At 56.8% G+C, this 55,366-nt stretch carries 56 protein-coding genes (2 of these 56 cut by a window edge); 28 read left to right on the top strand and 28 right to left on the bottom strand.

Going from position 1 to position 55,366, the window contains the following annotated elements:
• Nucleotides 1-73 carry the 3' portion of a hypothetical protein gene (locus ACAM27_RS15305; RefSeq protein ID WP_011785676.1) on the top strand. It extends 284 nt beyond the left edge of the window, so the window shows 73 of its 357 coding nt (coding positions 285-357); its start codon lies off the left edge, out of view; the stop codon is at nucleotides 71-73.
• On the opposite strand, the gene ACAM27_RS15300 is transcribed toward ACAM27_RS15305, so the two are convergent.
• Nucleotides 67-969, bottom strand: coding sequence for a LysR family transcriptional regulator (locus ACAM27_RS15300; RefSeq protein ID WP_222448435.1), 903 nt, complete (start codon nucleotides 967-969; stop codon nucleotides 67-69). The two genes, ACAM27_RS15305 and ACAM27_RS15300, sit on opposite strands and share 7 nt — an antisense overlap.
• A gap of 144 nt (nucleotides 970-1,113) precedes the next feature.
• Between ACAM27_RS15300 and ACAM27_RS15295 the strand changes: the two genes are divergently transcribed.
• From ACAM27_RS15295 to ACAM27_RS15275, 5 genes are all read left to right on the top strand, one after another.
• Nucleotides 1,114-2,325: an acyl-CoA dehydrogenase family protein gene (locus ACAM27_RS15295; protein WP_014420798.1), complete on the top strand. Its 1,212-nt coding sequence runs from the start codon at nucleotides 1,114-1,116 to the stop codon at nucleotides 2,323-2,325.
• Nucleotides 2,326-2,716: 391 nt separating this feature from the next.
• Complete coding sequence (locus ACAM27_RS15290) at nucleotides 2,717-3,538, top strand: SDR family oxidoreductase (protein ID WP_369612265.1); 822 nt, start codon at nucleotides 2,717-2,719, stop codon at nucleotides 3,536-3,538.
• Between the two features lie 21 nt (nucleotides 3,539-3,559).
• Entirely contained in the window at nucleotides 3,560-4,624 is a 1,065-nt protein-coding gene (locus ACAM27_RS15285; protein ID WP_369612264.1) for a phosphotransferase family protein, read from the top strand.
• Nucleotides 4,624-5,313 (top strand): histidine phosphatase family protein, encoded by a 690-nt coding sequence (locus ACAM27_RS15280; RefSeq protein WP_014420800.1) that lies wholly within the window; start codon nucleotides 4,624-4,626, stop codon nucleotides 5,311-5,313. The genes ACAM27_RS15285 and ACAM27_RS15280 overlap by 1 nt, the downstream gene beginning before the upstream one ends.
• Before the next feature lie 14 nt (nucleotides 5,314-5,327).
• Nucleotides 5,328-6,098: an SDR family oxidoreductase gene (locus ACAM27_RS15275; RefSeq protein ID WP_014420801.1), complete on the top strand. Its 771-nt coding sequence runs from the start codon at nucleotides 5,328-5,330 to the stop codon at nucleotides 6,096-6,098.
• A gap of 72 nt (nucleotides 6,099-6,170) precedes the next feature.
• Here ACAM27_RS15275 and ACAM27_RS15270 read toward each other — a convergent pair whose 3' ends face one another.
• Nucleotides 6,171-7,037, bottom strand: coding sequence for a DUF6279 family lipoprotein (locus ACAM27_RS15270; RefSeq protein WP_369612263.1), 867 nt, complete (start codon nucleotides 7,035-7,037; stop codon nucleotides 6,171-6,173).
• A gap of 154 nt (nucleotides 7,038-7,191) precedes the next feature.
• On the opposite strand from ACAM27_RS15270, the gene ACAM27_RS15265 reads away from it, so the two are divergent.
• Together ACAM27_RS15265 and ACAM27_RS15260 are read left to right on the top strand one after the other, a co-directional pair.
• Nucleotides 7,192-7,452 (top strand): DUF2798 domain-containing protein, encoded by a 261-nt coding sequence (locus tag ACAM27_RS15265; RefSeq protein WP_369612262.1) that lies wholly within the window; start codon nucleotides 7,192-7,194, stop codon nucleotides 7,450-7,452.
• A gap of 176 nt (nucleotides 7,453-7,628) precedes the next feature.
• Entirely contained in the window at nucleotides 7,629-8,663 is a 1,035-nt protein-coding gene (locus ACAM27_RS15260; protein WP_369612261.1) for a fasciclin domain-containing protein, read from the top strand.
• 74 nt (nucleotides 8,664-8,737) lie between these two features.
• On the opposite strand, the gene dacB is transcribed toward ACAM27_RS15260, so the two are convergent.
• A complete protein-coding gene (dacB, locus tag ACAM27_RS15255) occupies nucleotides 8,738-10,309 on the bottom strand; it encodes a D-alanyl-D-alanine carboxypeptidase/D-alanyl-D-alanine-endopeptidase (protein WP_369612260.1) in 1,572 nt (523 codons plus the stop codon).
• Between the two features lie 249 nt (nucleotides 10,310-10,558).
• On the opposite strand from dacB, the gene ACAM27_RS15250 reads away from it, so the two are divergent.
• A complete protein-coding gene (locus tag ACAM27_RS15250) occupies nucleotides 10,559-11,326 on the top strand; it encodes a glutathione S-transferase N-terminal domain-containing protein (RefSeq protein WP_114433665.1) in 768 nt (255 codons plus the stop codon).
• Nucleotides 11,327-11,412: 86 nt separating this feature from the next.
• Nucleotides 11,413-11,826: a GFA family protein gene (locus ACAM27_RS15245; protein WP_369612259.1), complete on the top strand. Its 414-nt coding sequence runs from the start codon at nucleotides 11,413-11,415 to the stop codon at nucleotides 11,824-11,826.
• 3 nt (nucleotides 11,827-11,829) lie between these two features.
• On the opposite strand, the gene ACAM27_RS15240 is transcribed toward ACAM27_RS15245, so the two are convergent.
• Complete coding sequence (locus ACAM27_RS15240) at nucleotides 11,830-12,957, bottom strand: PQQ-dependent sugar dehydrogenase (protein WP_369612258.1); 1,128 nt, start codon at nucleotides 12,955-12,957, stop codon at nucleotides 11,830-11,832.
• 213 nt (nucleotides 12,958-13,170) lie between these two features.
• Between ACAM27_RS15240 and ACAM27_RS15235 the strand changes: the two genes are divergently transcribed.
• Nucleotides 13,171-15,348, top strand: coding sequence for a TonB-dependent siderophore receptor (locus ACAM27_RS15235; protein ID WP_369612257.1), 2,178 nt, complete (start codon nucleotides 13,171-13,173; stop codon nucleotides 15,346-15,348).
• Nucleotides 15,349-15,526: 178 nt separating this feature from the next.
• On the opposite strand, the gene ACAM27_RS15230 is transcribed toward ACAM27_RS15235, so the two are convergent.
• The 6 genes from ACAM27_RS15230 to ACAM27_RS15205 all read right to left on the bottom strand — a co-directional run bounded on the left by ACAM27_RS15230 (nucleotide 15,527) and on the right by ACAM27_RS15205 (nucleotide 22,390).
• Nucleotides 15,527-16,288, bottom strand: coding sequence for a (2Fe-2S)-binding protein (locus ACAM27_RS15230; protein ID WP_222197959.1), 762 nt, complete (start codon nucleotides 16,286-16,288; stop codon nucleotides 15,527-15,529).
• Complete coding sequence (gene fhuB / locus ACAM27_RS15225) at nucleotides 16,275-18,308, bottom strand: Fe(3+)-hydroxamate ABC transporter permease FhuB (protein ID WP_369612256.1); 2,034 nt, start codon at nucleotides 18,306-18,308, stop codon at nucleotides 16,275-16,277. Before fhuB ends, ACAM27_RS15230 begins: the two co-directional genes overlap by 14 nt.
• Entirely contained in the window at nucleotides 18,295-19,224 is a 930-nt protein-coding gene (locus ACAM27_RS15220; RefSeq protein ID WP_369612255.1) for an ABC transporter substrate-binding protein, read from the bottom strand. The genes fhuB and ACAM27_RS15220 overlap by 14 nt, the downstream gene beginning before the upstream one ends.
• On the bottom strand, nucleotides 19,214-19,987 hold the full coding sequence (locus ACAM27_RS15215) for an ABC transporter ATP-binding protein (protein WP_369612254.1): 774 nt from the start codon (nucleotides 19,985-19,987) through the stop codon (nucleotides 19,214-19,216). The genes ACAM27_RS15220 and ACAM27_RS15215 overlap by 11 nt, the downstream gene beginning before the upstream one ends.
• Nucleotides 19,988-20,070: 83 nt before the next feature.
• Complete coding sequence (locus tag ACAM27_RS15210; RefSeq protein WP_369612253.1) at nucleotides 20,071-21,858, bottom strand: ABC transporter ATP-binding protein; 1,788 nt, start codon at nucleotides 21,856-21,858, stop codon at nucleotides 20,071-20,073.
• Nucleotides 21,859-21,937: 79 nt separating this feature from the next.
• Entirely contained in the window at nucleotides 21,938-22,390 is a 453-nt protein-coding gene (locus ACAM27_RS15205) for a YaiI/YqxD family protein (protein ID WP_011785656.1), read from the bottom strand.
• A gap of 279 nt (nucleotides 22,391-22,669) precedes the next feature.
• On the opposite strand from ACAM27_RS15205, the gene ACAM27_RS15200 reads away from it, so the two are divergent.
• Complete coding sequence (locus ACAM27_RS15200; RefSeq protein ID WP_369612252.1) at nucleotides 22,670-23,236, top strand: histidine phosphatase family protein; 567 nt, start codon at nucleotides 22,670-22,672, stop codon at nucleotides 23,234-23,236.
• Nucleotides 23,237-23,276: 40 nt separating this feature from the next.
• On the top strand, nucleotides 23,277-23,615 hold the full coding sequence (locus tag ACAM27_RS15195; protein WP_011785654.1) for a zinc ribbon domain-containing protein YjdM: 339 nt from the start codon (nucleotides 23,277-23,279) through the stop codon (nucleotides 23,613-23,615).
• A gap of 45 nt (nucleotides 23,616-23,660) precedes the next feature.
• Here ACAM27_RS15195 and ACAM27_RS15190 read toward each other — a convergent pair whose 3' ends face one another.
• The gene (locus tag ACAM27_RS15190; RefSeq protein ID WP_369612251.1) at nucleotides 23,661-24,380 is read right to left on the bottom strand and encodes a tellurite resistance TerB family protein; all 720 of its coding nucleotides are present in this window, start codon (nucleotides 24,378-24,380) and stop codon (nucleotides 23,661-23,663) included.
• Nucleotides 24,381-24,616: 236 nt separating this feature from the next.
• On the opposite strand from ACAM27_RS15190, the gene ACAM27_RS15185 reads away from it, so the two are divergent.
• Both ACAM27_RS15185 and ACAM27_RS15180 read left to right on the top strand, forming a co-directional pair.
• Nucleotides 24,617-26,923, top strand: a complete 2,307-nt coding sequence (locus tag ACAM27_RS15185) for a bifunctional diguanylate cyclase/phosphodiesterase (protein ID WP_222448453.1) — start codon at nucleotides 24,617-24,619, stop codon at nucleotides 26,921-26,923.
• 66 nt (nucleotides 26,924-26,989) lie between these two features.
• A complete protein-coding gene (locus ACAM27_RS15180; RefSeq protein ID WP_141067797.1) occupies nucleotides 26,990-27,493 on the top strand; it encodes a copper chaperone PCu(A)C in 504 nt (167 codons plus the stop codon).
• 32 nt (nucleotides 27,494-27,525) lie between these two features.
• On the opposite strand, the gene ACAM27_RS15175 is transcribed toward ACAM27_RS15180, so the two are convergent.
• Nucleotides 27,526-28,269 carry a class I SAM-dependent methyltransferase gene (locus ACAM27_RS15175; RefSeq protein ID WP_011785650.1) on the bottom strand — a complete coding sequence of 248 codons (744 nt, stop codon included), beginning with the start codon at nucleotides 28,267-28,269 and terminating at the stop codon, nucleotides 27,526-27,528.
• Nucleotides 28,270-28,410: 141 nt separating this feature from the next.
• Nucleotides 28,411-28,689 carry a SelT/SelW/SelH family protein gene (locus ACAM27_RS15170; RefSeq protein WP_014420825.1) on the bottom strand — a complete coding sequence of 93 codons (279 nt, stop codon included), beginning with the start codon at nucleotides 28,687-28,689 and terminating at the stop codon, nucleotides 28,411-28,413.
• An 82-nt stretch (nucleotides 28,690-28,771) separates the two neighbouring features.
• Between ACAM27_RS15170 and ACAM27_RS15165 the strand changes: the two genes are divergently transcribed.
• Entirely contained in the window at nucleotides 28,772-29,665 is an 894-nt protein-coding gene (locus ACAM27_RS15165) for a diacylglycerol kinase family protein (protein ID WP_369612250.1), read from the top strand.
• Here ACAM27_RS15165 and ACAM27_RS15160 read toward each other — a convergent pair.
• Nucleotides 29,662-31,854: an OsmC domain/YcaO domain-containing protein gene (locus ACAM27_RS15160; protein ID WP_369612249.1), complete on the bottom strand. Its 2,193-nt coding sequence runs from the start codon at nucleotides 31,852-31,854 to the stop codon at nucleotides 29,662-29,664. The two genes, ACAM27_RS15165 and ACAM27_RS15160, sit on opposite strands and share 4 nt — an antisense overlap.
• A gap of 24 nt (nucleotides 31,855-31,878) precedes the next feature.
• Here ACAM27_RS15160 and ACAM27_RS15155 point away from each other — a divergent pair, with 24 nt between their 5' ends.
• Nucleotides 31,879-32,112 carry a hypothetical protein gene (locus ACAM27_RS15155; protein WP_121208470.1) on the top strand — a complete coding sequence of 78 codons (234 nt, stop codon included), beginning with the start codon at nucleotides 31,879-31,881 and terminating at the stop codon, nucleotides 32,110-32,112.
• A gap of 3 nt (nucleotides 32,113-32,115) precedes the next feature.
• On the opposite strand, the gene ACAM27_RS15150 is transcribed toward ACAM27_RS15155, so the two are convergent.
• Complete coding sequence (locus tag ACAM27_RS15150) at nucleotides 32,116-32,949, bottom strand: zinc-dependent peptidase (protein WP_369612248.1); 834 nt, start codon at nucleotides 32,947-32,949, stop codon at nucleotides 32,116-32,118.
• A 42-nt stretch (nucleotides 32,950-32,991) separates the two neighbouring features.
• Complete coding sequence (locus ACAM27_RS15145; RefSeq protein WP_369612247.1) at nucleotides 32,992-33,411, bottom strand: universal stress protein; 420 nt, start codon at nucleotides 33,409-33,411, stop codon at nucleotides 32,992-32,994.
• Nucleotides 33,412-33,496: 85 nt separating this feature from the next.
• Here ACAM27_RS15145 and ACAM27_RS15140 point away from each other — a divergent pair, with 85 nt between their 5' ends.
• A complete protein-coding gene (locus ACAM27_RS15140) occupies nucleotides 33,497-33,820 on the top strand; it encodes an antibiotic biosynthesis monooxygenase (protein WP_022992939.1) in 324 nt (107 codons plus the stop codon).
• Here ACAM27_RS15140 and ACAM27_RS15135 read toward each other — a convergent pair whose 3' ends face one another.
• Nucleotides 33,821-34,792: a ribonuclease Z gene (locus tag ACAM27_RS15135; RefSeq protein WP_369612246.1), complete on the bottom strand. Its 972-nt coding sequence runs from the start codon at nucleotides 34,790-34,792 to the stop codon at nucleotides 33,821-33,823. It lies immediately after the preceding gene.
• 71 nt (nucleotides 34,793-34,863) lie between these two features.
• Between ACAM27_RS15135 and ACAM27_RS15130 the strand changes: the two genes are divergently transcribed.
• From ACAM27_RS15130 to ACAM27_RS15120, 3 genes are all read left to right on the top strand, one after another.
• Entirely contained in the window at nucleotides 34,864-35,718 is an 855-nt protein-coding gene (locus ACAM27_RS15130; protein WP_272998966.1) for a crotonase/enoyl-CoA hydratase family protein, read from the top strand.
• Nucleotides 35,719-35,721: 3 nt separating this feature from the next.
• Nucleotides 35,722-36,303 (top strand): CPBP family intramembrane glutamic endopeptidase, encoded by a 582-nt coding sequence (locus tag ACAM27_RS15125; protein ID WP_272998965.1) that lies wholly within the window; start codon nucleotides 35,722-35,724, stop codon nucleotides 36,301-36,303.
• 120 nt (nucleotides 36,304-36,423) lie between these two features.
• Complete coding sequence (locus ACAM27_RS15120) at nucleotides 36,424-36,900, top strand: DUF4442 domain-containing protein (RefSeq protein ID WP_222448460.1); 477 nt, start codon at nucleotides 36,424-36,426, stop codon at nucleotides 36,898-36,900.
• 15 nt (nucleotides 36,901-36,915) lie between these two features.
• Here the strand turns inward: ACAM27_RS15120 and ACAM27_RS15115 are convergent, their stop codons facing one another.
• Entirely contained in the window at nucleotides 36,916-37,965 is a 1,050-nt protein-coding gene (locus ACAM27_RS15115) for an alpha/beta hydrolase (RefSeq protein ID WP_222448461.1), read from the bottom strand.
• Between the two features lie 81 nt (nucleotides 37,966-38,046).
• Here ACAM27_RS15115 and ACAM27_RS15110 point away from each other — a divergent pair, with 81 nt between their 5' ends.
• Nucleotides 38,047-38,271 (top strand): DUF2007 domain-containing protein, encoded by a 225-nt coding sequence (locus ACAM27_RS15110; RefSeq protein WP_011785634.1) that lies wholly within the window; start codon nucleotides 38,047-38,049, stop codon nucleotides 38,269-38,271.
• Between the two features lie 4 nt (nucleotides 38,272-38,275).
• Here ACAM27_RS15110 and thpR read toward each other — a convergent pair whose 3' ends face one another.
• The gene (thpR, locus tag ACAM27_RS15105) at nucleotides 38,276-38,812 is read right to left on the bottom strand and encodes an RNA 2',3'-cyclic phosphodiesterase (protein ID WP_222448462.1); all 537 of its coding nucleotides are present in this window, start codon (nucleotides 38,810-38,812) and stop codon (nucleotides 38,276-38,278) included.
• Nucleotides 38,813-38,886: 74 nt separating this feature from the next.
• On the opposite strand from thpR, the gene ACAM27_RS15100 reads away from it, so the two are divergent.
• Nucleotides 38,887-39,882: a GTP-binding protein gene (locus ACAM27_RS15100; RefSeq protein WP_014420835.1), complete on the top strand. Its 996-nt coding sequence runs from the start codon at nucleotides 38,887-38,889 to the stop codon at nucleotides 39,880-39,882.
• Nucleotides 39,883-39,907: 25 nt separating this feature from the next.
• On the opposite strand, the gene ACAM27_RS15095 is transcribed toward ACAM27_RS15100, so the two are convergent.
• The 3 genes from ACAM27_RS15095 to ACAM27_RS15085 form a co-directional block, all read right to left on the bottom strand.
• The gene (locus ACAM27_RS15095; protein ID WP_011785631.1) at nucleotides 39,908-40,768 is read right to left on the bottom strand and encodes a DUF6160 family protein; all 861 of its coding nucleotides are present in this window, start codon (nucleotides 40,766-40,768) and stop codon (nucleotides 39,908-39,910) included.
• A 96-nt stretch (nucleotides 40,769-40,864) separates the two neighbouring features.
• Nucleotides 40,865-42,688: a choice-of-anchor D domain-containing protein gene (locus ACAM27_RS15090; RefSeq protein WP_222448463.1), complete on the bottom strand. Its 1,824-nt coding sequence runs from the start codon at nucleotides 42,686-42,688 to the stop codon at nucleotides 40,865-40,867.
• 243 nt (nucleotides 42,689-42,931) lie between these two features.
• The gene (locus ACAM27_RS15085; RefSeq protein WP_369612245.1) at nucleotides 42,932-43,954 is read right to left on the bottom strand and encodes an AraC family transcriptional regulator ligand-binding domain-containing protein; all 1,023 of its coding nucleotides are present in this window, start codon (nucleotides 43,952-43,954) and stop codon (nucleotides 42,932-42,934) included.
• 199 nt (nucleotides 43,955-44,153) lie between these two features.
• Here ACAM27_RS15085 and ACAM27_RS15080 point away from each other — a divergent pair, with 199 nt between their 5' ends.
• Complete coding sequence (locus ACAM27_RS15080; protein ID WP_369612244.1) at nucleotides 44,154-44,825, top strand: class I SAM-dependent methyltransferase; 672 nt, start codon at nucleotides 44,154-44,156, stop codon at nucleotides 44,823-44,825.
• 7 nt (nucleotides 44,826-44,832) lie between these two features.
• Here the strand turns inward: ACAM27_RS15080 and ACAM27_RS15075 are convergent, their stop codons facing one another.
• The 6 genes from ACAM27_RS15075 to ACAM27_RS15050 form a co-directional block, all read right to left on the bottom strand.
• On the bottom strand, nucleotides 44,833-45,831 hold the full coding sequence (locus ACAM27_RS15075; RefSeq protein ID WP_369612243.1) for a PA2778 family cysteine peptidase: 999 nt from the start codon (nucleotides 45,829-45,831) through the stop codon (nucleotides 44,833-44,835).
• A 6-nt stretch (nucleotides 45,832-45,837) separates the two neighbouring features.
• Nucleotides 45,838-46,239 (bottom strand): PA2779 family protein, encoded by a 402-nt coding sequence (locus tag ACAM27_RS15070; RefSeq protein WP_222448467.1) that lies wholly within the window; start codon nucleotides 46,237-46,239, stop codon nucleotides 45,838-45,840.
• A 96-nt stretch (nucleotides 46,240-46,335) separates the two neighbouring features.
• A complete protein-coding gene (locus ACAM27_RS15065; protein WP_022992926.1) occupies nucleotides 46,336-47,067 on the bottom strand; it encodes a glutamine amidotransferase in 732 nt (243 codons plus the stop codon).
• A gap of 53 nt (nucleotides 47,068-47,120) precedes the next feature.
• Entirely contained in the window at nucleotides 47,121-47,846 is a 726-nt protein-coding gene (locus ACAM27_RS15060) for a YebC/PmpR family DNA-binding transcriptional regulator (RefSeq protein ID WP_011785624.1), read from the bottom strand.
• 120 nt (nucleotides 47,847-47,966) lie between these two features.
• Nucleotides 47,967-48,767 (bottom strand): MBL fold metallo-hydrolase, encoded by an 801-nt coding sequence (locus ACAM27_RS15055; RefSeq protein ID WP_011785623.1) that lies wholly within the window; start codon nucleotides 48,765-48,767, stop codon nucleotides 47,967-47,969.
• Nucleotides 48,768-48,939: 172 nt separating this feature from the next.
• On the bottom strand, nucleotides 48,940-49,368 hold the full coding sequence (locus tag ACAM27_RS15050) for an SRPBCC family protein (protein ID WP_022992924.1): 429 nt from the start codon (nucleotides 49,366-49,368) through the stop codon (nucleotides 48,940-48,942).
• 198 nt (nucleotides 49,369-49,566) lie between these two features.
• On the opposite strand from ACAM27_RS15050, the gene ACAM27_RS15045 reads away from it, so the two are divergent.
• The 4 genes in view from ACAM27_RS15045 to ACAM27_RS15030 are tightly spaced (each overlapping or abutting the next) and all read left to right on the top strand, a layout consistent with a single transcriptional unit that may run on beyond the window.
• Nucleotides 49,567-51,699, top strand: coding sequence for a type VI secretion system Vgr family protein (locus ACAM27_RS15045; protein ID WP_369612242.1), 2,133 nt, complete (start codon nucleotides 49,567-49,569; stop codon nucleotides 51,697-51,699).
• A complete protein-coding gene (locus tag ACAM27_RS15040; protein WP_369612241.1) occupies nucleotides 51,696-52,322 on the top strand; it encodes a DUF4123 domain-containing protein in 627 nt (208 codons plus the stop codon). Before ACAM27_RS15045 ends, ACAM27_RS15040 begins: the two co-directional genes overlap by 4 nt.
• Entirely contained in the window at nucleotides 52,319-54,976 is a 2,658-nt protein-coding gene (locus ACAM27_RS15035) for a toxin VasX (protein WP_369612240.1), read from the top strand. The genes ACAM27_RS15040 and ACAM27_RS15035 overlap by 4 nt, the downstream gene beginning before the upstream one ends.
• Nucleotides 54,973-55,366 carry the 5' portion of a hypothetical protein gene (locus tag ACAM27_RS15030; protein WP_369612239.1) on the top strand. The gene runs 623 nt beyond the window's last position, so only the first 394 of its 1,017 coding nucleotides appear in the window; the start codon lies at nucleotides 54,973-54,975; its stop codon lies beyond the right edge, outside the window. Before ACAM27_RS15035 ends, ACAM27_RS15030 begins: the two co-directional genes overlap by 4 nt.

Raw genomic sequence — 55,366 nt, 5'->3', positions numbered from 1 at the left:
TATCGTGGCGGTATCTCTGGCGATTACCGCGGCTGGCTTCTTCGGCTTTCTGATGCTGGTCGGAGCCTATTGAGCCTTTTGCAGGTTGCGCAGCAAGTCCCGAAACCACACCAGCGCCGGTTCCTGTTCATAGGCCTTGTGCCAATACAGATGCACATCAATCGACGGCATCTCCACCGGCGGCGCCAGCACTTCGATGTCGGTGTTCTGGGCAATGATCCGGGCGTAGGTTTCCGGCATCGTCAGTAACAGGTCTGAGCTCTCCACCACCCGGCAGGCCGCGTAGTAGTGCTGGCAGCGCAAGCGGATGTTGCGCTGGGCACCGTGGCGGGAAAGTTCAAAATCCTCAATGCCCGGGCCCTCCGCCCGCGACGACACCAGAATGTGCCTGGCCTCCAGATAGCTGGCCATATCCAGTTCCTGCGCGATGACGGGGTGGCCCTTTCGCGCCAGCACCACCAGCCGGTCCTGCCTGAGCAGTTCATGGCTGGTCTGGTTGCTCACCGGCAGTAACACATCAATGGCAAAGTCCAGTTTGCCCGCCGCCAGTTGTGTTTCCATATCACGCCGGGCGACACGCTGACTCTGCACCTCCATGTCCGGATAGGGCGCCAGTTTTGAAATCAGCTGGGGCAAGAAGGTGGATTCCAGAACATCCCGAAGGCCGAGGGCGTAGGTTTTGCGCTGGCTGGCGGGGTCGAAGGCGTGAAACTGATTCACCGCACTCTGGATCTGGTTCAGCCCCGGGCGCATGGATTCCAGAAACCGTCGGGCCAGGGGGGTGGGCACCATCTGGTTACCCTGGCGTGTAAACAGCGGATCATTGAAATGATCCCGAAGCCGAGCCAGGGAATGACTGATGGCAGGCTGAGTCAGATGCAGAGCCTTTGCGGCCCGCGTCAGGCTTCCTTCCCGATAGATAGTGTCGAAAACATGCAGCAGGTTCAGGTCCGGTCTATTCAGCGCCATGATGAGGTTCCGTTTTCTGAATAAGCATGGTTAATGATAAACGATAAGAACAATTCAGTCGCGTAATAATGCGTTGGCTCCTAGACTAATTCCCATCTGATCGACATTGCCCCCGACAGGGCGGCCAGCGCGAGGAGCTGCACCATGGATTTCAATATTTCCGAGAAAGGCCAGGATTACCTGAAGCGCGTGAAACAGTTCATGCGCGACGAGATTTTTCCCATTGAGGAGCAGTATCACAAGGAGCTTGCTTCTCAGGAAAACCGCTGGGTGGTGCTGCCGATCATCAAAGAACTGAAAGAAAAAGCCAAGGCCCAGGGCCTGTGGAACATGTTCTTTCCTGACGACAAGTACGGCTGTGGCCTGCTCAACTCCGACTACGCCCTGATTGCTGAAGAAACCGGTCGCAGCTTCATCGCCCCGGAAATCTTCAACTGCAACGCGCCGGATACCGGCAACATGGAAGTACTGATCCACTACGGCTCCGAAGAACAGAAAGCCGAATGGCTGCCGAAACTGCTGAGCGGCGAAATCCGCTCCGCCTTCTGCATGACCGAACCGGCCGTTGCCTCTTCCGATGCCACCAACATGGAAGCCACCGCCACCGTAGAAGGTGACGAAGTGGTGCTCAACGGCCGCAAATGGTGGAGCACCGGCATTGGCCACCCAGACTGCAAAGTGGGCATCTTCATGGGTGTAACCGACCCGGATGCCCAAAAGCACCGCCGACACTCCATGGTGCTGGTGCCGCTGGATGCCCCGGGCATCACCATCGAGCGCATGCTGCCGGTCTTTGGCGCCTACGACGAGCCCTACGGCCACGGCCAGGTGTTGTTCGACAACGTACGTTTGCCCAAAAGCGCCATCATCGCCGGCCCGGGCCGCGGCTTCGAAATCGCTCAGGGCCGTTTGGGGCCAGGCCGCGTGCACCACTGCATGCGTGCCATCGGGGCTGCCGAGCGCGCTCTTGAGATCATGATCAAGCGCGCCATGACCCGCGAAGCTTTCGGTCGGCCAATCGCCAAGCTGGGCGGCAATCCGGACATCATCGCCAACGCCCGTATGAACATCGAACAGGCGAGGTTGCTGACCCTGAAATGTGCCTGGGCCCTGGATACCAAGGGCATTATGGGCGCGTTGCAGGAAGTGTCCATGATCAAGGCGGTGGTGCCGAAGATGCTTCAGCAGATAGTGGATGACGCGATTCAGATTCACGGCGGGGCCGGTGTCAGCGACGATGATTTCCCGCTGACGGCATTGTTCGGTTACGCTCGGGTTCTGCGGTTGGCCGACGGTCCCGACGAAGTGCATCGGGCCATGGTGGCTCGCCTGGAGCTTCGGAAGTATAAGTCCTGATTTTGGGCTTGGGTGCTTTGGCTCTTCTGGCCTCTTGGCTCGGAGTGGGTGGCCGTTGGGGTGGGGCTTCTGAAAAGCGCTCCTTCGGCACATCCATGTGGCGCTTGTGTTCCGCCATCCATGGCTCCACAAATTTTCAGAAGCGCCACCCCAACGGCCCCCTCTTCAATATTGGTGATAGGCTGCGAATAACAGAATCTGGAACAGCTTACTGAAGGGTATGGGAGTTGGCACCAGAAGGTACTTTCCAAAAATGTCGGAGGCCATGGATGGCCGGAGAGAAGCGCACATGGATGTGCTCGTAGCGGTTTTTGGAAAGTACCTTCTGGTGCCAACTCTTGCGCCCAATCACAAGAACAGGAACTCCAAAACATAACGGAGAGAAACAACGATGACACAACGGGTATTTATAACCGGCGGGGCCAGTGGCCTGGGCCGGGCGATTGCATTGCGGTATGCCAAAGAAGGGGCCAAAGTCTGCATCGGTGACATTAACCCGGAGCAGGGCGTCGCCGTTGAGGCGGAACTGAACCAGGCCGGCGGCGAAGGTTATTTCGTGGAATGCGATGTACGCCGCCTGAGCGACTTCGAGAAAGTCCGTGATGACCTGGTCCAGAAATGGGGGGGAGTGGACGTAGTCGTGAACAACGCCGGCGTTGCCTCCGCAGGTTCCATTGAAGACACCACCATCGGTGACTGGGAGTGGATTCTCGACATCAACGTACTTGGCGTCGTGCGTGGCTGCAAAGCCTTTACCCCGCTGTTCAAGGAACAAGGCTCCGGCGCGTTTGTGAATGTGGCTTCCATGGCCGGGCTTATGCTGGCGCCATTGATGGACAGCTACAATGTTTCCAAAGCCGGGGTGATAGCCCTGTCGGAAACCCTCAGCCAGGAACTGCGTGATTCCGGCATTCACGTCAGCTGCGTGTGCCCGGCGTTCTTCCAGACCAACCTCGCCAGCACCATGCGCTCGGATATTCCCGGTATTCAACAGAACGTCAACAAGCTGATGAAGCGCTCCAACATCACCGCCGAAGACGTGGCCGAGGATATCTTCCGCAGTGTGAAAGACAAAGACTTCTGGGTACTGCCCCACGCCAAAGAGCGCCGCATGTGGATGCTCAAGCGCCACGCACCCTGGGCGTTTGACTGGCTGATGCACCAGGAAACCAAGCGCTGGATGAGCAAGATGGGTAGCAAGGCGAACGCCTGAACACATCACAGGAGAGATTGAATGACACAGATCGACCAGGCCGTAGACATCCGTGAAGGCGAAGAGCTGGATATCAGCGCCGTCGACCAGTTCATGAAGCAGGCCATTCCGGGCTTGGAAGGCCAGCCGAGCATCAAGCAGTACCCCGGTGGTGCGTCTAACCTGACCTATCAGGTGGATTATGGCGACCAGTCCTACGTGCTGCGCCGGCCGCCGTTCGGCAAGATCGCCAAGTCCGCCCACGACATGCTGCGGGAAGCGCGGGTGATGGAGGCATTGAAGCCAGCCTATCCCTATGTGCCCAACATTGTTGCGATTTGCGACGATCACAGCGTACTGGGTTGCGACTTCTACGTGATGGAGAGGCTCAAGGGCATCATTCTGCGCCAGGACTTCCCCAGGGATTTCGAGCTGAGCGCCGAAGACACTCGCAAACTGTGCCTGAACGTGATCGACAAGCTGGTGGATCTGCATACGGTGGACGCCAAGGCCGCAGGCCTGGACAAGCTGGGCAAGGGCGCGGGTTACGTGCAGCGGCAGATTGGCGGCTGGAGCGACCGCTTCCGCAAGGCCCGTACCGATGATGTCGGTGACTTCGAAGACGTCATGGCCTGGCTGAACGATAAGATGCCGGATGACATCGCTCAGGTGGTTATTCACAACGACTACCGTTTCGACAATGTGGTGCTGAACCCGGACAACCCGTTTGAAGTGATTGGCGTGCTGGATTGGGAAATGGCCACTATTGGTGATCCGCTGATGGACCTGGGCAACAGTCTGGCCTATTGGATCGAAGCCGACGATGAAGGCCCGTTCCAGATGCTGCGGCGCCAGCCCACGCACCGGCCGGGCATGCTGACTCGTAAAGAAGTGGTGGACTACTACATGAAGAAATCCGGCTTCCGGGCGGAAAAGTTCGACTTTTATGAAATTTACGGGCTGTTCCGCCTGGCGGTGATCATCCAGCAAATCTACTACCGCTTTTATCACGGCCAGACCAAAGACAAACGCTTCGCCGCCTTTGGCCACGCCGCCAACTATCTGGAGAAACGGTGCCAGCGCCTGATTAGCGAGAGCACCCTGTAATGGCCACGATTTATCTGGTGCGCCACGGTCAGGCCAGTTTCGGCAAGGAAAACTACGACCAGCTCTCGCCGCGAGGCTGGGAGCAGGGCAGGATTCTGGGCCGCTGGCTGGCGGGCAAGGTGGAGCCGGGTGCTGTTTTTGGCGGTAACCTGCAGCGCCATCGGGAAACTGTGGAGGCGATCACTACCGGTTACGGTGTCAGCCTGCCGGATATGCAGGTGCTGGAAGGCCTGAACGAGTTTGATCATCTGGAAGTGGTGGAGCGCCTGCGCCCGGAATGGGCGGATAAACAGGTAATGGCGCGAGACCTCGCCAGCTTTCCCAAACCTGCAAGAGCCTTCCAGCAGGCTTTCGAGAAGGCGGTGACCCGCTGGGTGAGTGGCGAGTTCGACCAGGAATACAGCGAAACCTGGAACGGATTCCGGCAGCGGGTTGGCCATGCACTGGATCAGCTGATTGAACTGGCCGATGGTGCCGATGTGATTGTGTCCACCTCTGGCGGCCCCATTGCGGTCATTGCCCAGCGCCTGCTTGAACTGTCAGACCGCAAGGCGCTGGAGATGAACAATGTGATTGCCAACACCAGCGTGTCCCGCATTCTGTATTCCGGCCCCCGGCGCAGCCTGGCCGTATTCAACAACTATAGCCACCTGGAAGCGGAAGACCCCGCCCTGGTGACATTCCGATAAGCTGAGGGAATTCCATGAGCAACAAAAACCTGTTCGACCTGACTGGCAAAGTCGCCCTGGTAACCGGCGCCAGCCGCGGTATCGGCGAGAGTATCGCCCGTACGCTGGCTCATTACGGTGCTCACGTGATTGTCAGTAGCCGCAAGATTGACGGTTGTGAGGCCGTGGCCAGTAGCATCCGTGAAGACGGCGGCAGCGCCGAAGCCTTCGCCTGCCACATTGGCGAGATGGACCAGATTGAAGCGGTGTGGGAGCACATCGCCAAAGCGCACGGCAAACTGGATATCCTGGTGAACAACGCAGCCGCCAACCCATACTTCGGTCCGGTGGAAGACACCGACCTGGGTGCTTTCCACAAAACCGTAGATGTGAACATCCGTGGTTACTTCTTCATGTGCGCCCGTGGCGCTCAGCTGATGAAAAAGAACGGTGGTGGTTCCATTGTGAACGTGGCCTCGGTTAACGGCGTAAATCCCGGCCACTTCCAGGGCATCTATTCGGTGACCAAGGCAGCAGTGATTTCCATGACCAAATCTTTCGCCATGGAGCTGGGCCAGCAGAATGTGCGGGTAAATGCCTTGTTGCCGGGCCTGACCGATACCAAATTTGCCAGCGCCCTGACCACCAATGAGGCCATCAAGAAGCAGGCCATGGCCCACATCCCGATGAAGCGTGTGGCGGATCCCGATGAAATGGCGGGTACTGTGCTGTACCTGGTGTCTGACGCTTCCAGCTATACCACAGGAGCCTGCATTAATGCGGATGGTGGTTACCTGACGGTCTGACACAGATCGAGACGCAAAAAGGGCCGGATGATACGGAGTCATCGGGCCCTTTTTTGGTATCGCGATCCGTGTTTAGCTGCAGGTCAGCGCTGCAAAATCTCCTTTCAGCTCACTGGCCCTGGCCAGCAGCTGATCTTGATGCCGGCTATCTCCAGCCTGCAGAAGATCGTGCATCAAGCCGGCCATCGCCACCCGGCTTTCGGCCAGCATGGCCTGGTATTCCGCTCCTCTGGCGCGCTCTGAGTGAACCAGCAACTCGTTCACCTGTTCAGCAAAGCCGGACTGGCGTCGTCTCTCCAGCGTGTCGAGCAATGCCAATTGCCAGTTTCTCCGCCCTGTTAACCAGATTTCCGTTTGCCGGCCACGGTTCGCTGACCAGTTTTCGACGATGGCCCGCTGTTGCTGATTCAGGTCGCCAAGCCATCGTTCAATACGCTCAATAGTCCGTTCAGAGCGCGCCTGTGACGTTTGAGCGGGTGTTCCCTCCAGCATTTCCTGCTCCAGCTCCTGCTGCTTCTCCGCCATGTTGTCGGCTAGTTGCGCTACCTGCTCATCCGATAGAGAAGACAGCAGATTAACGGCTACCGGAGTGGCCCGTTCCAACAAATCGGGCACGAAGTCCATGAGTTGTTCCTGATGGGACAGCACCGTTGCTTCGTTGGGCGGCCCTTCCTCCAGATCTGATTTGAGGACTGCCAGCCATTGCTGGTAGCGGGGCAACTCGGCCGAGCAATGCCATTGTCTGAGCGCTTCCAGATCCTGATTCAGTTGCGCTTCCTGCTCACTGGTCAGGCTAATGTAATCCTCTACCCACCAGACAACGCCCCAGTCGGCGTAGCGGTAGGCCAGGCGCGTCTGACTGCAGCCCGCCAAAAACGTCAGTAACATCAGCCCGACGATCCAGCGGGCGCGGCGTGTTCCGGGCGTTGGGGCATCCATTACCTGTGCTCCTTGGTAAAAAGCCGTATGGAAAAATGTTGCATGCTCACTAAGATGTTGCGATCCAGCATCGGTGGCAGTGTCTTCTCTCCTACGCTGCGGTCGCCTGATTGGATTCGGCAGTGTTCCATACGTTAAAACCGGGAAGGAAAACATGTCCAGTTACAAGCAAACGCGTGTGCGCCAGTTTGTTTTTGCCTTTTACATGTCCGGCATCATGTCGCTTTTGATGTCCGGGATTATCACCCTGATCAATACCGGCCTGACCGAGGGGTATTTCCATCGCTGGGGCGCAGCTTTTGCTGTTGCCTGGGCGGTGGCTTTCCCTTTGGTCAGCTTTATCGCGCCAATGGCGGGCAAAATGGCGGACTGGACCATGGCCCGGTTGTTTTCCAAAGAACGTCGGCCGGATTGATGAAATCACCGTACCGATGTTATTCACCTCACAATTGTTCGCTTAAATGTAAAAATCTGTAAATCCGTTTCTCTCGCCTCACCGTAATTTGCTTTCGACACTGTTCAGGGACTGAATCAGTGCAGGTTCGAACCACTTTAACCTGGTAATCAACCCCTCCAGACGAGGCACGAAAAATGAAAGCAAAATACGCTTTACCGATGGTTTTAGCGGGCAGTGTCATGCTATCCGGTTGCTGGCTTGATGACGATGATAACGACGATAACGGCACTACGGATGCTGCAACGCAAAGCATTCTGGAAATCGCGGTTGAAAATGAAAACACGACGATTCTTGAAGCCGCAGTTCTTGAAGCCGATCCATCTATTGCGCAACTGCTCGATGGAGATGACCAGTTAACCGTGTTCGCACCGACAGACGCCGCCTTTGAAGCCCTGTTGGAAGACCTGGGACTCACGGCGGAACAGTTGTTAGCCAACACAGAGTTATTAAATACGGTTCTTACCTACCATGTTCTCGCAACGTCCGTGGGTGAAGTGAAGGCTGCCGCTGCGATCAGCGTCGCGCAAAGCCCGGTCCCACAAAACCTCGTTCCAACCGTGAATGGTGAAAACGTCGCGCTGTCCATTTCACAGGAAAACGGAGAAGACGTGCTGTACGTCAACACGTCTCGAGTGACGGGGCCAGATGTAGACGCCACCAATGGTGTTATTCACATTATCGACAAAGTGCTGCTTCCGCCTCCGAGCGATCTCAGTGATACCGGCTCAACGATTGCAGAAATCGTAACCGCGCTGGCAGGGGCTGAGAATGCGGAGTTTACAACGCTACTTGCGGCACTCCAGACCCCTGGTGCGGCAGCGTTGCTCACTGCAGCTGCGGACGTTGATGCAACCTTGACGGTGTTCGCGCCAACAGATGCCGCTTTTGAGGCGCTACTGACGGATCTCGGTATTACAGCCGGCGACTTGCTCAATGATCCGAATCTGCCAGCCATTCTGAGCCAGCATATTCTCGGAACTACGGTCGGCTCTCTAACGGCATACGCCTCTAACGGCGGAACTGTAACAACATTGGCCAGCAACAACTTGAACGTTGATATACAGGACAACGCTCTGGTTATCGAGGGCAGTACCGTCGTCGAAGCTGATGTTGAGGCGTCTAACGGCGTGATTCATGTGATCGACGAGGTAATTTTTACAGTCGACTGACAGACGAAACACGCTTTCTGTGAACAAAGTATGAGTGCCAGGCCGGCTGCTGCAGCCGGTCTTTCTATATTGACTTACTGAATCGAAGACGCAGGATTTTCGTCGGCAGACTGGGATAAGGTCATGCCCACGGGAGGCCGGAAATGCAGAGAGTAGAGTACCCGATCCAGAACCGCCTGGCCGTTCCAGGCAGGGTCGTTGTTCACCATGCCGACAATGGCCCAGGTGGTGTTGTTATCGTCCCGGGTGAACCCGGCGATTGAACGAACATTCTCCAGATAACCGGTCTTGATTCGGCCTTCGCCATCCATACCAGTGTTGCGAAGGCGGCGGGCCATGGTTCCGTCCATGGCGATGATGGGCATGGAGGCCATCAGGTCAGAAGCGTAGGGGCTGTCCCAGGCCTGTTGCAGTATCTGGGCGCCTTGCCGGGCCGTGATGCGACCATGGCGGGTGAGCCCGGCACCATTGTCAATCACCATGCCAGCAGTGTTGATGCCCATATTCTCCAGCCATTCGTACACTGTGCGGATGCCGGCTACCCGGTCGTCTTTGTCATCTTCCTTGCGGAACTCGGCGCCAATGGTCAGCAGCATCTGGCGGGCCATGACGTTGCTGCTCCATTTGTTGATGTCTCGCACCATGGAAACCAGATCTGGTGAGGTGGTGCGCATGACCAGCCGTGCATCTTCCGGTGTGCCCTCAAAACGGTCGCCACCACTGACAATAATGCCCATGTCCGACAGCACAGAACGAATCACGGAAGCAGAGTACCGTTCGTGCGGTAGCAGAGACAGATAGGTGGTGCTGCGGCAGCCTTGTGGTAACTGTCCGGTTACCCGAACCGTTACCTGATGGTTTTCATGAAATACCGGCTCCCAGTCAAAGCGGCTACGAGCAGGGCAGGGACCTTCCGGTAATGCGGTTACCCGGTTATCAATGGAGACTTCGCCCAGATCCGGGGTTGTCCAGGCCTGTGTTCCACGCTCATCGGCGCGTACCTGGAAATGCAGCAGATTCAGGTTGGTCAGATAGCCGGAGGGTTCCACCAGAAAGGGCGCGTGGGGGTTGTCGCCGTTATCCTCGAACGTCGGGAAGCCGCCGTCGACGCGGAAATAGCTGCCATCCAGTACCAGGTCGCCTTCAATGCGGTTAATGCCCATGCTCTTGAGTTCACGCAGGGTGCTCCAGAGCCGTTCCAGAGTCAGTTTGGGATCGCCGCCGAAGCGCACGTAGAGGTTTCCTTCAAGGCTGTCGCCCACCATCATGCCGTCTGTAAGGAAATCGGTCTTCCAGTGGTGGGTAGGGCCCAGGAGTTCCAGGGCAGCATAGGTGGTTACCAGCTTCATGATGGAGCCCGGGCTCATCAGTGTGTCAGCGTTTACATACTGCTCAATGCCGGGGCCGTTAAGGGGAATAACGGCAACACTCAGGGCTTCATCGCTGTTCAGGGATTTGCTGGCATAACTTCGGATCTGGCTGGCCCAGTGACGGGAGCTGGCAAAGGCCTCTTCCGCAGAGGTCTGTTCTTGAGCGAAAGCCAGGCCGAGCGGGGCGCTGGCCAACGCGATGGCCAGCGCCACTGCTCCTGACGCAAATCTGCCTGTGGCAAGGCCTTTGCCCGCCTGCAACCCCTGAGTATTCATGACCGGAACCCGTTGTTGTGTTCTCTCTGTACAATAGCCCATTCCGGGCGTATGTACTATGCAGAAAAGCTATACATGACGTTAAAAATTGGCAGTAGAGTCTTTGTTTATATTGAGTTTTTGTGACATCGAGTAAGTGGCCTGAAGAATCAGTGAGTTAGTTTGACGTCGGCACAGTGGCCTGCGGGCCAATGGGCACAGATTCTCCTGTGGGACAATGCAGAAAATGACGAAAACAAGGGAACTATCATGTTAAAAACTCTGAGACATCAGGTGAATGTGCTGGAATCGGTGGCCACTTCCTCTTTTGCAGCCTGGCGCGGGTGCCTGGTTATCAAGGCCGTTCCGCAACCTGAGAAACCGCTGGTTCTCTATGACATTGAAGCCTGTCCATACTGCCGACGTGTTCGTGAGGTGCTGACGGCATTACATCTGGACGTAGAGATTCGACCCTGCCCGAAGGGTGGTCGGGTATTTCGCCCGGAAGCCGAGGCCTTGGGGGGAAAGCAGCAGTTTCCCCTGCTGCATGACCAGAACACCGGCGAAGTGTTGTATGAATCCGAGGCGATTATCGAGTATCTGTTCCGTCAGTATGCGCATCGTTCCGTGCCGCGCTACTACCAGGGCCGTCCCTGGCAACCGGCACTCGGCGCTGCAGGCTCCGGGGCCAGTGAACTTCGCGGGATGCGGGCGCGGCCAGCCCAGCGCCCTGAGCAGGGGCTTCATTTGTGGAGTTTCGAAGGCAGCCCGTTTTCGCGCCTGATTCGGGAACGACTCTGCGAAAACGAGATTCCGTACACCTTGCATAATCTGGGCAAGGAACACTGGACCGAAGTCGGACCTGCCCGGCAGCGCATCAAACCCGGTCCGTATCGGCCCATTCCTGGCGGCAAACGGGACGCGTTTTTCCAGCAACATGGCCGGGTGCAGGTGCCCTACCTGGAAGATCCCAATAGCGGGGAGGGGTTGTTTGAATCGGCGCGCATTCTTGCTTATCTGGAAAAAAACTACGGGTAACGAGTTTGCGGAACCAGGGCTGCTAATCCGGCTGCCAGCCGGTATCATCTGCGCGAACAGTGAGTCTTCGCGGAGTCAGGAGTGTTATGTATACCGGCCAGTGCCTTTGTGGCGATATCCAGTTTGAATACGATGGCCCAATAGGGCCCGTGGCGCTGTGCCACTGCAGCCAGTGCCGCCGCAATCATGGCAGTGCCTTTTCAGCCAGTGCGCCGGTTCAGGCTGTCCGGTTCCGGTTTACGGCCGGTGAGGACCGGATCACCGAATTTGAATCTCGGCCCGGCAAATACCGGGCCTTCTGTAGCCGTTGTGGAAGCCCTCTTTACGGCCGGGTCGACGCTATTCCTGGCATCCTCAGGCTGCGAATTGGCGTGATCAATGAGCCGCTGGGAAAAAAGGCGGCCCAGCACGTTTATGTGGGGTCGAAATCTGACTGGTTCGAGATCACCGACAACCTGCCGCAGTTCGAGAAAACCGAAAGAACCAACGACCCGCACTGAGCCTCAATCCGCCGGCACCATCCGGTATACCTTGCCGTTATCGGAGTCGGTCAGCAGCCAGAGTGCACCGTCTGGCCCCATACGCACGTCGCGGATACGTTCACCCAGTTCGGTGAGCAGATCTTCCTCCTCGATGACTTTTTCTCCGTCCAGGGACAAGCGCACCAGTTTCTGAAGCTTCAGGGCGCCGACAAAAAGATCGCCCTGCCACTGCGGGAAAAGATCTCCGGTGTAGAACGCCATGCCAGAGGGCGCAATGGATGGGTCCCAGTAATGCAGTGGTTCTGTGATGCCTTCCATCGTGGTACGACTGGAAATCGGCAGGCCTGAGTAGTCAATGCCGTAGGTGACCTTGGGCCAGCCATAGTTATTACCCGCGCGAAGGATGTTGACCTCATCGCCACCCCGGGGGCCATGTTCATGGCTCCAGATCTCACCGGTTTGTGGGTGCCGGGTCATACCCTGAATGTTGCGGTTGCCATAGGTGAAGAAAGACGCTTTGAAGCCGCTTCGATCGGCAAAGGGGTTGTCCTCTGCCGGCTCACCGCTGATGGTGATTCTGTGAACGCCACCGGCATCGTCTGCGGTATCCTGGGCACGATCCATTTCACCCCGGTCACCGACTGAGATGTATAAATTGCCGTCGCGATCAAACTGCATCCGGCCTGCGAAGTGCCGGCTGGTGTTTGAGCGGGGAAGAGCCTCGAAGATCACCTCGACATCTTGCAAAGAGTTGTCAGCCAGAGTTGCCCGGGCAACCCGGGTGGTCATGCCCTCGCGATTACGATGGGCGTAGCTAAGGAACAACAGCCGGTTAGTCTCGAAATCCGGATGCAGCAGCACATCCAGCAGACCACCCTGGCCCGAAACGACTAGCTCCGGCAGGCCTTTGACTGGTTCACTGCGAAGTTGCCCATTTTCCAGAATTCGCACACGGCCCTCCCTTTCAGTAATCAGTGCAGACCCGTCGGGCAGAAAAGCGATGGCCCAGGGGTGTTCCAGCCCCGCGGCTACGGTTTCCAGATGAAAGTCTGCCTTTTCGGATTGAAAGGTCTGGTTTGCCTGTGTGGCCAGGGCTGCCGAGACCAGTAAGCTGGCCAGGCTCCACTTCCAGAATTTGCGCTTGAACATATCCGTCTCCGCCTCTCTGCTGTTTTTAGAGATCTTCAGCACCTGCAATAACCATAGCAGGTCGTGGTATTGCGGCCGATGCGAGCCTCTGGAGATATAGAGTTTCGTGATAATCCCAGATCATTTGCATTTGGTGTTTCAAATCTAAACCATTCGCATTAACATAGTGGGGTTTAAAAATGACATGGTCTTAATCAACCAAGGAGCCGTTAGATGTCTCTGAATCCGGAGCCCCGATTTAGAAGAAAAACCCTGATCACTGCCATGATGTGTGCGACTCTGCCAGGACTGGCAGCAGCGCAGGGCAGCGAACCGAAGGCATTGGAAGCCCTGGATGTTACCGCAAGCCGTGGCCAGGTGGCCTCGGAAACGACGGAGAGTTACATCAGCGGAGTCAGCACAACCTCCATGAAGATGGAGCTGTCACACCGGGAGGTCCCCCAGGCCGTCACGGTCATTACCCGCGAACAGATGGACGATTTCGCCCAGAACGACATTAACGATGTTCTGGAAGGCACCACCGGTGTCACCGTAGAGTCGGTGGAAACAGACCGCACGTATTACACCTCACGTGGTTTCGATATCAACAACTTCCAGTACGACGGTGTTGGCATGCCGGCGGTATATGACAACGTTCAGGGTGAGCTGGACACCGCTTTCTTTGATCGCGTGGAGGTGGTTCGGGGCGCCAACGGTTTGATGACCGGTTCCGGCAGCCCGGCCGCCACAGTCAACTTTATCCGCAAGCGCCCAACCGCTGACACCAATGCCTCGGTTGCGGTGACTGGTGGTTCCTGGGACAAAAAACGGATTGTCGGTGATGTTTCCGGTGCCGTGTCTGAATCCGGTGCGGTGCGCGGCCGGGTGGTCGCCGGTTATGAGGACAAAGGCTCCTACCTGGACCGGTATAACAACGAAAAGCAGATGTTCTACGGGGTGCTGGAAGCAGACCTGACCGATACCACGTTGCTAACTCTTGGCCACGCCGTTCAGACGTCTGATACAGACAGTCCGTTGTGGGGTGCGCTGCCTTTGTTCTACTCCGATGGCTCAACGACGGATTTTGCGCGTTCAACCAGCACGGCTTCCGACTGGTCCTACTGGGACAACACCCAGCACAACAGCTTTGTTGAATTGCGTCAGGAGCTTGCTGGTGGCTGGAGAGCCACGGGCACGGTGTTCCGGCTGGAGAATGAAAGTGAGTCCGAACTCTTTTATCAGTATGGTACTCCGGATCGCCAAACGGGTGAGGGACTTAAAGCCTATCCCAGTCAGTACGACCTGGATGTAGAGCAGTGGGTCGTGGATGCATACGCTACCGGCCCGTTCCAACTGGCTGATCGAACCCATGAGCTGGTTTTGGGGGCATCCTGGTCTCGCTCAGAGACGGTGGACGAGTCTCGCTATGGACGCGGCATCGGGAATCCCTTGCCACCGCTCAATGAGTGGGATGGGAACTACCCCAAGCCTGCTTTTGATAATGGCGTCGGCGGCTCTGACTGGACCGACCGCGAAACGTCCACCTATGCTGCCGCTCGTTGGTCGCTGACCGATCAACTCACCGCCATTACAGGGCTCCGTCTGACCTGGCTGGATAACAAGGGCAAAAGCTACGGAGCGACCAAGGAAAGCAGCTACGATGCCGTGAAAACACCCTATGCAGGTCTGATCTACGACATCAATGACGATCATTCGGTCTACGCCAGCTATACCGAGATTTTCACTCCCCAGACTGAGGTGGACATCAATCGCGATCGACTGGATCCGATTGACGGGGTCAACTACGAGCTGGGCCTGAAAAGTGAGTTTCAGAACGACCGTGTGAATACCACTATTGCTTTGTTCCAGACTGAGCAGAAGAACGTAGCCGAGGCAGAAGGAGTGTTCGCCGGAACCAATGATTCTTACTACACCGCTGTGGATGGGTTGACCAGTCAAGGTGTGGAGGCCGAAATAGTGGGTGATCTCACCGACCGAATCCAGCTCTTCGCCGGTTATACCTATGTGGATATTGAGGACAAGGATGGTAAAGGGGCCAAGTCCTTCGTGCCAGAGCATCTAGCCCAGTTGCGCGCTACCTGGAAGGTGCCTGGGGTCGAAGGTTTCAAGCTTGGTGGCAAGGTACGCTGGCAGTCTGAGATTACCCAGGAACAGGGTGTTGCTACCACCGGCCCGAATGCCGGTGTGACCATCGTCACGGAGCAGGACAGCTATGCGGTGCTGGATCTGATGGCAAGCTATGATTTCGCCCGACACTGGAATGCAACCCTGAACGTAAACAACGTGACCGACGAGAAGTACATCGAAAGCCTGAAGAAATTTGGTGCCTCGGCCCAGGGTTTCTACGGTGAGCCGGCCAATGCCAGCCTGACCGTTTCCTGGGTGTATTAATCACAGAGTGGGGCAGTCGGCGCTGCGCTGGCTGCCCCGGTTTTTGTTGATCAAGCCTCAAGGAGAGTGAGCATGAATCCGGAACAGGAAATACTCGATGGATTGAAGCTGGCGGCAGGTTCAGGTGCCGTCATAGGATTGATTGCGTTGGGAGTGATACTGGTCTCGATGGTCGGAGCTAGCTGATCCGCTCTTTCCGATAGATTCCACATGTCCCGCAATAGCCGCCTCCGGGCAATAAATATTTGAGGCAGCACCCTTTGCGCTGAGGGATGGCGCACCACTGTTGGCTGAATTCCGCCGGAATCCAGTCAATGTATCGGTTGGCCTCGCATTTGAACTGCGCCAGCCAGCTATCGGCCTGTTTACACAACGCTGCCGGATTAACCCGGTTCCACACCACCGAATAGGGCGCACCCAACGCCAGCCCGACGCTGCTCCAATAGGCCCCCGGACTAACCCCGAAATGCTGCCGGAACACGCCGTACCAGTCTTGCATCTGTTCACTGAGAATTCTTATGAACTTTTCAGGCTCCAGGACCTCCTGTTCACTGGCCGCATATTGCCAGCGCGACGGGTCCGCTGGTGTTGATGTTGTCGGGCACAGGAAAACCCGCCGGGGATCGAGTGCAGCACTGCTGCCATCCCTGAACAGCCGGATCACCAATGGTCCGATAATCTGAAGTGCCAGGCTCTGGTGCAGGACAGAAAGCCGCGCCTTGCGGAGTCGCGGATGATCGGCATCCTGATAGTCCTTGAGAACCTGTTGTTGCAGAAGGTCTGGATTTGCCAGTAGCTGGGCCAGGGAGAACAACGCGGGTTGTTCGCGGTTGGCGGGTGTCAGTGCGCTGTCCATCAGAGTGGTAGCGTCAAGGCCGTGGCGGGCCAACAGATTGTGGTAATCCGTCAGCCATTGCGTTGCTGCCTCAGCCGCGACCATGACGGCTTAGCCCCCACAAGAAGTACAAGCCGCCGACCAGGGCGGCCAGCAGCCCCGAGGGTAGCTGATTGGGATACACCAGAACCCGGGCCAGGTAGTCGGCCAGTGAAAGCAGTAGCCCTCCGGCCAGGGCTGCGACCAGCATTTGCCGGCCCACGGTCTGCTGTCCCAGTACCCGGGCCAGGTGCGGGGCGATCAACCCGACGAAGCTTAATGGCCCGATCACTACAGTCGACGCCGCGGTCAGCACGGCAGCCAGCACCAGTAGAAGAAGTCGCGCCCGTGGCACCCGCAGTCCCAGGGCAGAGGCGGATGTTTCGCCCAGGGGCAGTAGTGTGAGCGGTCGCAGGGCAAGCAAGAGCAAGGTCGAAAGGCCTACCACCAGTGCCAGTAAACCGATGGCTTCGGATTCCGAGATCAGCCAGGTGGAGCCGTACATCCAGTTCAGCAGGCGTGCTGCAACGGTGCCGCCAGAGGCCATCACCAGTCTCAGGCCGGCATCCATGAAAACGTACAGTGCCAGGCCGCCAAGCAACAGCTGGTTGCCCGCAAACTGGTGCTTGCGGGCCAGCAACAGTAAAAGGCCCAGAGCGCCGGCGGCACCCGCCGTGGCCGCCGCCAGTTGGCCAAGCCGGCCAATCTCAAGCCCTGTCAGGACCATAACCACCATCACCAACGCTGCACCGCCGCTGATGCCCAGCAGCTCCGGGCTGCCCATGGGGTTGCCGGTCATCCGCTGAATCAGGGTGCCGGCCATGCCCAGAGCCATGCCCGCAAGGATAGCAGCCATCAATCTTGGGCCTCGCCATACCCAGGCGTCTGTCCACTGCGCCAACGGGGTCCAGTTCCAACCTTCAAGACCCGGAGACCAACTCATGGAAAGAATGATCGTCAGGGCTAACAGAGAGCACAGAGTTCCGGCAACCAACAGCGGGCTTCGGCGGCGCGGCAGAAAGCCCGCAGGTCCGTTGCCCTGGTCAGGCATATGGTGAGTGTTTCGGAACCCCTGAAGCGCCAGAAGGATGACCGGGCCGCCAATGAGAGCGGTGGTGGTACCGGTCGGCACCAGCGAGCCGCCATCCCAGGCAGTCGCCCATTGGGCCAGAGTATCCGCCAGTAACAGCAGGCCGCCACCAGCCAGTGTGCTCCAGAACAGCCGTTCGGTCAGTGTTCTGGCGCCCAGCAGTCTTGCCAATACTGGTGCTGCCAGGCCAACAAATGCGACAAGACCAACCCGGCTCACCACCACGGAGCTCATAAGCACCACCAGGAAAAGTGCAGCGGCGCGAAGTAACGACACCTTTGCTCCCAGCGAATCTGCCGAGGCCTGACCAAGCTGAAGCAGCTGTAGCGGGCGCATCAGGGCCAGCATGAGCGCGGCAATAACCAGCACCCGGGGAAGCAGATCAAAGAATGGGGTCCAGTTGTTCTGTACCAGAGATCCCGCGCCCCAGATAAACAGATTACCGAGCCACTCACCTTTCAGAAGCAGGAAGGCCATGTTGATGGCGCCGAGAAAAAAGGTAACCACCAGCCCGGCCAGAATCACGGTCACAGGTGAGAAGCCAAGCCGCCATGTGAGCACTATTACCAGGCCGATGGCGAGCAAGCCACCGGCTACTGCGGCAAGATCAGGGCTGAAAGCCAGCAAACCTGGTGCAAACAGGGTGGCAAAGGTAACACCGAACTGTCCTCCGGCTTCGACCCCCAGGGTAGTGGGTGAGGCCAATGGGTTGCCAAGTACCTGTTGGGTAACAGCTCCTGCCAATCCCAGTGCGCAGCCAATCAGTATCGCGATGGAGACCCTCGGTGCCCAGCTGAAGTGGGCCAGAACGGAGGCGTACTGATTGCCATCAAAGGTCCAGAATGCGGCGAGAAGCTGTGAAAAGTGCAGTTGGTCGAACCAGGGTAAGGCACTGGCGCTGAATGCGGTAAGCCAGAGTAACGCGACCGCAATCGGGAGCCTGGCTGGAATCTCCGGGCGACTGGCGGTGTGCAGAGCGGATTCAGCGGCGGACATTGTCACTGCCCCCTTCAATCAGAGCGTTGGTCAGGGCAATGGCCAGGCGCTTCACCGGATAAACCCCACCAAAAGGCCAGGCAGCGGGAATCCGGTAGATCTCGCCGTTCTGTGCCGGTGGCAGGTAGGTCCAGAAGGGACTGTTAGCCAGACTGTCAGCCAGGCCCGGAACCAGTGGCTCTATCACCACGATGCGGCTGTTTCGTGCATCTGCCACAGATTCAAGGCCTATGGCTGAAAACCCCCAGTAGTTGCCTGGATCTGACCAGGCATTGGTAAGCCCAAGGTTATCCAGGGCAGTCTGGAACAGACCGTTGGGGGCATAGATGCGGACATGGCGGTCATCCATAAAGTTCACCAGGGCAACCGGCTTGTCGGTGATGCCGGCTTGCTCCAGTCGTTTCCGCTGTTGGTTCAGGGTTTGTTCGATATCGGCCAGTACCCATTCGGCCCGGTCGATCCGGCCGGTGATTTCGCCCAGGGTTATCAGCATTTCCCGGGCCCTGTCGAATGGACGGGCGTCTTTTTTATACACGCTGATGACGTAGGTTGGCGCAATCCGCTCCAACAGTTCGGCCGCGGGAGCCATTTCGGTGCTGGTGACGATCAGGTCGGGTTTCAGTTCTGCGATTGCCTCCAGGCTGGGCGCGACCCTGGTGCCGACATTGGCGACGCTGTCAGGCAGTTCCGGCTCCTGTACCCAGGTGTGATAGCCGGCTTTGTCTGCCACGCCAACGGGGGTGATACCCAGTAATAGCAGCGTCTCAGTGGCGGCCCAGTTCAGCGCGATAATGCGTTCAGGGGGCTCTTCAAGGGTTAGTGTGCCGCCTTCGTGGCGCCAGGTCTGGGCGGTTCCTGCGATCGGCAGCAGAAAGAGCAGCGCGCCGAGCATCATGGCTTTCGTGTTAATGGACATAGGAAACCCATTGCCCCGGCGCCCGCTCCATCACGCCCATGGGAACGCTGTAGATGGACTCAAGAATCTGGCTGTCCATGATCTCTGCCGGAGTGCCATCGGCCACCACCTGGCCCGCTTTCAGGGCCACCAACCGGTCGCAGAAGCGGGAGGCCAGATCGACATCATGCAGTACCACAATCACGGTCAATTCGCGCTGGCGGGCAAGGCGCTGCACAAGGCGCAACGTTTCTACCTGATGCTTTACATCCAGGGCGGAGATGGGTTCGTCCAGCAGCAGGCAGCGTGTTTGCTGTGCCAGCAACATGGCAATCCAGGCGCGTTGGCGCTCGCCACCAGAGAGAGTGTCGACAGAGCGGTGTTCAAAAGGTTTGAGGTCGGTGTCTGCGATAGCCTGATCAATCAGCGCATAATCCGCATCGCTGTAGCGGCCAAGAGGGCCTCGCCAGGGGTAGCGGCCCAGCGCGATCAGCTCCCGGACCGTCAGGCCATCGGTGCCCGGCGGGTGCTGGGGCAGGTAGCCGACAATCCTGGCGAAAGCGCGGGCGCCCAGACTTTTCGCAGCGTTACCCTCAAGCCTGACATCACCGGTACTGGCTGGAATCTGCCTGGCCAGTGTCTTTAACAAAGTGGATTTCCCCGAGCCGTTGTGGCCAAGCAGGGCGGTCACCTGGCCTTCGTTAAAGGCCAGGTTAATGTTATGAAGAATAGCCGTTCTACCAATGTGAACGGCGAGATCGCGGACATCAAAAAACGCGGACATTCAGATTCCCCTGTTTCTGTGGCTGGCAGGATAATCTAAATGCGAATACCTATCAATAATAAGTGGTAAACAGCATTACCTTCTTACGCCTGACCTGTTTGCACGCGCCACTGCGCGGCGTAGGCTCCGTTATTGCGTATCAGGCTGTCGTGATCGCCTTCCTCAACAATCCGGCCATTCTCGACCACGGCAATGGTGTCCGCATCCACAATGGTGGAAAGCCGGTGGGCAATCATAATAACGGTGCGGTTATGACCAATGCGCTTGAGTGAGCGCTGAATGGCGGCTTCGGTTTCGTTATCCACGGCGCTGGTTGCTTCGTCCAGCACCAGAATGGGCGGATTCTTCAACAGCGCCCGGGCCAGGGACAGCCTTTGACGCTGGCCGCCGGACAGGCGAATGCCTCGTTCACCAACAGGAGTGTCCAGGCCTTCCGGTAGCGCCTCAATAAAGGACCAGGCCTCGGCAGTACGAGCGGCATCAATGATCTCTTCTTCGCTGGCATCGGGTTTGCCATAGGCAAGGTTGTCGCGGATGCTGCCCTCAAACAGGTAGACATCCTGGCTGACCAGGCCAATGGCATCGCGCAGGGACTTCAGGCTCACCCCACGAATGGGCTGGCCGTCAATCCGGATGTCTCCATGGGCGGGGTCGTAGAACCGCAATAACAGCTTGATCAATGTGGACTTGCCGGAGCCGGTCGCCCCCACCAACGCGAGGGTATTGCCTGCTGGAACGCTCAGGGTAATGTCCTGTATGCCTGCGCCGCTGCCGGCGTAACGGAAGCTCACCTGGTTGAATGAGACCTTTCCGCGAACGGGTTGTTCCAGGGACTTGCCGGCTTCATCCCGGACGTTTACCGGTTCGGCGAGCAGATCGAGAATCCGTCGGGTACTGGCCATGGCCCGTTCAAACAGATCAATCACTTCCGCCAGCCCGGTCAGGGGCCAGAGCAGTCGCTGAGTGAGGAACACCAGCACCCCGTAAGCGCCCACGTTCAGGCTGCCTTCCAGCGCCATCATGCCGCCAACGGTAAAGGTGGCCAGGAAGCCGGCCAGAATGGCCATTCGAATGACCGGAATGAATGCGGAGCTGATACGAATGGCGCGGCGGTTAGCATCAACATAAGCTTCGCTCGCGTCCTTCAGGCGTTTGGCTTCCCGCTGTTCGGCGGTGAAGCTCTTGATTGTGGCGATGCCACCCAGATTGTTGGCCAGGCGGCTGGACAGGTCGCCTACTTTCTCCCTTACGTCTGCGTACAGCGGGCCGGCTTTGCGCTGGAAATAGAAGGCACCCCAGATGATCAGGGGAATCGGTGTGAACGCCAACAGGGCAATCAGTGGCGACAGCACAAAGAATACGGCACCCACAGCCACTACAGTAACCGCTACCTGAATCATGGCATTGGCGCCGCCATCCAGGAAACGCTCCAGCTGGTTTACATCGTCGTTCATGGTGGCTACCAATTGTCCGGAGCTGTTGGCCTCAAAGAAGCTCATGTCCAGACGCTGGGCGTGTTTGTAGGCATCTTGTCGGAGATCGGACTGCAGTCGCTGAGCCAGGTTGCGCCAGAGAATCTGGAACAGGTACTCAAACAGCGACTCGCCAGCCCAGATGAAGAAGGTGAGCACCGCCAGGATGGTGATCTGTTCCTGCGCAGTCTCAAAGCCCAGGCCGGCAACGAAGCTCTCTTCCTGGTTCACCACCACATCGATGGCGACGCCGATCAGTATTTCCGGGGCAATGTCGAAGAGCTTGTTGATGATGGAGCAGGTGGTGGCGGCGATGATCTGGCGCCGGTAACCACGCGCGTATCGAAGCAGGCGGCCGAGAGCGGCAAAGCTGCTGGTGTGCTGGGCGCGTGTGGTCATGTTCCGCTTCCTTCTGCTGTCTGGTTGTCAGAGGCGGGAAGGGTAGCGGATTCTTCTGTTTATTAAAACAGAATCATTTTCACTTGCGTGCGTTTCTTTGCAGCCATCGGTCCAGTTGGTCGGCAAACTCTTTTCGATCTCCCTGGCTGAATGGGGCCGGCCCGCCGGTTACCTGGCCGGCGTTACGCATTTCTTCCATGAAGTTACGCATGGCAAGGCGCTGGCGGATATTTTCCTTGGTGAAGGCCTGCCCCCGTGGGTTGAAGACGTCTGCGCCTTTTTCGATGGCTTCGGCGGCCAGAGGAATGTCCTGGGTAATCACCAGATCGCCTTTGCTCATCTGGTCCATAATTTCGTTGTCTGCAACGTCGAAACCGTGTGGGACTTGCCGGCGGCTGATGTGTGGGCTTGGTGGCAGGCTGATGGCGTGGTTAGCGATGAAGGTGGTCTGGATTTGCCAGCGGGTGGCGGCACGGCAGAGAATTTCCCGGATGGGAACGGGGCAGGCATCGGCGTCGACCCAGATTGGCATTTCGGTTTTCCTTCGTTGGTTTGGCTGATGGTCAGTTTAACCTTTCATGGGGTGAGCCTGTTAGTTTGGTTCCTCGTATTGGCTATTAGGCGTTAACACATTGGGTGCCTGTGTCATTGGGGGCTACTTTCCAAAAACCGCTACGAGCACATCCATGTGCGCTTCTCTCAGGCCATCCATGGCCTTCGAAATTTTTGGAAAGTAGCCCCCAATGACACAGATCTGGCACTGGTGATACCGCCGCGATATGCGCGCTGAAGGAATCTTTGAGGAATCATTATGAAAGCGTTTGTGTTTTGTTTGATGGTCATCGGCGCTTTTGGGTTTTCTCAAACCTATGCCTCAGAAAAGGACGCCTGGACTGCCCTTAGAGAGGGGCGAGCCGTTTTGATGCTGCGTCATGCCCTGGCTCCAGGCACCGGTGATCCAGCTGGGTTTGTTCTCGGAGATTGCAGTACCCAGAGGAATCTGAACGACAAGGGACGTGAGCAGGCCCGGGCGTGGAAAGCGTTTCTGGCAGAACATGGAATTGCTGAGGCGAGGTTGTTTTCCAGCCAGTGGTGTCGATGTGTTGAGACCGCCCAGGAAATGAATATGGGGCCAGTGACTGAGTGGCCGGCTCTGAATTCATTTTTTCGCAACCGGGGCGATGGCCCGCAACAGACCCGTGAAACCATCAAGTTGGTGAATAGCCTGGGGCAGGGCGCACCCGTTTTGATGGTGTCACACCAAGTGAATGTGACGGCGTTGACGGGCATTTTTCCGGCTTCGAATGAAGGGGTGATTCTGGCGTTGCCGTTGTCGGAGAACCCGGACATTCTGGCGAGGGTGGCGCCGGGGCAATAGTGGTATAATCCTGTGCTCATTCAGTTAACAGGAAATGATAATGTCTCAGTTGCCCCCTTGCCCCAAGTGCAGTTCTGAATACACCTACGAAGATGGCGTTCAGCTGGTGTGCCCGGAGTGCGGCCATGAATGGACGGAGGCCGAGCAGGCAGCGGCTGAAGCAGGCAAGGTGGTTCGGGATGCCAATGGCAATGAGCTGCAGGATGGCGATACCGTCACCGTAATCAAGGATTTGAAGGTGAAGGGTTCCAGCCTGGTGGTGAAGGTGGGAACCAAGGTCAAGAACATCCGCCTGGTGGATGGCGATCACGACATTGATTGCAAGATTGATGGTGTGGGGGCCATGAAGCTCAAGTCGGAGTTTGTTAAGAAGGCCTGACTTGGATTCGGCACCGGGGAGTCCGGTGCCGTCTGCTGTGATTGATTAACTGGCAGCCAGCACTTGTTGTTCAAGCTCCCTGGCCAGATTGGGTTCTATCTTCAGGGCACCGGCCAGTTGTTCCAGCCAGGCGCGCTCCATGGGATTCTGCTCGTCAATCATCACCGCGCTGACGACATAGATTTCCCGGGCGGCCTGGGGCGAATCGGCGTTGTGTGCCAGAGCACTGGCATCCAGTGGCGCGTCGAATTGTTGCTGGATCCAGGCCTGGAGTTCGTTGTCCGGGCCCAGTCGCTCGATTTCCTGAGCCAGTAGTTGCCTTTCATTGGCATCGATATGGCCATCGGCACGGGCGGCCATAATCATGGCCTGGAGAATTTCCAGACCACGACGCTCCTGGTCGGCTCCCTGCAACTGCTCAAGGGGTTGGCCCTGTTGCACCGGGGCGGGCTGTGCCTGGCCCTGGTTGTTGCTCTGGTAGTTTTGATAGGCCTTCCATGCCAGTACGCCGACGCCGGCCAGGGCGCCATACTTCAGTGCCTTGCCGCCCATTTTCCGGCCGCGCTTGGAGCCCAGCATAAGCCCCAGTGCTCCGCCGCCCAGAAGACTTTTTACGTCAATGCCACTGCTGCCTTTACCTCCGGACAGCTGGTTGCCAAGGTTGCCCATCATCTGGTTTACGTTCGTTCCACCCTGGCTGCCTTGGCGGGACTGACCGCCCTGGGCCTGGTTCATGATCTGGTTCAGCACGGACATTACATTCATTGTCTGGCTCCTTTTCCGCCTGGTTGCCGTTGGCTTTGATTTTGATTCTAGCCTCAGTAAACCCTATCCGGCATGAACGCCAGATGAACAGATTGTCTGGATAACGACGGCAAAGTTCCTTTTGGCATCATCTTTTTTGGTAAGGTTGTGTCAAAACAGGGTGCGTATTTGCAACGTCATCCTATAATCATGGTTAGCGAAATTAACCCATTCACCGGGACAAATGGACTGACTACTTGGCGGCTCTGAAACGCAATATCTGGACGCTGTATTTTCTGATCGTAATCGTCGGCGTTGCGCTTTTAGGGGTGTCTCTCCAGCAGCGCTGGCAGGAGACCCTGTCTGATGAAACTGCGCATCAGTTGTCCAGAGCTGAGCTCATATCCCAATCCGTTCACAGTCTGTTCCGGACTCAGGAGCTGGTGCTTGATGTCGTGGGGCGCGAACTCCTCGACAGTGGCGAACCGCTGGAAGAGCGGAGGGAAATGCCTTTATTGGACAGTATCCTTTCGGTTAACCCGGCCCTCGTAGGTTTTGGCCTGGCTCGCCCGGACGGGACACTGGTTCGTATCAGCACCAATATGGACACCAGCCGCCTGCCCAATCTCCTGGAGAACCCCAGTACCGCAGAAGGTTTCAGGCAAGCCCTTGAGTCGGATGTGATGGTAGTAGGGCGTACTTATTATATGGATGCGCTCGGTGCCTGGTTGATCCCGATACGGAAGGCGTTGCGAGCGGATGATGGTTCTGTGGTTGCAGTAATGACGGCCGGACTGAAGATCGGTGCCGAAGGTTCAGTTCTTGGGCAGGATCTGCACGATGGTCCCGAGGACAGTGTCATCCTGTTTCGGGAGGCAGACAAATACGTCCAGTTTATGTCGCGAGAGGGCGCAACGCCTGAGCGATATTCTGCCTCGCAGGTCAACGAGGAGCGTTTGAGCGCACAGCGGCGTGATTTCGAGGAGGGAACCGGAAAGACCATGGCGGATATCATGGCCAGTCCGGAGGCGGTTTCTTTTCATATGACCCGCGACCAGCGAGATTATCTGACAGCCGCCACCTTCGACGCTCGGTATCAGATCTGGACAGTGTCCGAGACGCGTTTTGCCCCTCTTTACCGCGATTTTATGGGAACCCTCGTACCCTACGTGATTGGCTTTGTACTGGGTGCCTGGTTGCTCTACCTGTTGTTCCGGGTTATTGATCGTGCCGAGGGAGAGCGTCGGGAAGAGTTGCTGTACCGTGCTCGACATGACGATCTCACCGGCCTGTTAAACCGCGCCGGGCTCCTGGATCGATTGGAAGGCAGGCTTTCTCAGGCGAGGCCGTTCAGTCTGGTGGTGATCAACATTGATAACTTCAGTGGCATCAATGACCGCTTTGGGCTGGAGTACGGGGATCACACCCTGGTGGAATTCGGGCGAAGACTTGAGCGGTTGGCGGAACGACACGACGATCTGGCGAGGCCCGGGAGCGATGAATTCGCCATCGTTACCCCCAATACCAACATCCCCTCGTTGACCGATGCCTGCCGGGCACTGGTAGAAGATCTGGCCCAAATCTTCGAAGTGGGCCGGCTTCGTCTGCAGGTGGGGGCGAGTGTCGGGGTGGCCCGGTACCCCGAAGACGGAGACTCCCTCAGCAAGCTGATTCGTAGTGCCCACCTGGCGTTGTATGAGGCCAAACAAAGCCGGAATGCCGTCTGCGTCTACAAGGCAGAAATGGAAACCGCTTATCTACGGCGGCTGAACGTGGAACAGAAGCTGCGCTATGGCCTGGCCTCTCATGCTCTCTATATGGTGTACCAACCGCAGGTGAACGATGCAGGCGAAACCATTGGTCTGGAGGCTTTGGTGCGCTGGCAGGATGAAGAGTTGGGATTCGTTTCGCCGGCAGAATTCGTGGATGTGGCCGAGAAAAGCGGCCTGATGATTCCTCTGGGTAACTTCGTGCTGGACACCAGCCTGAGGGAATTCCGGCAATTGATAGACAAGGTGAAACAGCCGCTGGATCTGGCCATCAACATCTCGGTGATTCAGTTCTGCCAGCCAGGCTTCGTGGATACAGTATTGAACGCCTTGAAAACCCACGATGTCTCGCCGTCCTCTCTGGTTCTGGAGATTACCGAAACGCTGTTCATGGGCAATTTCGATCAGGTGCTGCAAACTATCTGCGACCTGAGAAGCCACGGTATACGCCTAGCCATGGATGATTTCGGAACCGGCTATTCTTCCCTCAGCCTGCTGCGCCAGTTACCTCTGGATGAGCTTAAAATCGACAAAAGCTTTGTGGACGGTATTGTTGAAGATGAAAAAGCCGCCAATATGGTGCGCAGCATCGTCGCCATTGCCCGCAGCCACAACATGAGTCTGATCGCTGAGGGTGTAGAAGTGCAGGCTCAGGCCCAGGCCTTGATCAAAATGGGCTGCCTGCGCTTCCAGGGTTACTATTTCAGCCGGCCGATGCCCATGGCGGACGTTCGTCAGGTGCTCACTGACACGGCAAACACGGACAATACCCCTGCGACCATTCGTCGCTCCTGATGGCTTTGAAGTGGTCGCGGCCGGCCGCTACAGTAGTGACATTTGTCAGAAAACAAGGAACGCCGAATGAAACAACCCATGATTGCTCTGGCATTGGGCGCAGCCCTGGTCGCCCCGGCCACATTTGCCGCCGATCACGCACACGGTAACGACCACCAGAGCCATCCGATACAGATCAATCACCCCTGGAGCCGGCCAACACCGCCGGGTACCCCCATGGGCGTGGGCTATATGGCGATCACCAACCACAGTGAACAGGCCATCACTCTGGTGGACGCAGAAACCCCTAGAGCCGGCAACGTTTCGATTCACGAAACTTCCATGCATGAGGGGGTCATGCGTATGCAGCCGGTAGATGGTGGTCTTCTCATACCCGCCGGCAAAACCGTGGAGTTAAAGCCGCACAGTTATCACCTGATGCTTGAAAGGCTGCCTGAGCCGCTGGTTGAGGGCGAGAGAATTCCGGTAAGACTGGATTTTGATGGCGCGGAAGACCTGAATATCGAACTGATGGTGCGCCCCCTTGACGGTGCCCCGGCGATGAACGACCACGCCGGCATGAAGCACTAACCACTATTCTTCTCAGCGAAATCCGGTAACGCTCAACGCTTTACGCAGACAAACAGTGCGTTTCCGGATTCGCCATCCCAGGGCACGATGCGTTCGTAGTCGTGCTCGAAGATGGTCACGTCGAACCAGGGCTGTAACAGGGTGGCCAGCTCCCGGAAGCTCAGTGCCACCATGGGGTGCTCATCCTGCCAGGATTCACTGATGCCATTGGTGGTGCGATCAATGCTAAGCCGGAGCGACTGCCGTTCACCACTGCCGACGTAATGCCAGCCAGACCGAAAGGTAAACTCACTGCCATCGTGCCGGGCGGAGTGGCTGACATACAGGTTGTTGTTGATTCGGGTCTTGTCTACGGCATTGAAACAGAACAATCCGTTGGCTGATAACGCCTGGTGGGCGCTTTCGATACAGCCCTGAAGCTTCTCGATACCATCGCTGTAATGAATGGAGTACAGGAAGCAGGTAATCAGATCAAATGGACTATCAAACCGGAATTCGCACATATCCCGAACACTGAAGACGGCTTCCGGGCAACGCTCCTCGGCTACATCCAGCATGGGCTGATTAATATCCAGCCCTTCGCACTGGTAACCGAGGTTCAGGAAATGCCGGATGTGCGGCCCGGTGCCACAGGCCAGATCCAGATGACGCCTGCCGCCATTGCCAAATAGCTGATGTAACCGCTGTATCCCGAGACTCTGGGCCGGGTAATCGATATCGGCACACATCAGATCGTAGTAGCCCGACAAGTCGGTATATAAGGCATTGATGGACAAGGGAAAGCCTCTGCAGAAATCAACTGGATCACCTCTGGCGAACAGCAGCTGCAGACGGGCATGGCGCAGCGGGCGGGCGTTTTGAGGGTGGCGTATGGTAGCGAAAAGATATGGGAGCGGGTAGCCACCCTCGTAGATGTACTACACCGGCTTGTCTGAGTGCCCCAGTGAGTGCTCCGGGGCAATCTGATCCCGCACCAGCTGTTTCAGTTGCTTGATATCCGGGAAGCCCCCTTGCTCCTTACGGGACCAGATTCGGGTATCGTTTACCCAGACTTCAAAGATGCCGCCGGAGCCGGGTTTCAAGGTGAGCTCGTCGACCATGCCGTCGAAGGTGGTCAGCAGTTCCTGCGCCATCCAGGCGGATCTCAGCATCCAGTTACAGCCGGTGCAGTAATGGAGAGTAATGCGCGTTGCCATACGGTAATGCTTCCTGCATGAAGAAATCGATCAGCCATGCTATCAAATGAAGGGGACAGTTTCTTTCTCCAGAGGGAATGGTATGGCGTATTGGCTGGTGGATAGCCCCGGTTCCGGTGATGGCTGCCGGGATGCGGATTTCTGGTTGCCCTATCTGCGCGAGCAGGGCATCGAGAACGTAACCGAGTGCAGGCTGGATGAGGCTGAACAGTGGCTGCGCCTGGTGACTGGCAACGACGTACTGTTGGCCGCGGGTGGGGATGGCACTGTGAACGGTGTGGCCGGACTTTGCCTGCGCACCGGCGCGACTCTCGCGGTTCTTCCCTCGGGAACCGCTAATGATTTTGCTCGCAACCTGGGTCTTCCGTCTGAACCGGCAGAGGTGGCCCGTCTGGTGGCGGACGGTAGCACCGAGATGATTGATGTGGCGGAGTTTGATGACCGCATCTATCTCAACGTGGCCCACATTGGCCTGGGCACTTTGCCTTCACGCCAGGCCAGGTCACCCACCAAAAGGTTTCTTGGAAAGTTCAGTTACATGGCCACACTGTTCCGACAACTGGGCGCCCAGCGGGGATTCCACGCCCATATACGTACTGATCGTTCTAATCTGGGTGGTCGTTGGCTATCGATTGCCGTTGCCACGGGGGCCTATTTCGGTGGCGGCCATGAAATACCAGAGGCCTCTGCGAACGATGGTTTGCTGGATGTCATTGCCGTTAAACCGCGCCCGTTGCCGCAGCTGTTACTTGCATTTTTGATGGTGCGCCTGAACCGCAAGACGCCGCGCCGGACCAGCACCGTCATCCAGATCAAGGGCAAGTGGTGCCACGTAGAAACCACCCGCGCCAAGACGGTAACGGTGGATGGCGACGTGGCCGGTAAAACGCCCTTTCGGGCAACCTGCCGGCCGGGCGCAATCCGGGTGATTGGCAAGAAGGTGGTGCACACCGGCGAGCGGGCGCCCGCCGGTTAGGCTGACAGCCCAGATTTGCGGGCCCTGGCCGCGTGCAGCTTCTTGTAGCTCTCGATCATCTTCAGGTGCCGGTCCAGACCTCGCAGGTCCATGCCGGTTTCTTCCAGGCCAAAGAAGCGCACCGACCCCTCAATAGACCCGACCACCGCATCCATCACCGGGTCGCCAAACATACGGCGGAAGTTGTAGAGGTAATCATCCAGCTCCAGTTCGTCGTTCAGCGTGGCTTCCAGGGCCGCGTTCATAGCCTGGTAGAACAGGCCGCGCTCAACGGTGTTGTCATTGAATTGCAGGAACATCTCCACCAGCTCCTGGGCCTCTTCAAGCTCGCCCAGTGCCAGGTAGATCAGCAGTTTCAGTTCCAGAATGGTGAGCTGGCCCCATACGGTGTTTTCATCGAATTCGATGCCGGTGAGGGTGACGATGGTCATGTATACATCCAGCTCGGCCTCTTCCAGGCGCTGTATCAGATCGGCCAGTTCGTCTTCACTCAAACGGTGCAGGTTGAGGATGCCTTCGCGGAATTCCAGGGCCATGTTGGTGTTGTCCCACACCAGGTCTTCCACCGGATACACCTCGGAATAGCCCGGCACCAGGATTCGACAGACCGGAGCGCCGAGGTCTTCGAACACCGCCATGTAGCATTCCTTGCCCATGTCCGCGAGGATGCCGAACAGGGTGTCGGCTTCTTCTTTGTTGCTGCCTGAGAAATCCCATTCCACAAAATCGTAGTCGGATTTGGCGCTGAAGAAGCGCCAGGACACCACGCCGCTGGAGTCGATAAAGTGCTCCACGTAGTTGTTGGGCTCGGTCACCGCCATGGAGTTGAAGGTGGGCGCCGGCAGGTCGTTCAGGCCTTCAAAGCTGCGCCCCTGCAGCAGCTCTGTCAGACTGCGTTCCAGAGCAACGTGGAAGCTGGGGTGTGCACCGAAGGAAGCAAACACACCGCCGGTTTTGGGGTTCATCAGGGTGACGCACATCACCGGGAACTGACCGCCCAGGGAGGCATCTTTCACCAGCACCGGAAAGCCCTGTTCTTCCAGGGCCTTGATACCTTCGACAATCTCCGGGTACTTGGCCAACACGCTCTCGGGAACATCCGGCAGGGCGATTTCGTTCTCAATGATCTCTTTCTTGACTGCCCGTTCGAAGATTTCTGACAGGCACTGTACCTGCGCTTCCTGCAGGGTATTACCGGCGCTCATGCCGTTGCTCAGGTACAGGTTCTCGATCAGGTTGGAGGGGAAGTAAACTGTCTCTCCGTCTGACTGACGCACATACGGAATGCTGCAGATACCACGCTCGGGCGTGCCCGAGTTGGTGTCGAACAGGTGCGTGCCCAGCAGTTCGCCGTCCGGATTGAAAATCTTCAGGCAGTAGTCATCCAGAATGCCGTCCGGCAACTCGCCTTCCGGGCCTGGCTGGAACCATTTTTCGTTCGGGTAGTGCACGAACTCGCTGTTGGCGATGTCCTGGCCGAAGTACTGGTCGTTGTAGAAGAAGTTGCAGTTCAGCCGCTCTATAAACTCACCCAGGGCCGAACACAGGGCGGCTTCCTTGGTGGCACCCTTGCCGTTGGTGAAGCACATGTGGGCCGCGGTGTCGCGCACGTGCAGAGACCACACGTGGGGCACGATGTTGCGCCAGGAGGCAATCTCGATCTTCATGCCCAGATCCGAGAGGATGCCGGTCATGTTGGCAATGGTCTGCTCCAGGGGCAGATCTTTGCCCTCGATATAGGTGTTGCCGTCGCCGCCCGGGGCAGCGGTGAGCAGGGCCTGGGCGTCTTCGTCCAGGTTTTCCACCACTTCAATCTGGAAATCCGGGCCGGTTTGCACCACTTTTTTCACGGTGCAACGGTCGATGGAGCGGATGATGCCCTGGCGGTCCTTGTCCGAAATGTCTTCCGGCAGTTCCACCTGAATCTTGAAAATCTGCTTGTAGCGGTTTTCCGGGTCTACAATGTTGTTCTGCGACAGGCGGATGTTATCTGTGGGAATATCCCGGGCGTTGCAGTAAACCTTTACGAAGTAAGCCGCGCACATGGCAGATGAGGCCAGGAAGTAGTCAAACGGGCCGGGCGCCGAGCCATCGCCTTTGTAGCGGACGGGCTGGTCTGAGACGACGGTAAAATCGTCAAACTTGGCCTCAAGCCTCAGGTTGTCGAGATAATTGACTTTGATTTCCATGGGCAGCTTACCGGATTCAGAAATATGAGCAGTTTACGCGGAACAGACGAGGTAATCCCCGATGCGCGGGATGGTCTCACAAAAACGGAACGGACGATACTTTACGTCCTGAGCGAGACCCAGAAGGAGTTAGGCGGGCGTAATGTACCTACCGTGATGCTCTATGGCCGGGTACTGGAATACGTGAATATCAGCGAGGAAGAGCTGCATCTTTACCTGGATCGTCTCGGCGTCAAGGGAAACGGCCTAGGCGGCTGATCGTCAAGGCTGGCAGGCACGCATGTGCTTCGGGTCGATCCGGTAAAAACGGCACAGGGCAGCGTAGACGTCAGGTTGTTCACGTTTCAAGTGCTGCGGTTGTTGATAGAAGGCCTCGGTCAGCACCGCGAAAAACTCGGCTGGTTCGGTGGCGCCGTAGGGGTCAAGCCAGGGTTTGTGGTGGTGTTCCAGCCGATGCTGCAGGTGGTCCCAGGCTTCGGTCATGGTTTTCTGCCAGTGCGCCGCCTCATCGCCACTCAGTGGTGGCGCGCCGTCCGCGGTGCCATCCAGGTAGTCCAGCTGATGGGCGAATTCATGGAGAATCACATTGTGCGGGCCATGAGGATTGGCGATGGCTTGTTCACACTGGCTCCAGGCCAGAATCACCCGGCCGTGGGACCAGGCCTCTCCGGCCCGGGTTTCGTCACTGGCGCTGACCACCAGGCCATCGCTTTCGGTGTCCTTTACCCGGTAGATATCGGGATAGACCAGGATGCTTTTGACGTCATCGTATTCGTAAAATCCGCGTTCAAGCAGTAAAAGGCAAGCATGGCCGGCAATGGTCACTCGCACCCGGTCATCGATTTCAAAACCGGCACATTCGTAGAATTCCTTCTCCGAGATAAAGAGCTGCACCAGATTCTCCAGCCGGGTTTTGTGGCTGTCGGCGAGCCGGTTGTAGAGGGGGACACTGCTCTGGAGGTGTTGTCTCCATTGCGCAGGAAACGGTTGTTGCAGTTCGCGTTGGCGTCGCCAGTTGCGGTAGAAAAACAAATAGAACAGCGAGCCGCCAATCAGGGCACTGGCGATAACAGCAAAAACAAGCGGTGCGGACATTGGTGACTTCCCTGTGAATGTCCGGCCAGTCTACCGCAAGGCTCAGCGAACCACGAACACCGAAATGTCGCTGTGTTTGACGATTTCTGCCCCGTTAGACCGCAAAAGGTGCAGGGTGTCGCCGAGGCCCGGTACATGGGAGGCCATGATTACCAGGTCGGCCTTGGTATCCTTGATCGCGCCCAGTAGTATTTTATCCAGCTCAACGGCGGTATCGACCGATTCCAGCACCCTGGATTCGGTCTGAATGCCGTGGCTCTTACCCTGTTCCTCGGCAAACTCCGTGAGTTTGTCTGCCAGTTCCTTCGGGTTGTGGGCCGCGGCTCCCGGGGTACTGTTGGTGACTGTCACGTAGCACAGGCTGGCCTGGTAGTGTTTGGCCATGTCGATGGCGGTGTTCAGGGTTTTGGGTATCTTGTCGAGATGGGCAAGATCGACGGGAACCAGTATTTTCTGATACATGCGTCCGTCTCCTGTGGTCAGAATTTGATCTGTACTCTTCAAGTCTGGACCATGACCTCAGGATGCTGCAAATCGGGAGGATGCGATGAAGTATATTTTCGAGGTCACGGTGAAAGACGGGCACTCTGCTGAGGAGTATGCCGATGCCTGGGTCCGGGCCAGTGAGCTGATTCAGCAGGCGCCCGGTGCCCGTGGTACCGAACTACACCGAAAGATTGGTGAGCCGAACAAGTTGATCGCTATCGCCAGCTGGGACAGCAAGGCCGACCGCGATGCCATGGATGCCCGGAAGGACCCGAGGATCGCGGAGATCATTAAAAGCGCCGCTCCGTTTGTTGAGATTCGGCCTTTGGGTGAATTTGAAGACCCTGAATGGGTGGTACTGCCGCCAGGCCAGAATAGCGACTGATTAGCTGTGATCAACTTTGTGTAGCTGGAAGTCTTTCTCCAGACGGTAGGTGTCAAAATCCCGGGCCAGGAAAAGGTGGCCCGTGTAATGCTGCAACGCCTCGGCGGCGAGCTGGTTGATATGAGGGCTGCCACCCGGGGCGGACTGGTAGCGGGAGCTGAAGTGGGTGAGTACCAAATTGGGCAGCTTTGCCTCCTGCGCGAACCGGGCCACCTGCTGCGCCGAGCTGTGCTGTGGCCAGGGGCCAACGCGGTCTGCGACATCCTGGGTGTAGGTGGCCTCGTGAATCAATACGTGGGTGCCTTGGCAGGCATCTTTCAGCAGTTCCGGGGTGTCGTTGTCACCGCCGACAATGATGTTTCGCGCGGTTCTCGGGATTTGGGTGTAGTCGTCGCTGCGCAGCAGGCGCCCGTCATCCAGTAGAACATCTTTGCCTTTCTGCAGGTCACCCCATTGAGGGCCAGGCTCGATGCCATCAGCAACCAGTTTCTCCTTCTGGAGTTGACGTTCCAGGTTCCGCTCTGTGAATACGTAGGCCCGGCAAGGTACCCGGTGCGAAAGCGCCACGTTGGTAACACCCAAATGGTCATCCTGCCAGTAAAAACCCGGAGCTTCCGAGTTGATGAAGTTCAACGGATAACTCAGGCTGGAGTCACTGTTTTCGATGACCGTATCGATAAACCGGCGTACCTGTGGCGGCGCAATGATGTCCAGAGGCTCGGTGCGACCCAGCATGGAAGCGCTGGTAAGCAAGCCCGGTAGCCCGAAGATATGATCACCATGGATGTGGGTGATGAAAATGGCGCGCAACTGCATCACCGAATACCGTGTGCGCATCACCTGGTGCTGGGTGCCTTCACCGCAGTCCACCAGATACCAGGGTTTGGGCCCCGAAAGGCAAAGCGCCAGGCCGGTGACGTTGCGTGACCGGGTTGGTGTTCCGGCCGATGTGCCAAGGAAAGTGAATTCCATCGTGCCTCGTTTCGCGGTAATGTGCACCCTAATAATACGAAACCATGCTCTCAGATGATACGGGATCCATCATGTCTGAACTCGCCAACTACGAAAGTTTCAATATTGAAGTAAAAGACCACATCGCCCACGTTCAGTTCAGTCGCCCCGAGGCGCTGAATACCATGAACAAGGCATTCTGGCTGGAGCTGCCGCGCTGCGTTCAGGACATTGAAGCCAATACCGATGCCCGGGTGATTGTGATCTCCTCCACTGGAAAGCACTTTTCCGCAGGCATGGATCTGGGCGTGTTCTCGGATCCGAAATCCGTGCCCATGAGTGGTGACCCTGGCCGTATGGCGGAGAACCTGCGAAGAGTCGTACTGCAGCTGCAGGATACTCTGAGCTCTCTGGAGAAAGTACGTCTGCCCGTGCTTGCTGCCGTGCACGGGGGCTGTATTGGTGGGGCTCTGGACCTGGTGTGCGCTGCTGACAGCCGGTATTGCACCTCCGATGCCTATTTCACCATCAAGGAAACCGAGCTGGGCATGACAGCTGATGTGGGCACGCTGCAGCGGCTGCCTAAACTGATGCCTGAGGGCGTGGTGCGTGAGCTGGCTTATACGGGCCGCAAATTCGGTGCTGAAGAAGCCTATCGCCTGGGTTTCGTGAACTCGGTATACGAGACTCAGGAAGCGATGCTTGAGGGCGTGATGTCCATTGCCGCCCAGATCGCTGCCAATTCGCCGCTGGCGGTGACCGGCTGCAAGGAAATGATCAATTTCAGTCGCGATCACAGCGTAGAAGACAGCCTCCGCTACATGGCCACATGGCAGTCTGGCATGTTCCGCCCCACGGACATGATGAAATCCTTCCAGGCCAAGGCCCAGAAGCAGGCGCCCGCCTACGACGACCTGTTCCCGGTCAAGGGTCTGTTCGAAAACTGAGTTATGGCCCAAGGTCGCGCCAAACTATCCACCACCGCCGCCCTGCTGTTTCAGGGCGGTATTGGTTTGGTGGGCTGGCTTGCGATCTGGTTGTTCGATATTCCATTAATGCTGAACAACTTGAATCTGCTGGAAACCCTGCTCTATGGTAGCCTGGGCGCTGGCATCACCTACCTTGTGCTATTGCTATTCACCCAGCTCTCCTGGCTGTTTCCTGATGATCTCGGCTCGCAGATGCAGGCCCTTTACCGCTTCGCGGCGAGTTATCGCTGGCCGGTATTGCTGACCTTGTGCGTGCTCGCCGGGGTGGGGGAAGAGCTCTTGTTCCGTGGAGCGGTGCAGGGCTGGCTACTGCAGCATACCGGGCCCTGGACAGCCTTGCTGGCGGCCTCTGTGTTGTTCGGGTTGGTGCACTACGTGTCGTTTACCTATTTTCTGGTGGCAACGGGTCTTGGACTGATTCTTGGTGGTGCCTACCAGTTCTGGGGCAGCCTGCCCTTGGTGATGGTCTGGCATGCGGTATACGACATGCTCGCGCTGTACTGCCTGCTGAACTATCCCCAGTGGTTCGATGTGAAGCCTTGATGTTTCCAGTCTAAAAAATTCAAACGGTCGTATGAATTTTCGTTGAAAACGCGGTGTGGCTGTAAGAAGATAGCCAGCTACACAGTCGTGAAACTGATTCTCAACCGTTTGGATGTTGCCATGAATTCGACGATTCGCCGCTGGTTTGCCAGTGCCGGCGCCATGCGCCGAGTGCTCTCAACTTTCGCCCCTTATCTGGGGGCAGGTATTAAAGTCACTCACATTGCTGATGACTTCAGCTCTGCAACGGTGGAAATGCGTCAGCACTGGTACAACACCAACTACGTGGGCACGCACTTCGGCGGATCTCTCTACAGCATGGTTGACCCAATGTATATGCTGTTACTGATGCGCCGACTGGGCAACGATTACATCGTGTGGGACAAGTCCGCGAGTATTGATTTTATCCGCCCCGGCAAGGGCGTGGTAAAGGCCCACTTCGAGCTGACCAATGCGCGTCTTGATGAAATACGCGAAGCCACCGCTGACGGCGACAAGTACCTGCCGGAGTGGTATATCGATATTGTGGATGAGGCAGGAACGGTCGTTTCTCGCGTCCACAAAGTGCTGTACGTCAGGCGAAAGCCGGCTGAGTAGCGCCGGCACCAGCTGCTATTGCTGTTCCACTTTCTGAAGAAACACCGCGATGTCTTCAAACGCCTCGTCTGCCTCGGGCAGAAGTGGCGTGAAGATGTGCCATACATGCACCATGTTCTGCCAGGTGTGAAGCTCCACCGGTGAACCCTGGGCTTTTGCCTTGGCGGCGTAACGCGTGGCGTTGTCCAGCAGCATTTCCGTGGTGCTTGCGTGGATAAGCACGGGTGGCAGCTTGTTAAGCTCACCCCGCAGAGGTGATGCAACCGGGTTGGTGGGAGAGATTCTGAACGCGGCAAGTGTTCCCCACCACAACACGGGCAGCGGGATTTTGGACAAACCACCAAACACCGGGCCCAGCAGTGGGTCCGTGCGAATATTCTCGCGATTGCTAGGCGCCGTCAGCGTGAGATCCGTGGAGGGTGACAGGGCAACGGCGGCATCGGCCTGCCGCAGGCCATTGTCGCGAATCCACGCCAGCAGAGACAGGGTATGGCTACCGCCCGCCGAGTCTCCGGCAACCACCATGAAGTCGACGGGCGCTTCGCCGTCCGGGCCATGATTCAGCAGCCATGCATAGGCCTGGCGGCAGTCCCGAATGCCATCCATGAACCGGTGTTCGGGCATGAGCCGGTAATCAACCGCAAAAACGGCAGCATTGGCAATCCGGGAAAAACGGTCGGTAATCGCCCGGTGACTGCGAGGGCTGCCAGCAGCCCAGGCACCGCCGTGAATATAGAGCACACGTCGGCGGGAATCGGCCCCGGGCGCCAATATCCATTCTCCACGCGGATGATCCTGATGACGGATGTCCGATTCGATATCCACGCCTTCACCCAGGCTATCCAGGTGATTGCGGAGGGCGATCAGCCGGGCTTTGCCTTTCAGGCCGCGGGAGGCGCGCCCCATGTCCTTGATGCGTTCTATGACCTCATCATGAGCCGGGTTTGGAGCAACCTCCTTCATAACCCAGTCCTGGCCGTCGTACTCGGAAAGATCCTTTACCCGGAAGATCAGCAATGTGATCAGGACAACAAGAGTAACGACAGCGAGCAGAAACCAGAGCATGGACAATCCTTGGGGCGCGAGACACAGGGCATTGGGACGACTATAGTCGAAACAGCGTTAAGCATATAGGAGTGCGCTGTTTTGCAAATAGCCTATCGGGCCCGGGATATTACCGAAGCTCACATCATTGCTGGCCTGCTGCGCGCCAATCACATAGAGGCGCACGTAGGCGGGCATTACCTGCAGGGTGCACTGGGCGAGATCGGCGCTGCCGGCTTTACCAATGTGCATGTGGCTGACGAGGACTGGGTTCTCGCCAGAGCCTTGATTGAGGACTACGAGGCAAACCGACTTGAGCAATCCTGAGGCTTCAGGTGGTTAACGGATAGCGTTCCAGCACGGTATAGACAGAGCCGCTCTGGCTTGGAGTACTTTCAAACAGCGCAAAGCCCTGAACAGGCCAGCTGCCAAACCGGGTGCTCCGATAACGCTCGATCAGCTCGGCCACCGAGCCCGCGCCAGCCCGAAAGCGGCTCAGTGTGATGTGAGGTTTGAATGAAGGATTCTGGAGAGTGAAGCCGTCGTTGGTGAGCCCTTGGGCAAGGGTGCGTTGCAGTCCCCTCAGTTCTGCCTCGGGGGAGACTCCCGCCCATAGGATTTTCGGGCTCTCCTCCTTGCCGAAGCAACCCAACCCGGCGGCTTCCAGCTTAAAAGGCGTATGGGTCACCTTTCTGGCGTTATCCCGAGCCTGGATTACCTGTTCGGCCTCCACCTCTCCCAGAAACGTCAGGGTTAGGTGAAGCTGGGTTTTGCTTTGCCAGCGGGCACCTTTAATGTCAGTTTTTACCTTTAAGAGGCTGGTCTTGATCGACTCAGGAATTTCCAGTCCGAAGAACAGTCTTGGCATTAACTCCTCCATAGTCGGGACGTAGCCCGGCCTGGTCAATGTTGTTATAGTATAACGTTTTTGAGGCCAGAATTATGTCCAGCATTCCCCGCCCGATTCCCACCAACCTGATACTCGGGTTCCTTGGCGTTGGCAAAACCACTGCCATTCTGGACCTTCTGCGCCAGAAGCCGGAAGGGGAAACCTGGGCGGTACTGGTGAACGAGTTCGGCGAGGTGGGCATTGACGGTGCCATCCTGGAGACCGAGGGGGCGGTGGTGCGCGAGGTGCCAGGTGGCTGCATGTGCTGCGTCGCGGGGCTGCCCATGCAGATCGGCCTGAATCAGCTGATTGCCAGAGCCAAGCCGGATCGTTTGCTGATTGAGCCCACGGGCCTGGGCCATCCGTCCCAGATTCTCGATACCCTGACTGGAGAGCATTATCAGGATGTCCTGGCGTTGGGGCCGGTGATTACTCTGGTGGATCCACGCAAACTCGAGAACCCGAAAGTGCTTGAGAATGTGCAGTTCCGGGATCAGATCGAAGCTGCCGATATTCTGGTCGCCAACAAATCGGATCTTTGCACGGCACAGCAACTCTCGGCGTTTGAAGACTGGGTTGCCACACTGCCCCTGACGAAGCGTGCCGTTTACACGACAAGCCAAGGACATTTGGCGCCCGAGTGGCTGGACGGTGAGATGGAGCGTCAGCCGGTATCCAGCCCGGATGCTCATCAACAGCGGGCTGCGCTTGATCTTCGCCCCCCGGCACCGTCTCTGGACGACCAGCCCTGGCAGCGGATGACCAACCGTGGTCAGGGGCATTACAGTCTGGGTTGGCGCATCCACCCGGAAATTCAATTCTCGGAGGCGTCTCTTCTGGCAACGGCGATGGACGAACGCCTGGTGCGGTTCAAGGCCGTTGTGCATACCCTGGATGGCTGGCGAGTGATCAATCAGGTGGAAGGTGCGTTGACCGTTCAGCCCTGTGAGCCGGGAGAACAATCGCGGATTGAATTGATCAGTTCAGAGCCCTTGGCGGAGAGCGATCTGGATCTGGAAATGAAACGCGCCGCCGGGTTGGCAGAGTGAGGGCCCGGAACGGGCCCTCGGTGCATTACTGGTGACCGTAGATTCTCATGCGGGTGTTCTGCACTGAGAGGTTGTCCAGTGTCAGGGAGCCGATGCTGGTTCCGCCCACCAGAACCTGGCCAATCTTCATGTCTGCGTCAAACTGCTGCAGATCAATCGCCAGAGAATCGTCCGAGCTGCCGAAGCGTTGGTCTTTGTAGACCTCCACTACGATATCCGCGGCGGCATCCAGAATGGTCGGGCCATTGCCGCCAGTTGCTTTGTCAGCAACCTTTTCGAGATAGGTATTCTTGGTGAGCTGCAGGTCACGAATACCGATCGCGAGGAAGTCGACATCGATATCCAGATCGGAAATACCGACCTTTGTGTCCAGGGTCAGCTTGTCGGTCGCGGTATCCACCGTGATGCCGACCTTGTTGAAGATACCTCTCATTGAAAAGTTGCTTGCCAGCAGGGTGGAGTCTGTGTTGCCCTGCAGGCTCCATTCACCGGTTGTCACGCCAAAATCGATAGGAGCTGCGGTGATTGGCAGTACGTTGATGATGGCGTCGCCATCTGCGGCAACGTCGATCTCGATCTTGATATTGTCGATCAGGTCGGTGTAGTCCTTGAAGGCCAGGCTTCTGCCGATCTCGATGTCTTTGAACATCTCATCCTCATAGCCGGCGCCAGCACCGCCGATGCTGATGTCCTTGATGGCGAGAGAGCCCTCATCGGTATATCTGAATTCACCAATGTTTACTTTGGTTTCGAGCTCGATGGTGACACCGGCCTGGCCGGTGATGCTGCCCATCTGAGCATCGTCGATTGGTTTAAGCTCTGCCTGCGCGGCAAACGGCGCGCCGATGATAGCCAGTGCTAGCAGATTTCTTTTCAGGCTTTTCATTGCTTTGTTCCTTTTTTGATTTTGTTTTTACTGCGTGTAAGGTCCACGGCCAGCGAGTGCCAGCCGTGAACCTGCTTCCGGCGATGCCGGAATTCCTCAGAATTGCGGAGTGAGCTCAAGGTTGATGGTGTTGCCCGGGCCAGTCATGAACTGGTTGAGCAAGCTGGTGAGCAGTCCGCAGTTCTCCAGAGCGCCCAGTTCGTAGACGCCGCTGACCTCGCCGCCCGTTGCCGGGGAGAAGTTAGAACCTTCAACGGATTTGAGTTCGATGTTGATCGGTTCACGGGTCTGGCACTCGGAACCGCCACCGATGCGAACTGGCAGCCAGCCAAGCTTGATGGCAACCTTGGGTACTTTCACATACAGCTTGGAATTTGCGGTCAACTTGCCATTCACAAGTGTGCCGGTGGTGACCTCTGCCTGCTCAAACTCCACGTTGGCTGCCGCATTGATCTTGCTGAAAAGCAGTTTGATGGAGAAGTTGCCAGAGGTAGGCAGTACTTCCAGATCAGCTTCGAAGGTGCCTGAGGCAATATCCAGCAGTGTGGCAATGGAACCGTTCAGCGGCAGGGTGCCTCCGGTTGCATTGATCAGAGTAGAGCCCTGCAGGCCGAGCAACAGCTCCAGCTCGGAACCGCCAGTTGGTTCCTCGTAAGACTCGGCTGTGACGCTGACAGAGGTTTCCGCAGTTTCCGGGTCGTTGGAGCGAACGACAAGCGTTGCGTTGCTTACACCCGGTGCCCCGGCGGTGTAGTTCAGATCAACGGTGCAGCTTTCACCGGCGGCGACCGTTGTACAGTCATTGGTCTGAATGAAGTCCGCCGCATTGGCGCCAGTCAGGGTGATGCTATCAATCTGCAGAGCAGCGTTGCCGTTGTTGTCCACGGTAACCTGTGCAGTTGCGCTGGTGCCTGACAGAACGCGACCCAGATCAACGGATTCCGGCGTTACCGAGATTTCCGGAGTGGGTGCCAGAGTTCCCTTGCCAGAGAGCGGAACGCTTACAGACTCGTTCTCCGGATCGGTAGATTCAATGGTCAGAGTAGCGTTGCGAGTACCTTCGGTGCTTGGTGCAAAGGTTACGTCGACAGCGCATGAAGCTTCGGGCGCCAGGCTGGAGCCGCACTGATTGGTGACAGTGAATACATCGGCGTCGGTTCCATCAACGAAGATGTTGTTGAGGCCAAGGCCGGTGTTGCCAGTGTTAGTAATGGTCACACTCTGCTGCGCACTGAGGCCAGCCTGTACTGATCCAAAGCTGATGTTTTCAGGGGTAATACTGATGCGTGGTGTTTCAACAACTTCCCCGTCTACAGTCACTGTCTGAAGCAGGTTGTTCTGATCCGGCAGCTGAACACAGTCGGTTGTGATTTCGCCGATTGGTGCGGGTGCGATGTCGCCGTTGGCGGTGCGCGCGATCAGGTCCAGCCGCAGAGCGCCTACCCTGATTTCCAGTTCGCCGACATCATCTGCGGTAACCAGGAATTCCGGTGAAGTGCCGGCAGCCGGGACATTGAATTCGCCGGAGGTTTCCGGAACCGGTGTCGGTGGTATATCAAGAGTGACGATCTGCTCTACCGTTCTGCCCGGTGTGGTAACGCTGTTGAAGCTGGTGGCAACCCCTTCAAGAGTGGCTGATTGAACCAGTTTCAGGCCGGTGCGGGCATCGTCGTTGACAACGGTGATCGCGTCTACGGTGAAGGCGGGTATCGTTTCTCCTACTGATGCTACCGAAGGAATATCAGCACTGATGGTGGCACGGATGGGTTGATCACCGATGAGTGGAAACGGGCACTCAAATGCCAGCTCGGTGGACACTTGTTCGGCGGCGGCATTACCTGCGCCCCCCGCCATCAAAGCCGCCGCGGCAATCGCGGGGCCGAGCTTGCGGACACTCGTATTGAGGTTCCTGAGTTTCATGAGTTCGTCCTCTGTACGTCGTTATTTGTTGTAGTGGGTTGCAGACAACACCGATGAGGACTGCTCAATCGGACTTGCAAAGATCCCTTTGCCATACGTGTTCACGTATGAGTGCAGCGTTATTAGACGGGGAGAGGGTGCCGCGGGTCATTGCTTGTCGCGGCACCGTTTTTGTTCAAAGCGGAGAGAGGCGAAGGGATTGTCTAAACCGTGAACGGTGTCAAAACGAAAAGTGAGCTGTGTTCACTTTTTTGAGCGGGCTTGCCGCCGAACGTCGCCAGGGGTTGTGCCCGTCCAGGACCGATAGGCTTTGGTAAAACCGGCCTGGTCACTGAACCCCAGTTTTTCGGAGATGGACTCCAACGGTACGTTGGTGTCTTTCAGGTAAAGGGTGGCGAAGCTTTCGCGAATTTCGTTCCGCAGTTCCCTGAACGAGGTGCCGGCGCTGGCAAGATGCTGGCGCAGGGTGCGCGGGCTGATGTCCAGGCGCCGGGCGATATTCTCGGTGGTGCAGGGGCGGCCGGGTTGGCTCATGATCAGTTCACGAACCTGCATGGCGGTCTCGTCGGCTTCCAGATTGCCCGGTTTTCGATGGCATCGGGTACGGGCTACCAGAAACTCCAGGTTAGCCTCACTTTTAGGGGCTGGTGAGCCCTTCAATGGCATGGTTACCTGAGCAACCGGTGCCTCGAATTCGAACTCGCATCCGGGGGCCAGTAGTTGCCAGTCGTCCAGAGAGGCAGACGACGGAAAATCAAACTGGAAGTTGAAGTTGCTGCAAACCTGGCAGGAGATACGGTGAATGCTGCCCATATAGATTTTGGTCAGGCAGGGTCTCAAGTCCTCCACGCCCCAGGTATCGATCAGCCGGATGCGGAATGTGGAGCCGGTCGATTCCAGTTCCATGTCCATCAATGGCAGGCCTACGCGCAGGTATTGCACGATCATGCTCACCAGGCGCCGCGGATTTTCCTGGCCCAGCATGGCGAACCCGAGCAGGCCGTGGCTGGGCAGGTCCAGTTGCTGGCCAAATTCGAACGCCGCGCGTTCGTCGGTCATCAGCCAATCCGCCTGGCGCAGCAAATCCATGACCTGATGCATGGACAGGCTGGCGTCCGGATTGTCGAGCATATCGTCGGTGATGCCGGTATTGGCAAGAATGGTATGTCGCTTTACGCCGCGATGCTCCATGAAGCGGACAAACCGGCGGGCATAACGGGCCGAGACGATCGGCACTTCCAGTGCAAGTTCAGATGACGTTTCCATGTTCCGGTCTCTGAGCCGGGGGAGTTCCCGGGCATTTAGTCTTGAATTGAACTGTTGTTATCATTTAAGAGGTACAAGCCGACTCCTCTCTGTTCGGCGCCAGTATAGGCAGCGCACGATGGGCGCTTTTACGCATACGGTCACAAACTCGCCGCATGGCCGGATATGACAATGAAACTTTTGTCAGGTTGAAACGCTCATGATCGAAAGACCGCAATCATCCGCGCAGAAGGAAGCGCGCTGCCCGGTGTGTGAAAACGCTGAACTGGTGCCGTTTCGTGAAGTGGGGCAGCAAACGTATTTCCGTTGTGGCCAGTGTGAAGCCACGGTGATGGCCTCCGAGTGTCGGCTTTCCGGCTCCCGGGAGCGAGCCGTCTATGAATTGCACAACAACAATGCGGACGATCCCGGCTACCGGCGTTTTCTTTCAAAGCTGGCCAAGCCTCTGCTGGGGTATGTTGAACCCGGAGCGCAGGGGCTGGACTTCGGCTGTGGCCCCGGCCCGGCATTAGCCAGAATGCTTGAGGAAGCGGGAGTGCATATGACTTTATATGACCCGTTCTTTTACCCGGACGCCGCCGCGTTGGATCGGCAATACGATGTTATTACCTGTACCGAGGTTGTGGAGCATCTGCATCATCCAGCCGAAGTGTTTCGCATGCTGGACAGCCTGCTCCGGCCCGGAGGCTGCCTGGGTATCATGACTTGCTTCCAGACCGACGATGCCCGTTTCGATAACTGGCACTATCGGCGCGATCCCACCCATGTGGTGTTCTACCGTGAGCAGACATTCCGCTGGCTGGCCCAGCATTATGGCTGGGATCTGGAGATTCCCGTGAAAGACGTTGTGCTCCTGCGAAAATCCCTGTGACCGCCTGCTAGTGGGCGTTTGAGGGGCAGGCGGGAATCTGGGGGCAGGCGGCGGCATCTGCAGCGTTTGATCGGGCCTCATCCCGTAGCGGTTTAAACCGTTTCGGTGCCAGCCTGGCCGCACACTCGGAGGCATGTCTGGCTCTAGCCGGACAGCCTGCATCGTTGAGTGCGATGGCGAGGTTGTTCCAGCCTTCGGAGAACCCGGGGAACTTCTCGACCACCCTCAGGAAACTGCCCACGGCATTCTGAAAATGACCTAGCTGGTACTGCAGGTTGGCGTTTGCCATTAACGGTGTGGGCTGCTCGGGCCATCTCGTGATGGCAGTTTGGTAGGCTCGCTGGGCCGCCAGGGTGTGGCCTGTTGTCTCAAGATCGTGGGCCGCCTGGAGGTAGGGCAGCATTTCACCGGTAGCAGGCATCTCATCCGGAGGCAGAATCACTGCGGCCCAGTAGTCTGCCTTGCTCCAGGTGTTGTAAAACACCTTGTATGGCATTTCATAGTGGCGCCGTGTATCCGTGTTCAGGATGAAGACCTGTTCCGTGCTGTCGTAGCCCACCACCACCGCAAAATGCCATTGCGGCCACCAGTTCAGACGAAGATTCTGCATAACCAGTACCGGATTGCCGGCCTCAACCTCGGCCAGAATGGCCTCTGGTTCCGGTTCCAAACGGTACACCAGCATGTCGTGGGCCCGTGCGCCGGCAACCATTTCCACTTGCAGAGAGCCTTCCTTGCCCGGCAGGTAGACCAGCTCTTTCAGAATGTCCGGATTGGTCGTCAGCCCCTGTGCGTTCAGCATCATGGCCAGCGATGCCGGACCGCACTGGAATTTTTCTTGCGGATAGAAGGGAACACTCTCAAGCAGTGTGGCAGAGCTTGCTGATTCAGAGCTACGGGGCCCGGTATCTGGCCAGTCCGGGGTGGATGCGCACCCCGCCAGCAGAACGACGGCCGCCAGAATGACGGCCGTAGTGTGTTCAGGAAACCTGCTCACCTTCAGCATTACAAATCAGCGAATGCATTTCACAAAGGGGAACAGATCGGTCGCGCAGAGCATATCGGTTATGATGAACACCAGCAGGAACAGCACTATGATGCCGACAACCCCCTCGCCGGTTGGTGCTTCGGCCAGTTGTTGTTCAAACTCGGCCAGTTCCGTCGGGGTCAGATTCTGGATGCGCTCTTCAACCTGGGCTTCACTCACGCCGAGTTCCTGGAGTTTTGCCTTCACGCCCCGGTCGTCAAGCATCTCCAGCAATTGTTGCCTGTCCAGATCCACCTGCTGTTGCTGGATCAACTCACCGGTACCCACCATGCCTGCGTTGGCGGACATGGAGAAGGTGGTCGTAAACGCGAGGAGTACGGCCATCGTCAGTGAGAACTTTCTTAAGTGCTTTCTGATACCGTTCATGTGAGGCTCCTTTCTCTGTTGTATTCCAGTACAGTAGATAGCGATCTGTACTCATTCAACATACAAAACGTTCACACAGCCGCCCGGGTTCCATGACTATTTGGTCATTGCGCGGGCGTTCAGGTACTCAGCGAAAAGCTTCAGCAAGTGATTGGCATCAGGGGCAGGGCGCACGCCCTGCAGCAGGCTCTGGGCGTCCAGGCCTTCGGCGACGATGTCCGGAAATTGGACTTCGAGGTAGGCTTTCATGATGGCTTCGGTGAATTCCGGATGAAACTGCACGCCCCAGGCATGTTCGCCAACCCGGAACGCCTGGTGTGGCTCGAAGGCTGAATTGGCCAGCAGTACAGCGCCCGGAGGGAGTTCAAGTGCTGATTGCTTGTGGGTCAGGTGGGCGGGGAATTCTGCCGGCAACTGACTGAACAGGGGGTCTGAACTGGCGCTGTCCAGCAATCGTACGGTGTGCGTGCCGGTCTCTCGGCCTTTCGGATGGTAGTCCGCCTTGCCACCCATAGCGTGGGCCAGCAACTGGTGGCCATAGCAGACTCCGAGAAGTGGAACCTTGGCCTCGACGGCCTGTTTTATCCAGCGGGCGGTTTCTTCGCTCCAGGGCGCTTTGTCGCTGACCATTGCCGGCGAGCCGGTAATGACGATGCCCGCCCAGTCGCTGGGAGCAGACGCAGGTGGCGTTTGCACGGCATCCAGCACGGTAACGTCAAGATCACCGTTGAGGTTGCGGAGGAACCAGGCGTCGAAATCACCAAACTGATCCCGTATCTGCGGGTAGGTTGAGCCTGTTTTCAGGATAATAACCTTTGGCTTTTCCACGCCTGCTACCTCCGCCCTGTCGCGCCGCTGTGACTACACTTTGCCAGCAGAGGTTATTCCTGCGGCAGTTCTGCGTTGTGGAATACGTTTTGTACGTCGTCCAGATCGTTAAGCATGTCGAGGAATTTCTCGAACATCGGGATGTCGTCGCCTTCTACCACGGTAGTGGTTTTTGGCAGGAACTGGATCTCGTCCACATCGAACTCAATGCCTTCAAACGCGGCTTCCAGAGCCTGTTTGGCTTTGGCGTATTCGGTGTTCGGGGTGAATACCGTGATTTTGCCGTCTTCGCTTTCGATGTCGGTAACGTCCACGTCGGCTTCCATCAGGGCTTCCAGTACGGCCTCTTCATCCTGGCCGGCGAATGCAAAGATGGCGCAGTGATCAAACATGTGGGCCACGGCGCCCGGGGTGCCGATCTTGCACTTGGTTTTGGTGAACGCCAGGCGAACATCGCCAAAGGTGCGGTTCGGGTTGTCGGTCAGGCAGTCCACGATGACCATGCAGTTGCCGGGGCCATAGCCTTCGTAGCGGGCCGGCGCATAGTCTTCGCCTGCACCACCCTTGGCTTTGTCGATGGCTTTTTCAATAACGTGGGTGGGCACCTGGTCTTTCTTGGCCCGCTCAATCAGCCCGCGCAGGGAAAGGTTGGCTTGCGGGTCGATGCCACCAGCCTTGGCGGCCATGTAGATCTCGCGGCCGTACTTGCTGTAAACCTTGGTTTTCGCGGCGGCCGTTTTGGCCATGGATTCTTTGCGGTTTTGGTAGGCTCTGCCCATATTCGCTGCCTCTAGGGTTCAGTGAAAAGGCGGATTTTACTGAACCTGAGCGGATTGCAACAGGCCTGATTTCGCAGCTTTTGCCAGGAGGTGGTTCCGCGTCCCTGCGGAACCGGGTTGTTACACGTATTCCACCGGCTGGCGATAGTTGTCCTGGGATACCAGATCAATGCCACAATCCATATCGCTGACCCAGTTAAGGAAGCGATCAATCATCACCGGGCCTTCAAAGCGTTTGCCATGCTGGGGCACGATCATCGACACGTCCATGTCTCGAACCATGTTGGCCCAAAGACGACAGACTTTCTTGGAAGCAATGTAACGGCGGTGGAAGCCGATCATGTTCGGGATGTGTTTGTCGAAATCTTTCACCGGCTGGTGGTCGTCTTCTCCGCCCATGGACGCGCCGAGGTCACCTGAGAACAGGATTTTTGAGACCGGATCGTAGAATTGAAGGTTACCGACCGAGTGCATGAAATGCGCCGGCAGGCACTGCAGATAAGTCTCCCCGAACCTCACATTGGCGCCGCCGTCAGGAATACTGACGATGCGGTCGTAGACGCTGCCGCTGAGCTGGTTGGTGACGTAGCTGGACACCAGGTGCGGCAAGAAGCGCGCCCACAGCTTTGAGGTAACGATTTTTGCCCGGGTGTGGACAATCCAGCGGTCGATGGCGCCGATGATGTCCGGGTCCTGGTGGGACGCGAAGACATAGTCCATATCGCGGATGTTCATGTACTTGGACGCGGCGACGGAGAGTGGGGTGTAGGTCAGATCTCCGCCGGGGTCGATCAGGGCTTCGTGTTTGCCATCAACAATCAGGAACTGGTTGGACTGAACGCCTTCGCCAGTGACCAGGGAATCGAACATCAGGCACTTGTGGTGTCCGTTGTCGAAGAGAACAATCGGTGCTGCCGCCATTTCTGTCTCCCGCAAAGCAGTAGGGTCTTCGGCTTCAGGCACACTTATAGCCCGATGGCCGGATATTGCAAACTGCGCGGGAGAGTACAGAATTGACAAATATAAATTGTTGCCTCAGGTCAATTATCTGATATTCATCAAGTTACCGATTGTTGCCTGCGCTCCCACAGGCTTACGCCATTGACGGCAGGCGTTTGATACCACGGCGTAATCCCTTTTCCAGCGCGACCTGAACCGCTTTGCCGGTAAACGGCACAATATCCTCAAAACGGATGGAGTACTGAATACGGGTTCTTCCTTCGCCTGCATCGGAGAACAGAATACGCCCCAGGTGATTACGCAAAGGGCTGATGCTGCTGATGGTGTACTCAATCAGAGAGTCGGGTTCAAAACCGAGTACGGTTTCCTCAAGAGACAGCGGGCCAATGCCGATCTTGCGAACCGAGCCAATGCCGTTGGGGTCTGCCTGGTCGCTGTCCTTGATACGCTTGACCGGTGCCCCGACCAGTTTGCCGAAGCGGTGGTGGTCGGCAAAAACGGCAAAAGCCTTGCGCCTGGGGACATCGAAAGTTTCATCAATTTCAATGGTGTACTGTGCCATGGTGCTGCTCTTGTTGTTAAACGGTGTTCAAGGTTAACCGTTCACCGGGTTCAACAAAAGTCGCAGGCGCGGGTTTTCATCACTGAGAACTGGTTTAAACAGGCCATCGGTTTGTTGGTTGGTATTCCGGAGGCTGGTGGTTATAATCGGGACTGCTCAGGATGAGTCAGTTCAACATAATCTTCAGGGATCGAAGTCATGCCCCAGGCAAGCGGATTGCAGTTCACCGCCCGTGTAGGCGAATTCCCCTCGGATCACTTTGTCGTTGTCGGCTTCGCGCTGACCGAACGGCTGTCTGATCTGTTCCATGGCCGGTTGCAACTGGCCAGCACCGACCCGGATGTGGCCGCCGCCGACGTACTGGAACAGCCGGTAGACCTGGTGGTGTGGCAGGACGGCCAGCCCCTGCGCCGGTTTACCGGCGTGGTGAACGGATTTATGCGAGGCGACACCGGCCACCGCCGCACCCGCTACGAAGTGGTCATCCAGCCGCCCCTGTGGCGCCTGGGCCTGATGCACAACAGCCGCATCTTCCAGACCCAGACCACCGACGCCATCGTGCGCACCCTGCTCGAAGAGCGGGGCATTGTGGATTCCATCTTCGACTTCAAACGCCCGCCGGAAGAACGGGAATACTGCGTCCAGCACCGGGAAACCGACCTGCAGTTCCTGGAACGCCTGGCCGCCGAAGAAGGCTGGCACTACCGCTACCAGCACGGCAGCGTGGATGGTGAAGAACAACCAGCGTTAATCCTCGCTGACCACCACGGCGACGCCCCGAAACTGGACCCGGTTACCTGCAACACCAAAGCCGGTGGCAGCACCCAACAGGCCTGCGTGTTCCAGTTTGCCTACGAAGAACGGGTCAAAGCCGCCTCCGTGGCCATGAAGGACTACACCTTCAAGAACCCTGCCTACGCCCTGATGCACGAGCAGAGTGCTGGCGGAGTCAATCATCGCGAAGACTACCAGCACTACGACTACCCCGGCCGCTACAAAGCCGACGCCAGCGGCCAGCCGTTCACCCAGAACAAACTGGATGCGCTTAGAAACGACGCGTCCATGGCCAACGGCAAAAGCAACCGCCCGGACTTCACCCCCGGCGCCAAAGTGGAACTGCAGGACCACGACAGCCAGACCCTGAACCGGGAATGGCTGCTCACCGCTATTACCCACACCGGCAAACAGCCCCAGGCCCTGGAAGAAGAGGGTGGCAGCGAACCCACCAGCTACCACAACGACTTCATCGCCATTCCGGCCGATAAAACCTGGCGGCCCCAGTGTGAACACAAGCCGATGATGGACGGCCCCCAGATGGCCATCGTCACCGGCCCCGAGGGTGAAGAGATCCATTGTGACCAGTACGGCCGGGTGAAAGTCCGTTTCCCCTGGGACCGTTACTCGAAAAACGACGAACACAGCAGCGCCTGGCTACGCGTCGCCCAAGGCTGGGCCGGTGGCCAGTATGGTTTTATGGCCCTGCCCAGAATCGGTAACGAAGTGATTGTCTCCTTCCTGGACGGTGACCCGGACCAGCCCATTATTACCGGCAGGACTTACCACGCCACCAACACACCGCCCTACGCGCTGCCGGAACACAAAACCAGAACCACCCTGAAAACCAAAACCCACAAGGGTGAGGGCAGCAACGAACTCAGGTTTGAAGACGAAGCGGACCAGGAACAGATCTACGTCCACGCCCAGAAAGACCTGGACCTGCTGACGGAAAATAACCGCACCGAAGTCATCAAGAACGACAGCCACCTGACGGTGGAAAACAACCGCTTCAGCCATACCAAAGGCAACAGCCACCACACCACCGAAGGCGAACACCGCGAAAGCATTGGCGCCGACTACAGCCTGACCGTAAACGGCAGCCACCACAGCAAGCAGGGCAAGAACCAGCTGGTGGAAGCCGGCACCGAAATCCACCACAAGGCCGGTATGAAGATTGTGATTGAAGCTGGCGCTGAGGTGACACTGAAGGCCGGTGGCAGCTTTGTGAAGGTGGATCCGAGTGGGGTGACGGTGTCTGGGCCTTTGGTGAGGATGAATTCAGGGGGTGGGCCCGGGAGTGGTAGTGGGGTTGGGGTGAAGGGGCCGTTGTTGTCAAATGGATTAACGCCTGATGGCCCGGTCAGCTCGACAGGGGATCAGGTCGCGGATACTGGAGTTAGGCCAAACATAGAGTCTCAGTCTTTGTACGTGGATGAGGTTAGGCCGATTGAGGCAGACCTGAAGCAAGCCGCAAGCTTTAGAAATGCAGCAAGGAAGGAAGAATTGTTCTCGGAGGTTTGCTCTGTAAGGTCTGATAAGGGGGGGCTTTCATGATACTTCAAGCCTCAACGGTGAGCGAAAGCCTTCAGCCCTTACCACCGGCTGAGAATATGTTCTTGGTTTTTGACGGCGCATGTTCTAAGCACGGGCTGCGAAGCTGGTACGAATTGGGGTTAGATGTATGTCCTCTCATGGTATTGAAGGATGGTGTCTATGATGGCGTGTCTGCTTTGGGGCCGATGATTGCGGATCTGAAAGCTAGCACTCTTCTTAAGGCGTTATGGGAAAACAATCATCCCATAATGAGGAGAGCTGCGGTGTATCACACATCTTATGATGAGATTGGTTTATTGGAATTTCTGAGGGCACGAGTGCAAGTGATTATGCCCGGAGAGTTGTCGGCTTGGCTGAGGCTCGGTGATGCCAGGGTAGTTTCAAGATTGGCTGAGGCTGACGGTCGTTTCCCTCCGCAATTCTGGTCGGGTGTTGACTCTATTTTTTTTCAATCTGAAACAGCATCGATCACAAGATACCAACCAACACGGGCTTCGGAGGACAATGCTTCGGATGAGCGGGCGCTCTTCTCACAAAAAGTGGTGCCTCACTTCCATTTCGGCTCAGATCTATTATCTGCACTGGGTTCGTCAAATGATCTAAAACACAGGGAAGTGTTATGACTTATTGTGCAACCTGTCCACTAATGACAGCTTTTGTGCCCCTTCGATACGCCATTGGTCCTTTGAACTATGAAGGCGATTTGCTAGCTGGATTGGAGTTACCTGACCTGCCAGATCTTTTTCCCAACTTTGAGCGGTATACGCGTCTTCAGGATCGAATGCTTGGATTGGTTCCTCGTTTGTTGAGAGACGGCTGGTTATATGTGTGGAGCAGCTATGACGATCGCTTGATCGAGTACTCGGTGACGAATTCCCATATTCAGGAAACGAGCCGGGGCGGAGAGGTTATTGATTCCAGAACGTCGGTTTTTTTAGCGCTTCCCTCGGGAGAGCCGGTCGATATTGCCTGGAGCGAAAACCAGTGGTCTGATGCTCATTTTGACATGATTGTGAATGAGTCTGATCAGCGCGAGAAATTCATGAGGAGAATGGTCCCGGGAAGCTCACCGCACTGTCAGGGGCTTGATGAACAGACGTTTTATAGCCTGCCGGAAGTCGCTAATATCGAAGACTTCGATTGGTCAGGGTTAACGCCAACGATTCCGCATTGGCCTCAAATCGAACGTGCCACGAGGAGGTTTGATCAGCGGGTAATGGGGGTTGTTGATGACCCTTGGGGCGTGACAGAGGATCTGGCCGCTTTGGTTCGGCTCGCCCACGACAATCAGGAGCGCTTGCGAGCTCGGTTCGGTGGGGAGTGGAGCCTTGCCAAGACAATCAGGGATCTGTACGAAACGGACAGTCAGCTTGAGGCAAAGCTTCCTGAGCTCGTTGAACTGCCCAAATTGCAGAGGGCCTGGCGTGAGTCAGATTCGTCTCAATCCCATTTTGAAGAAGTTGTTGGAGGGCTGCTCGATTCCTGGGTTCGGTGGATGGAGACGCTCGAATGTGCAAACGGTCCCGAAACACTGGCAAGTGCTTGTGAGAGCCTTGATCTCGCCAGAGAAGACCACCACACCATTTTGCAAGAGAAATTTGGTCTTGCTCTGTTAGGCCCATCTAACTTCAGCAAAGGAGCTGGTGCGATTGGTCGTCTGGCCGACATACAGGGCGAGGGTGCCCAGTGGTTCTGGAATGCGCTGCTTGGGGTAAGAGAGCGCCTATCTCTCGGAGAAATCGAGAAGCTCGTTGAAGTCGGAGATATGGCGAACGATTCCGTAGAAGATCTTTCGAAAGCCGCGACAGCGCTTGTTGCCGCGATTAATTCCAAGATTTCCGGTCTTGTCGCCAGAGCGCCGACGCCTCCGACACAATTATTATTCAATGCTGTTTCGCCTGTCGCTGCGGTCGAGTTGAGAGGGTTTCCAAACCGAATATCACTTTTAGGAAGCGGATTTCTGGTTTCGGGGCTAGCTCGAACTGGCCAGTCATTGGCGGTGGAGAACGTGAGTGCTGTTCAGTCTAATCAATGGTTGAGTGAGGCGGCAAAAAATGGCGGAAACTCAGTGTCGCCTCTCAGCCCTCCGGTTGCCGATGCGCGTAAAGTGCCCGTTATTAGAGCAGTATCTGCAAATGCCGGAAAGTATTTCAAAGGGAATCCTTATGGACTGGCGGACGCTTTAGAAAAGGCACCGTTGCGTTCGATTCTGGTTGTTTTGACTGGAATTAATATGGCGTCGTCAATCGTGGCTTTAACCGACGATGCTAATCGTAATGCTGAGGGTTTCGCCAAAGCTGTTGGCAGTACGACGGGCTTTTTTGCCGCTTACACATCCCTACGCCACAGAATTGCAGAGCTGAATTGGAAACAGGGATTGTCGCCATTGGATAATCCAGCAGCTCATAGCCATCGGTTAGGCTCGTTTGCTGCAGCGTTGACCTCCATCACCGCAGCCTTTGACGTAGTTGTTTTTGGTCTGCAAGCGATTGAATCATACCGTGCTGGGGATTTTGATACGGCTGCAATGGAGGGCAGTTTGATGGCGGTGTCATCAGGACAACTAGCGCTCAGTGTCAGAGCCTTCAGGGCATATCGAGAGGCGAGAGCGGCGGCACTAGGGTTACAAGTTGCTTCTTCAGTCCGGGGGTTGTCAAGACTGGGTGGCTTCTACACGGCGTTGTCGGTAGGTTTAACTGCATCCCTAATTGGAGGATTGGTCGCCCGTCATTACTTACAGAATACTCCGCTCGAGCGTTGGCTTGCTAATACTCGGTTTGGCGTGAAGCCCGCAGGGTGGGCAGGAAACTATAGAGACGAAATGGAGCGGTTGTACACAGCTATTTTTCCCATCAAACCCAGGTTGGAGAGGGTTCGGAGGTTTAATCCGCGTACGGGAATCCATATGCAGGATTGCTGGTTAATACTTGAGCTTCCAGGGCAAAGGGCATTGCGCCCTGAAACGATATATTTTTCAGGAGATGAGTTGAGGAACGACCTTGGCTACCGGTCTTTGGCGTGGGTAGAGCAGCAATTGCGATCGGTATTTGATGCGGAGGAAAGAGAGCAGATACTGCAGCCAAAGCGAACACCTGTGACTTGGTCTGGCTCTGATTTCACTCGTCATGAAGGGACAAGAATTCATAACGCCGCAGCCACCGCAACATACAGAAAGGTTTATGACGATGATGACCAGATCTTTGGACTTCAGGGGGAGCTGATATATCGCCCACAACCCGGTCTGGAAATGCCTCCGGTAAAGGTTGATATCTGGTGATTGAAAACGCGAAAAAGCTATTCGACGCTGTAGCTAGTAAATTCGGGACATCCTCAAATACTCTGCTGCTTAGTGGCAGCTTGAGTAGTGGTTATGCTCCATCGCAGCCCGGCCTCATTGAGTCACAGGATGAGGTTTTCTTGTCCTTAAAAACGGGCAGTTCAGAAAGTAAGGGGACTCTGACTGGCATAGGCTTTTTTATCGGTGGGTTTGGACTGACTCTATTTCTTGCTATTGGTTTATTTGGCGAGACTTTGGGTGCGGATTGGTGGTTTTTGCTGTTCTCGCTTCTGGCTATTGCCGTACCAATGATATGGGAGATAAGTCGCCCACCATCTTTGCCAATTATTTTTAACCGGCGGACTCAGGAAGTTTACTATGAAATGAAAG

It is taken from the genome of Marinobacter sp. RI1 (assembly GCF_041155085.1).
GTDB lineage: Bacteria > Pseudomonadota > Gammaproteobacteria > Pseudomonadales > Oleiphilaceae > Marinobacter > Marinobacter nauticus.
This window is presented reverse-complemented; position numbering and strand designations above follow the sequence as displayed.

Bases quoted from the DNA above. Each gene is read 5' to 3' on its own strand.
- ACAM27_RS15300 (WP_222448435.1), bottom strand. From the start codon at position 969: ATGGCGCTGAATAGACCGGACCTGAACCTGCTGCATGTTTTCGACACT.
- ACAM27_RS15295 (WP_014420798.1), top strand. From the start codon at position 1,114: ATGGATTTCAATATTTCCGAGAAAGGCCAGGATTACCTGAAGCGCGTG.
- ACAM27_RS15290 (WP_369612265.1), top strand. From the start codon at position 2,717: ATGACACAACGGGTATTTATAACCGGCGGGGCCAGTGGCCTGGGCCGG.
- ACAM27_RS15285 (WP_369612264.1), top strand. From the start codon at position 3,560: ATGACACAGATCGACCAGGCCGTAGACATCCGTGAAGGCGAAGAGCTG.
- ACAM27_RS15280 (WP_014420800.1), top strand. From the start codon at position 4,624: ATGGCCACGATTTATCTGGTGCGCCACGGTCAGGCCAGTTTCGGCAAG.
- ACAM27_RS15275 (WP_014420801.1), top strand. From the start codon at position 5,328: ATGAGCAACAAAAACCTGTTCGACCTGACTGGCAAAGTCGCCCTGGTA.
- ACAM27_RS15270 (WP_369612263.1), bottom strand. From the start codon at position 7,037: ATGGATGCCCCAACGCCCGGAACACGCCGCGCCCGCTGGATCGTCGGG.
- ACAM27_RS15265 (WP_369612262.1), top strand. From the start codon at position 7,192: ATGTCCAGTTACAAGCAAACGCGTGTGCGCCAGTTTGTTTTTGCCTTT.
- ACAM27_RS15260 (WP_369612261.1), top strand. From the start codon at position 7,629: ATGAAAGCAAAATACGCTTTACCGATGGTTTTAGCGGGCAGTGTCATG.
- dacB (WP_369612260.1), bottom strand. From the start codon at position 10,309: ATGAATACTCAGGGGTTGCAGGCGGGCAAAGGCCTTGCCACAGGCAGA.
- ACAM27_RS15250 (WP_114433665.1), top strand. From the start codon at position 10,559: ATGTTAAAAACTCTGAGACATCAGGTGAATGTGCTGGAATCGGTGGCC.
- ACAM27_RS15245 (WP_369612259.1), top strand. From the start codon at position 11,413: ATGTATACCGGCCAGTGCCTTTGTGGCGATATCCAGTTTGAATACGAT.
- ACAM27_RS15240 (WP_369612258.1), bottom strand. From the start codon at position 12,957: ATGTTCAAGCGCAAATTCTGGAAGTGGAGCCTGGCCAGCTTACTGGTC.
- ACAM27_RS15235 (WP_369612257.1), top strand. From the start codon at position 13,171: ATGTCTCTGAATCCGGAGCCCCGATTTAGAAGAAAAACCCTGATCACT.
- ACAM27_RS15230 (WP_222197959.1), bottom strand. From the start codon at position 16,288: ATGGTCGCGGCTGAGGCAGCAACGCAATGGCTGACGGATTACCACAAT.
- fhuB (WP_369612256.1), bottom strand. From the start codon at position 18,308: ATGTCCGCCGCTGAATCCGCTCTGCACACCGCCAGTCGCCCGGAGATT.
- ACAM27_RS15220 (WP_369612255.1), bottom strand. From the start codon at position 19,224: ATGTCCATTAACACGAAAGCCATGATGCTCGGCGCGCTGCTCTTTCTG.
- ACAM27_RS15215 (WP_369612254.1), bottom strand. From the start codon at position 19,987: ATGTCCGCGTTTTTTGATGTCCGCGATCTCGCCGTTCACATTGGTAGA.
- ACAM27_RS15210 (WP_369612253.1), bottom strand. From the start codon at position 21,858: ATGACCACACGCGCCCAGCACACCAGCAGCTTTGCCGCTCTCGGCCGC.
- ACAM27_RS15205 (WP_011785656.1), bottom strand. From the start codon at position 22,390: ATGCCAATCTGGGTCGACGCCGATGCCTGCCCCGTTCCCATCCGGGAA.
- ACAM27_RS15200 (WP_369612252.1), top strand. From the start codon at position 22,670: ATGAAAGCGTTTGTGTTTTGTTTGATGGTCATCGGCGCTTTTGGGTTT.
- ACAM27_RS15195 (WP_011785654.1), top strand. From the start codon at position 23,277: ATGTCTCAGTTGCCCCCTTGCCCCAAGTGCAGTTCTGAATACACCTAC.
- ACAM27_RS15190 (WP_369612251.1), bottom strand. From the start codon at position 24,380: ATGAATGTAATGTCCGTGCTGAACCAGATCATGAACCAGGCCCAGGGC.
- ACAM27_RS15180 (WP_141067797.1), top strand. From the start codon at position 26,990: ATGAAACAACCCATGATTGCTCTGGCATTGGGCGCAGCCCTGGTCGCC.
- ACAM27_RS15170 (WP_014420825.1), bottom strand. From the start codon at position 28,689: ATGGCAACGCGCATTACTCTCCATTACTGCACCGGCTGTAACTGGATG.
- ACAM27_RS15165 (WP_369612250.1), top strand. From the start codon at position 28,772: ATGGCGTATTGGCTGGTGGATAGCCCCGGTTCCGGTGATGGCTGCCGG.
- ACAM27_RS15160 (WP_369612249.1), bottom strand. From the start codon at position 31,854: ATGGAAATCAAAGTCAATTATCTCGACAACCTGAGGCTTGAGGCCAAG.
- ACAM27_RS15155 (WP_121208470.1), top strand. From the start codon at position 31,879: ATGAGCAGTTTACGCGGAACAGACGAGGTAATCCCCGATGCGCGGGAT.
- ACAM27_RS15150 (WP_369612248.1), bottom strand. From the start codon at position 32,949: ATGTCCGCACCGCTTGTTTTTGCTGTTATCGCCAGTGCCCTGATTGGC.
- ACAM27_RS15145 (WP_369612247.1), bottom strand. From the start codon at position 33,411: ATGTATCAGAAAATACTGGTTCCCGTCGATCTTGCCCATCTCGACAAG.
- ACAM27_RS15140 (WP_022992939.1), top strand. From the start codon at position 33,497: ATGAAGTATATTTTCGAGGTCACGGTGAAAGACGGGCACTCTGCTGAG.
- ACAM27_RS15135 (WP_369612246.1), bottom strand. From the start codon at position 34,792: ATGGAATTCACTTTCCTTGGCACATCGGCCGGAACACCAACCCGGTCA.
- ACAM27_RS15130 (WP_272998966.1), top strand. From the start codon at position 34,864: ATGTCTGAACTCGCCAACTACGAAAGTTTCAATATTGAAGTAAAAGAC.
- ACAM27_RS15125 (WP_272998965.1), top strand. From the start codon at position 35,722: ATGGCCCAAGGTCGCGCCAAACTATCCACCACCGCCGCCCTGCTGTTT.
- ACAM27_RS15120 (WP_222448460.1), top strand. From the start codon at position 36,424: ATGAATTCGACGATTCGCCGCTGGTTTGCCAGTGCCGGCGCCATGCGC.
- ACAM27_RS15115 (WP_222448461.1), bottom strand. From the start codon at position 37,965: ATGCTCTGGTTTCTGCTCGCTGTCGTTACTCTTGTTGTCCTGATCACA.
- thpR (WP_222448462.1), bottom strand. From the start codon at position 38,812: ATGCCAAGACTGTTCTTCGGACTGGAAATTCCTGAGTCGATCAAGACC.
- ACAM27_RS15100 (WP_014420835.1), top strand. From the start codon at position 38,887: ATGTCCAGCATTCCCCGCCCGATTCCCACCAACCTGATACTCGGGTTC.
- ACAM27_RS15095 (WP_011785631.1), bottom strand. From the start codon at position 40,768: ATGAAAAGCCTGAAAAGAAATCTGCTAGCACTGGCTATCATCGGCGCG.
- ACAM27_RS15090 (WP_222448463.1), bottom strand. From the start codon at position 42,688: ATGAAACTCAGGAACCTCAATACGAGTGTCCGCAAGCTCGGCCCCGCG.
- ACAM27_RS15085 (WP_369612245.1), bottom strand. From the start codon at position 43,954: ATGGAAACGTCATCTGAACTTGCACTGGAAGTGCCGATCGTCTCGGCC.
- ACAM27_RS15080 (WP_369612244.1), top strand. From the start codon at position 44,154: ATGATCGAAAGACCGCAATCATCCGCGCAGAAGGAAGCGCGCTGCCCG.
- ACAM27_RS15075 (WP_369612243.1), bottom strand. From the start codon at position 45,831: ATGCTGAAGGTGAGCAGGTTTCCTGAACACACTACGGCCGTCATTCTG.
- ACAM27_RS15070 (WP_222448467.1), bottom strand. From the start codon at position 46,239: ATGAACGGTATCAGAAAGCACTTAAGAAAGTTCTCACTGACGATGGCC.
- ACAM27_RS15060 (WP_011785624.1), bottom strand. From the start codon at position 47,846: ATGGGCAGAGCCTACCAAAACCGCAAAGAATCCATGGCCAAAACGGCC.
- ACAM27_RS15055 (WP_011785623.1), bottom strand. From the start codon at position 48,767: ATGGCGGCAGCACCGATTGTTCTCTTCGACAACGGACACCACAAGTGC.
- ACAM27_RS15050 (WP_022992924.1), bottom strand. From the start codon at position 49,368: ATGGCACAGTACACCATTGAAATTGATGAAACTTTCGATGTCCCCAGG.
- ACAM27_RS15045 (WP_369612242.1), top strand. From the start codon at position 49,567: ATGCCCCAGGCAAGCGGATTGCAGTTCACCGCCCGTGTAGGCGAATTC.
- ACAM27_RS15040 (WP_369612241.1), top strand. From the start codon at position 51,696: ATGATACTTCAAGCCTCAACGGTGAGCGAAAGCCTTCAGCCCTTACCA.
- ACAM27_RS15035 (WP_369612240.1), top strand. From the start codon at position 52,319: ATGACTTATTGTGCAACCTGTCCACTAATGACAGCTTTTGTGCCCCTT.